A 57,671-nucleotide genomic window follows, 5' to 3' on the forward strand; every position below is an offset into this window, starting at 1 on the left:
CGCCTTTCGGCCTCGCCTTAGGGGTCGACTCACCCTGCCCCGATTAACGTTGGACAGGAACCCTTGGTCTTCCGGCGAGCGGGCTTTTCACCCGCTTTATCGTTACTTATGTCAGCATTCGCACTTCTGATACCTCCAGCAAACCTCACAGTTCACCTTCAACGGCTTACAGAACGCTCCCCTACCCAACAACACCTAAGTGTCGCTGCCGCAGCTTCGGTGCATGGTTTAGCCCTGTTACATCTTCCGCGCAGGCCGACTCGACCAGTGAGCTATTACGCTTTCTTTAAATGATGGCTGCTTCTAAGCCAACATCCTGACTGTCTATGCCTTCCCACATCGTTTCCCACTTAACCGTGACTTTGGGACCTTAGCTGGCGGTCTGGGTTGTTTCCCTCTTCACGACGAACGTTAGCACCCGCCGTGTGTCTCCCGTGATAACATTCTTCGGTATTCGTAGTTTGCATCGGGTTGGTAAGTCGGGATGACCCCCTAGCCGAAACAGTGCTCTACCCCCGAAGATGAATTCACGAGGCGCTACCTAAATAGCTTTCGGGGAGAACCAGCTATCTCCCGGTTTGATTGGCCTTTCACCCCCAGCCACAAGTCATCCGCTAATTTTTCAACATTAGTCGGTTCGGTCCTCCAGTTAGTGTTACCCAACCTTCAACCTGCCCATGGCTAGATCACCGGGTTTCGGGTCTATACCCTGCAACTTAACGCCCAGTTAAGACTCGGTTTCCCTACGGCTCCCCTATGCGGTTAACCTTGCTACAGAATATAAGTCGCTGACCCATTATACAAAAGGTACGCAGTCACACCCCTAAGGATGCTCCCACTGCTTGTACGTACACGGTTTCAGGTTCTATTTCACTCCCCTCGCCGGGGTTCTTTTCGCCTTTCCCTCACGGTACTGGTTCACTATCGGTCAGTCAGGAGTATTTAGCCTTGGAGGATGGTCCCCCCATATTCAGACAGGATAACACGTGTCCCGCCCTACTCATCGAACTCACAACCTGTGCATCTTCGTGTACGGGACTATCACCCTTTACTGTGCGACTTTTCAGACGCTTCCACTGACACACAAGCTGATTCAGACTCTGGGCTCTTCCCCGTTCGCTCGCCGCTACTGGGGGAATCTCGGTTGATTTCTTTTCCTCGGGGTACTGAGATGTTTCAGTTCCCCCGGTTCGCCTCATGCCACTATGTATTCATGACATGATAGTGCAACGAATTGCACTGGGTTTCCCCATTCGGGTATCGTCGGTTGTAACGCTTCATATCAGCTTACCGACGCTTTTCGCAGATTAGCACGCCCTTCATCGCCTCTGACTGCCTAGGCATCCACCGTGTACGCTTATTCACTTAACCTCACAACCCGAAAATGTCTCGGGTGTGAAAGCTTGAGAGAATCACAATATTGGTAGTGAGCCACTATTGCTCGTTTCAATTTTCAGCTTGTTTCAGATTGTTAAAGAGCAAATATCGTAAACACGACTCGTAAGTTATCTTTACGTTATTGTCGGTTCCGCAGAACCGGTGATATGTCTTTTACTCATTATCGGTATGGCGTCCCAAGGGGATTCGAACCCCTGTTACCGCCGTGAAAGGGCAGTGTCCTAGGCCTCTAGACGATGGGGACACGAAAACCAGATTAACTCAACTGCTCTAATCGGTTCGTATCAGCATGAGTCAGAGACTCATTCATCAACAGATGCTTTTTGCTCAGCATTTTCATCAGACAATCTGTGTGAACACTTCACAGAATCAGTATCATTAGGTAAGGAGGTGATCCAACCGCAGGTTCCCCTACGGTTACCTTGTTACGACTTCACCCCAGTCATGAATCACAAAGTGGTAAGCGCCCTCCCGAAGGTTAAGCTACCTACTTCTTTTGCAACCCACTCCCATGGTGTGACGGGCGGTGTGTACAAGGCCCGGGAACGTATTCACCGTAGCATTCTGATCTACGATTACTAGCGATTCCGACTTCATGGAGTCGAGTTGCAGACTCCAATCCGGACTACGACGTACTTTATGAGGTCCGCTTGCTCTCGCGAGGTCGCTTCTCTTTGTATACGCCATTGTAGCACGTGTGTAGCCCTACTCGTAAGGGCCATGATGACTTGACGTCATCCCCACCTTCCTCCAGTTTATCACTGGCAGTCTCCTTTGAGTTCCCGACCGAATCGCTGGCAACAAAGGATAAGGGTTGCGCTCGTTGCGGGACTTAACCCAACATTTCACAACACGAGCTGACGACAGCCATGCAGCACCTGTCTCAGAGTTCCCGAAGGCACCAAGGCATCTCTACCAAGTTCTCTGGATGTCAAGAGTAGGTAAGGTTCTTCGCGTTGCATCGAATTAAACCACATGCTCCACCGCTTGTGCGGGCCCCCGTCAATTCATTTGAGTTTTAACCTTGCGGCCGTACTCCCCAGGCGGTCGATTTAACGCGTTAGCTCCGGAAGCCACGCCTCAAGGGCACAACCTCCAAATCGACATCGTTTACAGCGTGGACTACCAGGGTATCTAATCCTGTTTGCTCCCCACGCTTTCGCACCTGAGCGTCAGTCTTCGTCCAGGGGGCCGCCTTCGCCACCGGTATTCCTCCAGATCTCTACGCATTTCACCGCTACACCTGGAATTCTACCCCCCTCTACGAGACTCTAGCTTGCCAGTTTTGAATGCAGTTCCCAGGTTAAGCCCGGGGATTTCACATCCAACTTAACAAACCGCCTGCGTGCGCTTTACGCCCAGTCATTCCGATTAACGCTTGCACCCTCCGTATTACCGCGGCTGCTGGCACGGAGTTAGCCGGTGCTTCTTCTGCGAGTAACGTCAATCAGCAAGGTTATTAACCTTACTGCCTTCCTCCTCGCTGAAAGTGCTTTACAACCCGAAGGCCTTCTTCACACACGCGGCATGGCTGCATCAGGCTTGCGCCCATTGTGCAATATTCCCCACTGCTGCCTCCCGTAGGAGTCTGGACCGTGTCTCAGTTCCAGTGTGGCTGGTCATCCTCTCAGACCAGCTAGGGATCGTCGCCTAGGTGAGCCGTTACCCCACCTACTAGCTAATCCCATCTGGGCACATCTGATGACGTGAGGCCCGAAGGTCCCCCACTTTGGTCTTGCGACGTTATGCGGTATTAGCTACCGTTTCCAGTAGTTATCCCCCTCCATCAGGCAGTTTCCCAGACATTACTCACCCGTCCGCCGCTCGTCACCCGGAGAGCAAGCTCTCCTGTGCTACCGCTCGACTTGCATGTGTTAGGCCTGCCGCCAGCGTTCAATCTGAGCCATGATCAAACTCTTCAATTTAAAGTTTGATTTGCTTCTGCTCGAGAAGCGATGCTCAAAGAATTATTACTGTTAGTTCGTAATGAATTAACTGTTGTTCACTCTTCAAGACTTTTATTTTTTAAGCCCTAAGGCTTTACGATAAAGTCCTGTGAGTGCCCACACAGATTGTCTGATTAATTGTTAAAGAGCGTTGCCACATCTACCGTGGCGCGGGAGGCGTATATTACGCTGCACCGCTGAAAAGTCAACGTTAATTTTTCAATTTCGCGTTTAACTTTCCGACTGTTACCGCAACTGCGTGTCGCTGTTGCCGTGTCAGTGGAGGCGCAGTGTAGACACTTCTCGCGCCCTGACAAGGGCTAATTTCAATTTTATTTTCGAGTGCGTATTTTTTCGGCAGAGCGTACTAAACATCAGCATTAAACGCGTTTTTTTGCACCAAGCTGAGCAAATTCATGTGCGAAATGCTCAACCTGTTGCCAATCGGTGTATTCAATCTCTTTACTGCTGTCCGTCTCACCACCGGTCATTCTCATAATAAGCTGAATCATCACCCGGTCGAGCCAACCATAGCGCGGATAGCGCAGTGCACCGGCAAACACACCGCACAGTGCTGGCTGCCACGGGGAGCTCAGCAAAAACTTCCGGGTGTAGGGATTGGTTTGTGCCGTGCGCTTTTCTGGCTTACGCGCGGTCAGATTCACAGAGAAGAAGGCATTTGGCAGACGCTGCAATTCCCCCAAGTGTTGTTTGATAAAAGCATAAACCTCAGGCTGGAAATAACCATAACGCACCGAAGCACCGATCAGAATGCGATCGTAATGCGCGGGTTCGATATTGTCAGCGGCCGTGATGTTCACCACATCGCACTCGACCTTACCCTTTAGCACCGTCGCGATATAAGAGGCGATAGCCTTGGTTTGACCATCCTTACTGGAAAAAAGTATCAACGCTTTCATAGGTCATTGCTATTTGGCTTTTTGTTTTAGGTTATGCGCGCCAAAACGTAGGTGTAAACAACACCAGCAAGGTAAACACCTTAAGACGCCAGAACAGCATGGTTGAAATCAGAATCCATTTCGCTGCGTCATTCATGGTGGTGAAGTTATCGGCCACTACCCCTAATCCCGGCCCCAGATTGTTTAACGTCGCCGTGACAGCGGCAAAAGCAGAAAAATCATCCACACCGGTGGCTATAACTGCCAGCATACTGACAATAAACACTAACGCATAGGCGGAGAAAAAGCCCCATACCGCTTAGAGGATCCGCTCCGGCAAGGCACGACGTCCAAGCTTGATGGTATAGACCGCGTTAGGGTGCACCAATCGTTTGAGCTCGCGGTGTCCTTGCAAGAACAACAGCAGGATACGAATCACCTTTAAGCCACTGCCCGTCGACCCCGCGCACCCGCCGATAAAAGCAGAGCACAAAAGCAAAACAGGTAAGAATAGCGGCCAGGCGGCAAAACTGCTGGTGGTAAACCCTGCGGTGGTCGCCATGGACACCACCTGGAAAAACGCCTGATTCAGCGTCTGGATACCGCTGCCATAAACATTATGGAACCACAGCACCAGCGTGCACACCGCCACCAGCGACATCTGAACAAAGATGAACATGCGAAATTCCGGATCGCGACCGTACACCTTGAGACTTCTGCCACTCAGCATGGCAAAGTGCAAACCGTAATTACAGCCAGAAATCAGCAGAAACACCGCGATGATGGTATTGATAGTAGGGCTGTTGAAATAGACAATGCTGGCGTCATGGATTGAAAAGCCGCCGATGGCAATGGTGGAAAAGCTGTGTCCGATAGAATCAAACAGTGACATCCCCGCCAACCACAGCGCTACCGCACAGGCCACGGTAAGCAGCACATAGATCATCCATAATGTTTTCGCGGTTTCTACGATGCGAGGCCGCATTTTATTATTTTTCAATGGCCCAGGCATCTCAGCACGGTAGAGCTGCATACCCCCAACGCCGAGGATAGGCAGAATCGCCACCGCTAATACGATGATCCCCATCCCGCAGAACCACTGTAACATCTGCCGGTAAAACAGAATGGCCTTTGGCAAAGAATCCAACCCGACCAGTGTGGTCGCGTCCGTGGTGGTTAAGCCGGAGAATGATTCGAAAAAGGCATCGGTGACGCTAAGGTTTGGATGTTCAGAGAAGATGAAGGGCAATGCCCCTACGCTACCCAGCACGGTCCAAAACAGCACCACAATCAAGAAGCCTTCTCGCGAGGCCAGCTCATGCTTGTGTTTACGATTGAGAAACCAGAGCGCGCTGCCGATAAACAGGGCAACCAGAAAGGTTTGCGTGAATGCCCGTCCTGCGCCGTCACGATAAATCAGAGCAACCAGGCCAGGGATAAACATGGTTCCGGAAAACAGAATAACCAGTAACCCTACAATGCGGGTAATGGCGCGCAGGTGCATGGAGAAACATCCTTAACGAGTCATCAAACAGCGCTGAATTATTATCATATAATGGATATTTGCAACGTTACCCTGCTTATATCGCCCAAACGGCGCACCGTTTATTGGTAAGCACTGTCAGGGATCGCCACCTGCAACGTCACTTTTGCACCATAATCGCAGTGATTCACTTCATCGCCCATCTGCCGAATCAACGCGCTAACGGGCGCATGTAAGGTATAGTCGCATTGTAGCCGATACGCCGTGCGCAGCACTTTTTTCCAGCGTTTCCACGTGCTTTAATGCGTGCTGGACACCGCCGCCATACGCCTTGACCAATCCCTCAGTACCTAGCGGAATGCCGCCATAGTAACGCACCGAGACAGCGGTTATCTCACCGATTCCGCTCCCCATCAGTTGCGCCAGTATGGGTTTTCCCGCCGTTCCTGAAGGCTCACCATCATCCGAAAAGCCAAGCTGTTGCGAATCATCCGGTGCCCCGGCAACAAAGGCCCAGCAGTGATGCCCGGCATCGGAATACCGCTCGCGCACCTGCTGCACATAAGCCTTGGCCGCCGCCACGCCGTCAGTCGGTACCAACAGCGTGATAAAACGACTCTTTTTTATCTCTTCGCTGACGCTGACTTCACTCGCTGGAATCTTATAACGTTGCATCAGGCGAGATTCAGATCCCGCGTCATGTTTTCAACGCGTTTCTCATGGAACACGATATTGTATTCGATGCGGATCCCACCAAACGGTTTCAACATGTCTATTTTTTCCAATCAATATGCTGGCTGTATTGTCCACTGTGCCACGGTGCCAGCAACGATTCGATAAAATAGATACCCGACTCAATGGTCAGCACCATACGAGGTTGCATAACACGCGTGCAGCGCAGGTAGGGATGGGCTTCTGGTGCTGCCAGATGCGTGCCGCGCTCATCCTGCATAAAACCGCCTACATCGTGCACCTGCAAACCAAGCGGATGGCCCAGTCCGTGTGGCAAAAAGACCCAGGTCAATCCGCTCTCCAGCATTGCCTCTTCGCTCATCCCTTGCACCAGGTGATGACGGTGCAGCAGTTTTGCCACGCGCTGATGCATCTGAATATGGTAGTCGGTATAGCGCACGCCGACCCGCATTGACTCAATCAGCGCCTGCTGTCCCTGATTCAAATCCTTGATGAGCTGTGCAAACAGATGATCGCTCTGCGCGGCACGGTGCCCGACCACTGCCGTTTTTTGCGCTTCACGCATACAGAACAGTTCGTAGTCAGTTTTATAGGCCCGATGGTAGTGCAGATAATCCAGTATGGGTTTCGGGTTAATATGTTGCGGGACAATACCCAGAGACAGCGCACGCTCAGGCACATAGCCAAGATAAGCCACACGATCGCGCGCCGCTGGCAACAGCGCACCAATCTCGTCCGCATTACGCAACACAATCACGTCGATATCTTTGGTCCAGAAACTCTCCGGCAATGGCGCAACGTTATGCCAATAATCGACCGGAGAATAGAACCACAATCGGGGTTTGTTAACCCCATCCACCCACAGCCAGCAATGGGGCACGTGAGTCACCGGAACCCAGGCTTTGAACTGAGGGTTAACCTTGAAGGGATATTCCTGATCGTCCAGAAAACGCATCAGGGGCTCCCCGGAATGAATTAACACCGCATCAAGATGATGCTGCGTCAGTACGTTTTGCGCGTGCTGTTGCATCGTCGCCAGATGCTGGTGGAACAAAGATGCCAGCTTTTCCATGAAGATCCTCATTTACCACAGCAAGATACGCTCAGTGTATCACGGTGATCGCCGGAGGGTAGCAGCGAGCGCTTTGTGATCGAAATGGCAAATAATTAATCTTTTACTTGCATTTATTTAACATTAGGCCACAATCCACTCATCTGGTCGTACCAGATCATTATACTGTTTCTGGAGATCGCTATGCTTTATCAAAGTGAAACGCTCTACGTGCGCTGGTTGGAGGAAGGGATCGCGGAGCTGGTCTTTGCCTCTCCCGGCTCGGTGAATACCCTGGATACCAAAACCGTTGCCAGCCTGGGCAATGCGTTGACCGTGCTTGAGCAGTTGGAAGGCCTGCAAGGCCTGCTGTTGCACTCAGACAAACCGGCGTTTATCGTCGGTGCTGATATTACCGAATTCCTGTCGCTGTTCGCGGCACCGCGCGAGCATCTTCAAACCTGGTTGGAACAAGCCAACCGTATCTTCAATCGTCTTGAAGACCTGCCAGTGCCGACACTTGCCGCCATCAACGGCTATGCCCTTGGCGGCGGCTGTTAATGCGCTCTGGCGGTGGATATCCGTATCGTCACACCGTCCACGCGCATCGGTCTGCCAGAAGTCAAACTCGGTATCATGCCCGGCTTTGGCGGCTCTGTTCGCCTGCCGCGCCTGTTAGGAGCCGACAGCGCGCTGGAAATATTGCCACAGGAAAAGGCATCGATTCGTCAGAAGCGTTGAAAATCGGCCTGGTTCAGGCGGTGGTGCCTGATGAAAAACTGGCGGAGGCGGGAGTAGACGTTCTGCGTCAGGCCATTTCCAGTCAGATTGATTGGTTGGTTGTCCTACCGTAAGCCAAAGCGGGAACCACTCAAGCTCAATGCGATAGAAGCAGCAATGAGCTTTACAATGGCCAAAGCAATGGTGGCACAAACCGCCGGTAAACATTATCCCGCCCCCTGACCGCAGTCAAAACCGTTGAAGCCGCGGCGGGGATGACGCGCGATAATGCATTACGCATTGAGACACAGAATTTTGTGACGCTTACTGCAACGTCAGCGGCACGAGCTCTGGTCGGTATTTTCCTAAACGATCAGTATGTTAAGGGCAAGGCTAAGAAACTGTCAGGTGCGGTATCCGTACCAAAGCAGGCCGCCGTGCTGGGTGCTGGCATTATGGGTGGCGGCATTGCCTACCAGTCTGCCTACAAGGGCGTGCCGATTGTGATGAAAGACATCAACGACAAAGCGCTGGCATTGGGCATGAAAGAGGCCGCGAAATTGCTCAACGGTCAGTTGACGCGCGGCAAACTGGACGGTTTGAAAATGGCGAATATCCTGAGCCACATTTAGCCAACGCTTGATTATGGCCGCTTTGCGGATATCGATATCGTGGTGGAAGCGGTGGTGGAAAACCCCAAGGTGAAAGGGGAAGTACTGGCGCAAACGGAAATGCACCTTTCCGAAAACGCCATTCTGGCCTCCAATACGTCGACGATCCCCATCGCGTTGCTGGCAAACCCCTTGCAACATCCTGAGCGTTTTTGCGGCATGCACTTCTTTAATCCGGTGCACCGTATGCCACTGGTGGAAATCATCCGTGGCCCGCAAACCAGCGACAACACCATCGCACGCGTGGTGGCCTACGCCAGCAAGATGGGCAAAACCCCAGTCGTGGTTAACGATTGCCCCGGTTTTTTCGTCAACCGCGTGCTGTTCCCCTACTTTGCCGCTTTCAGCTTGTTACTGCGTGATGGTGCTGACTTCCGCCAGATAGACAGTGTGATGGAGAAGCAGTTCGGATGGCCGATTGGACCGGCCTACTTGCTGGACGTAGTCGGTATTGATACCGCGCACCATGCTCAGGCCGTTATGGCGCAAGGTTTCCCGCAGCGTATGTAAAAAACCGAACGCGACGCGATTGATGTGCTGTTCGAACATCAGCGCTACGGTCAGAAAAACGGACAAGGTTTCTATCGTTATACGCCCGACAAAAAGGGCAAGCCGGTAAAAGAGCAGGATAAAAGCGTCGATGCTCTGCTGTTGGAGATCGCCAACGGCAGTCGCACCTTTACCGCGCAAGAGATTATCGCCCGCATGATGATCCAGATGGTTAACGAGGTCGCGCGCTGTCTGGAAGAGGGCATTGTCGCCAGTCCCGCAGAAGCCGATATGGCGCTGGTGTATGGGCTGGGGTTCCCGCCGTTCCACAGCGGTGCCTGTCGCTATCTCGACACGCTGGGCAGCCGTGACTATGCGCTACAGGCTAACGCACTGGAATCCCTCGAGGCGATATATCAGATACCCGATGGCCTGCCTACTTGCAGAGCGTAACGACAGCTATTATCCCCCAGCGGCACCGCACGCGGGTATCTCTCTCGGTTAATCGGCATGAGGTCACAGAATATGGAAAACGTTGTTATTGTCGACACCATCCGCACCACGATGGGACGCTCGAAAGGGGGTGCATTCCGTCAGGTGCGCGCCGAAGATCTTTCCGCCCACATGATGCGCAGCTTGCTGAGCCGTAACCCGGCGCTGGACGCCCATGAGATAGACGATATCTATTGGGGCTGCGTACAACAAACGTTGGAGCAAGGTTTTAATATCGGCCGCAACGCAGCGCTGCTGGCGGAGATTCCGCCGACCGTGCCTGCAGTCACAGTCAACCGCCTGTGCGGTTCCTCCATGCAGGCACTGCACGATGCCGCTCGCGCCATTATGGTGGGGGATGCCAGCACTTGCCTGATCGGCGGTGTGGAGCACATGGGACATGTGCCGATGAATCACGGCGTCGACTTTCATCCGGGCCTGAGCCGCACCGTGGCGAAAGCGGCTGCGATGATGGGACTGACGGCGGAGATGCTGGCACGCATTCATCACATCAGCCGTGACATGCAGGATCAGTTCGCCGCTCGCTCTCATCAACGCGCCTGGCAGGCAACCCAGCGCGGTGCCTTCCGCCATGAAATCGTCCCCACGGTCGGCCACGATGCCGATGGCATACTACATGCGTTTCACGATGATGAGGTGATTCGTGCCGACACCACGGTAGAAAGCCTGAGCATCCTGAAACCCGCCTTCGATCCGGCGCATGGCGCAGTGACAGCAGGCAATGCCTCCGCCCTCTCTGACGGCGCAGCCGCCATGCTCGTCATGAGCGAATCACGCGCACGGGAGCGGGGGCTAACCGCGCGCGTATTAAGGCGATGGCAGTGGTCGGCTGCGATGCATCCATTATGGGCTACGGTCCAGTGCCAGTCGTACAGTTGGCGTTAAAGCGCGCAGGATTGGCGCTGACGGATATCGGGGTGTTTGAACTCAACGAAGCCTTTGCCGCACAAACGCTGCCGTGTCTGAAAGATTTAGAACTGCTGGAAACCATTGATGACAAGGTGAACCTGAACGGTGGGGCTATCGCGCTCGGTCATCCGCTCGGCTGCTCCGGCGCGCGCATTTCCGGCACGCTGATCAACCTGATGGAACAGCGCGACGTGCAGTTTGGCGTAGCGACCATGTGCATCGGTCTTGGCCAGGGTATTACCACGGTGTTTGAACGGGTATAATTTGCCAAAGCACACGTCGGAGCGGTTATCTCTCCGGAGTGGCGCGGGGCGCATTCACTAGGCAGAGTCCCGCTCAATCAGGGTAAATCCGATATCAATAATCGGACTTTCCGTGCTTTTTCCTTCAATTTTGTCAGCAAGCAGCGTGGCAGCCTCTTTGCCCATCTTCCAACTGTAGACGCCAAACGTCGAAATCGACGGCACGTTATGCGCCGCAAATGCCAAATCACCAAATCCCATAACGGCCAGTTGCTGCGCCGCACGCCGATCCGCGGCCCAAATCAAACCAAAACGCCGATGACCTTTACCCAGCAGATAGTCTCCTGCGGCAAAGCCAATCTTCTCATGGGAAAAGCCAATCAGTATATCCAGAGGGGTTGGTGTCAAATCCCAAATTTCGACCACTGGAATCTGCGCATTGAGGATGATTTTGCGCAATTCCGGCGTGTGATGAATGCCCGTCAGCACCACCCCGTCAGGGCGACGTGACAATAACGTGGCCACAATTTCCGCTTCAGTTTCATCGGAATACCCCGCCACACATAGCAACATATGATAGCCGCGTGCGTCCAGCTCATCGCTGATGGCCTGAATGGTATCGACAAACATGGCGTTGTTGATCTGAGGCACCACCACGGCAATAAACTTGTTGCGGCGAGAGGCCAGCCCACCGGCCAGCAGGTTGGGGATGTAGCCGGTAATGCGCACTGCCTCCATCACCTTGTCGATGGTCGCCGCCTTTACCAGCTTGGGCGTGTTCAACGCCAGGCTTACCGTCATTGGCGACAGCCAGATGCTCTGGCGACATCCTCAAGTGTGGGCGTACGCGGTTGGTTACCCTTGGCACGCTTATCGCTTTTCAATGACGTGTTTCCTTATCAACGGTCAGACTTCCGGCGTTGGCATTATCCTGAATAGTGGCACGGTTTTCCACCCGCTAGCCCGACTGGCACGATCTTTACAAAAAAATGATTGCGCTAACATATTGATAATATCATTGATGCCAATACCAACGATCACCTCACACGCAACAGGCGATTACAAAGCAATGCTGCTTAATTTGTGATCCATTATACAAAAACAACGCGCGATAATAGCGCTAACATTAGGTTCGATCTAAAAATGTTAGCGCAATCATTTTATTTCAGGATGCCATCATGACCCTACGTGCCAATTCAGATGCCGTAAGCTACGCCAAAACTGCACACTCCCCGACAGCAGCAGCAGAGAGCGGGGATCGTATTGAACAAGTGAAGATCTCCTTAGCCTTTTTACCACTGGCAACGCCAGTGAGTGACGCCAAGGTATTGACGGGACGACAAAAGCCATTGACGGAAGTCGCGATCATATTCGCTGAAATCCGCACGCTGGATGGCTTTGAGGGCGTAGGGTTCAGCTACTCCAAACGCGCGCGTGGTCAGGGTATTTATGCACACGCCAAAGAGATTGCCAATAATCTGCTCGGCGAAGACCCTAACGATATCGACAAGATTTATACCAAACTGCAGTGGGCTGGTGCTTCCGTCGGGCGCAGCGGTATGGCAGTACAAGCAATTTCCCCGATTGATATTGCGCTGTGGGACATGAAGGCCAAACGCGCCAAATTACCGCTGGCCAAGCTACTGGGCGCCCACCGCGACTCGGTGCAATGCTATAATACCTCCGGCGGTTTCCTGCATACGCCGCTCTAGCAAGTGCTGAAAAATGTGGTGATTTCACGCGAGAATGGCATTGGCGGCATTAAAATCAAAGTCGGCCAACCAAATACCGCAGAAGATATTCGCCGCCTTACCGCTGTGCGCCAAGCGTTGGGCGATGATTTCCCGTTAATGGTCGATACAAACCAGCAATGGGATCGTGAAACCGCTATCCGTATGGGCAGAAAAATGGAGGCATTCAATCTGGTTTGGATTGAAGAACCGCTGGATGCCTATGATGTCGAAGGCCATGCGGCGCTGGCTACTGCGCTGGATACCCCGATTGCTACCGGCGAAATGCTGACCAGCTTCCGGGAACACGGGCAACTGATCCTCGGCAACGCCTGCGATTTCGTTCAGCCAGACGCTCCGCGCGTTGGCGGCGTGACGCCGTTTTGAAAATAATGGATCTGGCGGCCAAACACGGTAAGAAACTGGCACCGCATTTCGCGATGGAAGTGCACCTGCACCTCGCCGCAGCCTACCCCATAGAACCCTGGCTGGAACACTTTGAATGGCTGAACCCGCTGTTTAACGAACAGCTGGAACTGCGTGATGGGCGGATGTGGGTCTCTGACCGTCCTGGATTGGGCTTCACCATCAGCGAGCAGGCGCGGCGCTGGACGGTGCAAACCTGTGAATTAAAGTAATCGGTAGCGCATCCCGTTGCGGCTCGTGCGGGTCTGCCTGGTCACAACGTAAGATGCTTTGGTGCGCCTTTAGCACACGTGCTGTTTCCATCCGTTGATGAACTCCATCGGAAACAGCACGTTTTTTAAGGCACTCAAATGAAGGAGAAGGCGTCGCTGTAGAGGTGGTCAATCAACGCACCACGCTCGTTACAGAAGCGCTCGCGGGCAATTTTTGCCATTTCAAAGCGCCCTGCAATGTAGATATCATGACCTGACAGTGTGCCGTAATCCTGCAATACCGCGCTGAGCACCGTACCCGTTCTGCCGCGCCACTCCTGTTCCGGCTGCTCAACCACAGGGATAACCTGCAAGTTCGCGTGTTGGCTCGCCAGAGCCTGTAGTTCGGTCAAATCATACAGATGCTTGATCTCCCGCCCCCCCCAGTAGATCGCTATCTCGCGCTCGGGTTGATGTGCCAGCACCGTCAGTAGGATAGAACGTGCATAAGAGAACCCCGTGCCGCCGGCAATCAGGATCAGCGGACGATCGCTCTCTTCGCGCAACCAGGCCTCACCGTGGGGGATATCCACCGTCAGCGCGCGCTCTTTCAGAATACGATCCATCACCGCCATCGCATACAAGTTCAGCTCTGAGGCACCCACGTGCAGCTCGATAAACTGCTGTTCCATAGGCGTTGATGCCATTGAGAACGGGCGCTTATCACGCTCATCCATTACCACCATCAAATACTGACCGGCACGGAAAGAGAAAGGGGCTTCCGGCAACAAACGTACCCGATAAACCGTATCCGTTATCGCCTCTACGGATGTCACTTTACAGCTCAATGTTGTCATGCATTCCCTCTAAGGGTGATAAAAGCAAAACGAGTAACAGCGGCACACCATACATCAAGCACGCGGCGGGCTGTCGTTAAAAATGGCAAGCTCATCCCATATGGCATCAATACGGGCACACACATCAGGATCCTTCTTGATGGGATGCCCCCACTCGCGCTGAGTTTCACCGGGCCACTTATTGGTGGCATCCAGTCCCATTTTGGAACCCAGCCCCGACACCGGCGACGCGAAATCCAGATAGTCTATTGGCGTATTTTCCATCAATACCGTATCTCGTGCCGGGTCCATACGGGTGGTAATAGCCCAGATAACGTCTTTCCAGTCACGCGCATTGATGTCGTCATCGCAGACAATGACAAACTTGGTATACATAAACTGGCGCAGGAAAGACCATACGCCCATCATCACCCGTTTGGCATGACCGGCGTACTGTTTTTTCATGGTGACGACTGCCAGACGATAGGAACACCCTTCCGGCGGCAGGTAAAAATCGACAATTTCCGGGAATTGCTTTTGCAAAATCGGCACGAAGACTTCATTCAGCGCCACCCCTAATACGGCAGGTTCATCAGGTGGGCGTCCGGTATAGGTGGAGTGGTAAATGGCGTCCTGACGCTGCGTCACATGCGTAACGGTAAACACCGGGAAGTTATCCACCTCATTGTAATAGCCGGTGTGATCGCCATACGGCCCTTCCGCCGCCATTTCTCCTGGTTTAATGTACCCTTCCAGCACAATTTCCGCGCTGGCGTGCACTTCCAAATCATTGGAGAGACATTTCACCACTTCGGTTTTATAACCGCGCAGTAGTCCGGCAAAGGCGTATTCGGAAAGCGTATCTGGCACCGGGGTTACTGCACCAAGGATAGTCGCCGGATCGGCACCGAGCGCGACAGAAACCGGGAAGCGTTGACCGGGATTTTCCTGACACCACTCCTGGAAATCCAACGCGCCGCCGCGATGAGATAACCACCGCATGATCAGCTTGTTTTTACCAAGCACCTGCTGGCGATAAATACCGATATTCTGACGCGCCTTGTGCGGCCCGCGAGTAACCGTTAAGCCCCAGGAGATCAAAGGAGCAGCATCTTCCGGCCAGCACTGCATCGCAGGAATACGGGTCAGATCGACGGATTCCCCAGACCAGACCTGCTCCTGACAAGGGGCCGATGACAGCCGTTTGGTGGGCATATTGAGCACCTGACGGAATTTGGGCATGTTTTCCATCAAGTCTCGGAATCCTTTGGGTGGCTCAGGCTCTTTCAAAAAGGCCAGCAGCTTGCCGACATCACGCAGCGCCGTCACGCTATCCTGTTCCATGCCCATTGCCACCCGCTCCGGGGTACCAAACAGGTTGCACAGCACGGGCATGGTATAACCGGTGGGATTTTCAAACAGCAACGCCGGGCCGCCCGCACGCAGCGTTCTGTCGGCAATCTCCGTCATTTCCAAGTGGGGGCTGACAGGGTGGCGAATGCGTTTCAGTTCCCCCTTCTGTTCAAGAAGCGCGAGAAATTCACGTAAATCACGATATTTCATGCTGATTGTCAATGCAGTCTGTTAAAACGACATTATAAGGTTTCTTGCCAATTCTGTCGCTTCTTCATGCCGCTATTTATCTGCACAGGGTTTTGTTATGCTTCCCTGCAATGCTCATCGACTGACAGATCATCGACACAACACATTATGGAAGCCTGGTATTTATTGTATTGCAAGCGTGGGCTGCTGCTGCGCGCCAAGGAACATCTTGAACGCCAGGCCGTTAACTGCCTGAGCCCGATGATCAAAATGGAAAAGATCGTGCGGGGAAAACGCGCGGAAGTCAGCGAGCCACTGTTTCCCAACTACCTGTTTATTGAATTCGATCCCGAACGCATCCATACCACCACGATTGCCGCAACACGGGGCGTCAGCCACTTTATCCGTTTCGGCGCTCTGCCTGCCGTCATCCCCGTGACCGTCATTACCGAACTGACGCAACACCCGGTACAGATTATTCACGATCTACAAACACCGTATCCCGGGGACACCGTGCTGATCACCGAAGGGGTGTTTACCGGGCTACAGGCGATTTACAGTGAACCTGACGGTGAAGCACGCTCCATGCTGCTGCTCAATTTTCTCAACAAGCAGGTGCCGCAAAGCCTCGATAATCGCCAGTTCAAAAAGTTGTAGTCAGGCGTAACCGACAAAATAAACGCCGCCGGTGAGAACACTCACGGGCGGCGAACGGATAGGTCTGAGCGGATAGGACGATTAGCGGGAAAGCTGTTCGTCACGCAGCCATTGTGCGACATGCTTGGCAAAATAGGTCAGCACGCCGTCTGCCCCTGCGCGTTTGAAGCACAGCAGTGACTCCATCACCAGCGGCTGCTCCTGAAGCCAGCCGTTGCGAATGGCCGCCATGTGCATGGCATATTCGCCGGAGACCTGATAGGCAAAGGTCGGCACGCCAAACGTTTCTTTAACACGATGCAGCACATCAAGATAGGGCATCCCGGGTTTCACCATCACTATGTCCGCGCCTTCCTGCAAATCCTGGGCAACTTCCTGTAAGGCTTCATCCCCGTTGGCCGGGTCCATCTGATAGGTTTTTTTGTTACCACCATTCAGATTGCTTGCCGAACCTACCGCATCGCGGAAAGGCTCATAGTAGCAAGACGCATATTTTGCCGAGTAAGCCATGATCTGGGTGTTCACCAGATGCTGCGCTTCCAGCTCGGCGCGTATGGCACCAATGCGCCCATCCATCATGTCGCTTGGTGCAATGATTTCTGCACCCGCTTGTGCATGACACAGCGCCTGACGCACCAGAACGGATTTGGTGATGTCATTGATCACATAGCCATCTTCATCAATAATGCCGTCTTGCCCATGTGTGGTATAAGGATCCAGGGCAACGTCTGCCAGCAACCCCAGCTCCGGCACCGCATCTTTGAGCGTGCGGATCACACGCGGCACCAGCCCTTCGGGGTTATAGGCTTCTTCGGCGTTCAGCGACTTCTTGTCGGTATCGATCACCGGAAACAGTGAGAGCACCGGGATACCCAGCTTGGCGAGTTCTTCCGCCTCTTTCACCAGTAGATCCAGCGTCATGCGGTATACGCCCGGCATCGAAGGCACTTCCTGACGCTGATTTTTGCCTTCCATCACAAAAACAGGATAAATCAGGTCATTGACCGTCAACTGATTTTCAGCAACAAGGCGACGGCTGAAATCATGACGGCGTAAACGGCGCAGGCGACGGCCGGGAAAAGCGCCAGGAAAAACATTGCTCATAATTATTCTCCAGAATCATGGCAGCCGGAAAATCCGGCGTGCGTTTTCATCTACTTTTTGCCCCAACATACTGGCGTCTTCATCGCGCCAGGCAGCAACCTGCTGAACGATATGCGGCAAAAAGCAGGGTTCATTACACCGGGATGCAGGTTTTGGTGATAAATCCCGGGGTAACAAATAGGGCGCGTCTGTTTCCAATAACAGGCGGTCGATGGGAATCTGTTTTAGCAGATGGCGAAGTGCAATTCCGCGTCGCTCATCGCACACCCAACCGGTGATGCCAATCGAAAGCCCAAGACGCAAGCACTCATCCAACTCCTGTTCAGTCCCCGTGAAACAGTGCAGTACCGCTCCCGGCAGCTTATCCAACCAGGGAGAGAGTAGCGCGATAAAACGCTCATGGGCGTCACGGCAATGCAAGAATACGGGTAACACCAGCTCTGCGGCCAACGCTAACTGCGCGGAAAAAGCGTGTTCCTGCTCATCAGGCGTTGAGAAATTGCGATTAAAGTCCAGTCCACACTCGCCCAGCGCTACAACAGCAGGCTGTTGCGCCAACTGCGAAATCCGTTCCGCCACCGCCGTCGACCAACTACTGGCATCATGGGGATGCACACCCGCCGTCGACCAGCAATAGTCTGGGTATTCCTGTGCTAGTGCCAGCGCCTGCTCACTTTCATGCAGGTTGGTTCCGGTGATGAGCATTCCGCTCACCGCAAACGCCTGAGCACGCTCAATGACCAGAGCACGATCGTGAGCAAATTGGCTATTGGTCAGATTGACGCCGATATCAAACATGGACATTCCTGAAGGGTAATGACACTCCCGCTCCGGCGAGCTTGTCCCGAAGGGAAGCAGATGCAGATTGGAGGAAATCCCCGCCGAGGCGGGGTTTTTCAAAAGGTGAAGTCGACCGATAAGCCGGGTTCTGTCGTGGACAGTCATTCATCTAGGCCAGCACTCACGCACTGGCTCAAGCAGCCTACCCGGGTTCAGTACGGGCCGTACCATGTGAACCCCTATTGGCCTTGCTCCGGGTGGAGTTTACCGTGCCGCGAACGGTTACCCGCCGTGCGGTGCGCTCTTACCGCACCTTTTCACCCTTACCTGATCCCACTTGCGTGGGCCATCGGCGGTTTGCTCTCTGTTGCACTGGTCGTAGGTTTTACCCTCCCAGGCGTTACCTGGCACCCTGCCCTATGGAGCCCGGACTTTCCTCCCCTTCACGCGTATCCCCCGAAAGGGACAACCATGAAGCGGCGACTGTCTGGTCAACTTCGGCGCGAATGATAGGCGAATTAGTCTCGATTGTCATCCTCTGCGTCGTCATCCGCCTCATTTTGCGCCAACGCATGGCGATACAGCGCGTTCTTTTTTACGCCGTGGATTTCCGCCGCCAGCGACGCCGCCTTTTTCAACGGCAATTCAGCGCGCAGCAGCGCCAGGGTACGCAGCGCTTCCGCTGACAGCTTGCTCTCATCCGGTTGGAAACCTTTTACAATCAGTACCATCTCACCCTTGCGGCGATTTTCGTCTTCTTGCACCCAGGCCAACAGTTCACCCACCGGGGCCCCCTGAATCGACTCCCAGGTTTTGGTCAGCTCGCGCGCCAGCACCACATAACGCGCTTCCCCCAGTACCGTTGCTATATCGGCCAGGCTGTCAATCAAGCGGTGGGTGGATTCGTAGAAAATCAGCGTGCGTGTCTCTTCAGACAATTGCAGTAAACGGTCATGACGCGCTTTGGTTTTGGCGGACAGAAACCCTTCGTAACAAAAACGATCCGAAGCAATGCCCGCCGCCGACAGCGCCGTGATCGCCGCGCACGGCCCCGGCAATGGCACCACGCGCACGCCCGCTTCACGACAGCGGAGCACCAGATGGTAACCGGGATCGTTAATCAGCGGCGTCCCCGCATCAGACACCAGCGCAATGGATTGTCCTTGTTGAAGCTTGGCCAGCAGATGATCGGCCTTTTGCTGTTCGTTGTGATCGTGCAGTGCAAATAAGCGCGCACTGATGGCAAAATGTTGCAATAACAGGCCGGTATGGCGCGTATCCTCTGCGGCAACCACATCCACCTCGCGCAGTACGCTCAGCGCACGTTCTGTGATGTCGCCCAGATTGCCAATCGGTGTTGGCACAATGTAAAGCGTGGGTGCAGAAATGTCTGCTTGTTGTTCATGATTCATTGTTTCATCCGGGTTGCCGATTTAATATTGAGCATCTTTATAAAAAAACCACTGGATACAGTATGCTTCCCAATCATTTCGTCCGTTCGCAAACAGGGTGTATCGCGTCTGTGTTATTCGCGGCGCTGCTTCTTGCGGGATGTCCAGGCCAGGCGCCACAGCCGCCTTCACCTGATGTTCAAGGTCAGGCCGGAGCTTCCTCTTACTACTACCTGCAACAAATGGAGCAAAGCCGAGATAATAACAAGGCTGGCTGGCAATTACTTGCGATTCGTGCCCTGATTCAGGAAGGAAAGTTCCCTCAGGCAACCGAACAGTTCAACGCATTGCCTACGCAGTTGGCACAACCGCAACAGCGTGAGCAGCAACTGCTAAAAGCGGAAATTGCCGCCGCCAACAACGACAGCAACGGCACAACCGCCGCACTGCAAGGGCTGGACGTCAGTGCACTCTCCGCGGATCAACAAGCACGTTACTATCAGGCGCAGATCAACGCACATAAAGGCCAGCCTTCTGCTGACTTTCTGCTGCTGACTTTCTGCGTGCCTATATCGCCCAAGAACCGCAGCTCAAAGGTGATGAGCATCAAAAAAATATCGATCAGACCTGGGTTGCTCTGACACAGATGTCTGCGCAGGCAGCCAATAGTGTGCTGATCAACGCCAATGAGAACGTGCTGGCCGGATGGATGGATTTGCTCACCACCAACCAGAACAACCGCGAGTCGAGCGACCAGTTGAAAGCCGCGCTGAGCGACTGGCAAACGCGCTATCCGCGCCACCCAGCGGCACAAACGCTGCCAACGCCGCTGGCATCAGGCCAAACCGCCTTGCCGGTAGCCGGTGGTGGTATCGGCAGTAGTATCGCCCTGCGCTGCCGCTCAACGGTCAGGCACAGGTGTTCGCCAATGCCATCCAACTGGGCTTTAATGCGGCGAAAAGCGGTCAGGCCAGCATGGCGTACAGCGCCCCTGCCGAGACGGCCTACGCAGCAACAGACAACGTAACGGTAACGTCAATCAGTGCCCCGTATGCCACGCCAGCCAGCGTGTCACCGGCTCCTGAAGCCGCCAGTGGCATGTCTGTAAAAGTCTACGACACCACGTCGCAGCCCGTAGCTAATCTGGTCGCACAAGCGCAGAAGGATGGCGCATCACTGATTGTTGTACCATTGCTGAAAAACGACGTTGAGCAACTCACCAGTCAGCAAACCACCGTGAACATTCTGGCGCTCAATCAGCCCGAGCATGTGCAACCCCCACCAACATGTGCTTTTTCGCCCTGTCACCGGAAGATGAAGCGCGCGACGCGGCGCAATTTATTCACCGCCAAGGCAAACAACAGCCGCTGCTGCTGGTGCCACGCGGCGCGTTGGGCGATCGCGTGATTAATGCCTTTACCCAAGCTTGGCAAAGTCAGGGCGGTAATACGCTGCTGCAACAACGCTTTGGTAATACGGCAAAGCTGAAACAGACCATCAACAGCGGTGCTGAGTTGAGTCTGAACGGTCAGCCAGTCAATGTGATGTCCTCAGCGGCACAGCCAGGCACGACCATCGGCGGGTTAACCATCCCTGCACAGATTGAACCCACCGTCAGTACCAGCGGCAGCGGCAATGTCGATGCGGTTTACATTCTGGCGACGCCGGATGAATTGGCGTTGATTAAACCGATGATCGATATGCGCACCACCTCGCAATCACGCCCGGCATTATATGCCAGTTCGCGTAGTTTCCAGGCCGGGTTGGGGCCAGATTTCCGTCTTGAAATGGAAGGCCTTCAGTTCAGTGAGATCCCCTTGCTGGCAGGCAGCAACCCGGCGCTGATGCAACAAGTGGCTAGCCAGTTCAAGAATGACTACTCACTGGTGCGTCTCTATGCCATGGGGATGGATGCCTGGGCGTTGGCGAACCACTTTGCCGATTTACGTCAGTCGTCCAGCCAGCAAATTACTGGCGCAACGGGCACGTTAACGGCCAGCGCAGATTGCGTTATCAACCGCCAATTAACCTGGCTGCAATATCGCCAGGGCCAGTTGGTGCCCGTTCCCTGAATCGGCGAGCGACAGGCACGCACTATGAGCAGCACGCCCGGCGCTATCTGGAGCACCACGCCGGGCTGACGTTCGTTGCCGCCAACGTAAATTGTCGCGGCGGTGAGCTGGATTTGATTATGCGGGATGGACACACCTGGGTCTTTGTTGAGGTACGTTACCGCAAAAATGCGCAATTTGGTTCGGCAGCGGAGAGTGTGACGCCCCGCAAGCAACAGCGGTTATTGCATGCTGCTGCGCTGTGGCTGGCGCAACGACAGCAGAGTTTTGACACGACAAGCTACCGGTTCGATATACTAGCGATTACCGGCGAACACCATGATTGGTTGCCAAACGCCTTTGGCGCGTAAACACCGCATCTGGACGGTGTCGTTGTCAGAGAAAAGATCGCATTGCTCAATGGATCGCTTGGAAAATAGGTTAATGCACCGTGCTGGATAGAATAAAAGTCTGTTTTACCGAAAGTATTCAAACACAAATCGCCGCAGCGGAAGCCCTACCCGATGCGATCGCCAGAGCAGCCACTGCGCTGGTGCACTCATTACTCAACGGTAACAAAATCCTGTGCTGTGGCAATGGGACTTCCGCCGCTAACGCACAGCATTTTGCCGCCAGCATGATCAACCAATTCGAAGCGGAGCGCCCCAGTTTACCGGCGATTGCACTAAATGCGGATAATGTGGTCTTAACCGCGATAGCAAACGATCGTCTGCATGAAGAAGTGTACGCAAAACAGGTGCGTGCATTAGGGCAAGCGGGCGATATTTTGCTGGCGATCTCCACCCGAGGCAACAGCCGAGATATTGTGGAAGCCGTGGAAGCCGCGGTGACGCGTGATATGACGATTGTCGCGCTGACCGGTTACGATGGCGGGGAACTGGCCGGTCTGCTTGACCCGCAGGATGTTGAAATACGTATACCTTCACATCGCAGTGCGCGTGTGCAGGAGATGCACATGCTGACCGTTAATTGCCTGTGCGATTTGATTGATAATTCCCTTTTCCCACACCAGAACGATTAAGGAGCACCACCATGAGGATATGTTCTGCATTTGCCGTGCTGTCTGTCGCCCTGTTGCTGCAAGGTTGTATTGGCGTCGCTGCCGTTGGCGGTGCTGTTGCCACCAAGACTGTAACCGACCCACGCACGGTAGGCACGCAGGTGGATGATGGTACATTGGAAGTCCGTGTCTCTAACGCTATCAGCAAAGATCAGCAGTTATCCAAAGATGCACGCATCGTAGCAACAGCCTATCAGGGTAAGGTGTTACTGACCGGTCAGGCCCCCACCACCGACCTGGCCAGCCGGGCGAAACAGGTAGCCATGGGTGTAGATGGTGCGACGGAAGTCTATAACGAGATCCGCAAAGGCACCCCGGTATCTATGGGCACCGCTTCCATGGATACCTGGATCACCACCAAAGTGCGTTCCCAGTTGCTTGCCACCGACACGGTAAAATCATCCAACTTGAAAGTGACGACCGAGAACGGTGAAGTCTTCCTGCTGGGTCTGGTCACTCAGCGCGAAGGGCGTTCCGCTGCTGAAATTGCCAGCAAAGTGAGTGGTGTGAAACACGTGACGACGGCGTTTACCTTCCTGGAATAATCGCACGTCGTAGCAAGAAAAAGGGTGCCTCGGCACCCTTTTTCATTTTCCAGCATCCGAATTACGCGCCAGGCGCACTGGCCAGCGAAGAGAGCAACCAAACGTCGCGGCACGTCTCTTGACCAATTTCGCCGCCAACATCCTGCTTGTCACGGGTCATACCGGACAGGAAGGTGGAAAATCCTGCTTTTTCAATGTGGTTACGGTAACGCGTATTGCCCTTGGCCTCATCTACCCGCAGCATCAGGGGAATTAATCGTGCGCTTTTCTGATCGAACGATTTGTAAGGCCAACGGTTATCTTTGTCCAGATAAGTGGCCAGGAAATTAAAGGCGTTAGCGATACCGCTGCCCTACGGCGTGCGATAACGCCACAGATCTTCGCCTACCTTGTCTGCCAATATCGCCATGTTGGTAATGGCTTGCAGGTTGAAATAGCTGTAGTGGAAGGAACGGGTACGAGAAAGCGCTTCCGGCTGCGCGCCGTCATCCTGAATCTGGTGATTCAGCTCGGTACGCTGTAGCGCGGCCATCGCAGAGACCACATCTTTCTTATCGAGATACCAGGCAATACCGGCCACCTGAGCGGCGTACCAGCTACCGTGGTTGTTCTTCGCTTACGATTCCCGCTTCGCCAGCTTGCTGGTCTGCAACCACCCCAGATAGGCCGTCATCCACTCACGCATCTGCGCATCATCCTCTTTTTTCCATCCTTCGTAGTCACGCAGCATAATCAGCGCATCCACAATGCGAGTGGAGAAGTAGCGTCCATCGAGCACGCCTGCCCCGCGTCCTGGCGCAATGTCTGGCACGCCCTGAGCAAAATCAAGGTTGGGATTCATGCGGGTTTCAGGGTCGATAAACCAGGTTCGAATCAGCGAAATCGCTTTATCGGCATAGGTGGCGTTATCGGAGAAGTACCAGGCTAACGTCAGCTTGTACACCTGATCGGTAAAATCTTCCAAGCGAACGCCGTCGATGTCATCACTCTTGCTGACATGGTTTATAACGCCGTCACGGCGTACCCAAGGCAATCCATTAAATTTGTTGCTATCAGGCCACCAGTAGACGCTGAGGCTCATATAATCGTGTTTAGAGCCACTGGGGGGCGTCATCCCCTTTTCCGTCACGCTCAGGTTGGGTTTGTTAAGCGCTTTTTCTGCCTGAACGATCAGTTCGGTGTAAGCGAGTCGCGTTTGCGGTTTCTCAGTGCCCTGCAACAGTTGCTGCTTGACCGTCGTCAGCACCGACTGTTGCAGAAACACGTAAGGATCGTCGTGACGTTCCTGCGCCTGTGCCTGCATGACGACACCGCCAATAACCCACAGCATCGGCGCACACACGCGTGCCAGCCTGTTAAACATCACCACTCGCATAACTTCCCCTTTCAACGATAGTCAAACACACGAACGGCACAGGGCAAGCCAGCCTTCAACGCAGTCCGTTAGTCCGTAAAAACGCTTCGCCCCCTATATGGGACATTTGATGCAATATCCACTACTGGCGTTGGCTCACATAGCGTGACGGTGCATTAACCCGAAAGCGAATCGGGTTCGGCAACACTGCCGCCAACAGCGCTGCTTCACCAGCTGTCAAGCGGCTGGCGGGCTTGTTGAAGAAGTGCTGTGCCGCCTGCTGTACGCCGAAAATCCCCGGTCCGAACTCCACAATATTCAGGTAGACCGTCAAAATCCGCCGTTTGGTCCAGACCAGTTCAACCCCCACTGTGATACCTGCTTCCAGCCCTTTACGCAACCAGCTTCGCCCATCCCACAGAAACAGGTTTTTCACCATTTGCTGCGTGAGCGTCGAGCCACCGCGCACCGTCACGCTCATTGTGCGCCAGCGCAGCCCGGATGGCCGCCATATCAAACCCGGCATGCTCCGGGAATTTCTGATCTTCTGCGGCAATCACCGCCAACGCCATCACGGGCGCAATCTCATCCATTGGCACCCACGTCGAGCGCGCAACGTAAGAAAAATCACCGCTCAGCCAGGCGCTCACCTGCCGCTCCGCCATCACGGCAGAAAACGGAACCGGCAAAAACGCGAATAGAAAAATCCCAGCCAGCCACAGGCCAAGCAACGAGAGGACGCCGCGAATTACCCAGCGTTTTATCCCAGGGATTACACCGCATTTTTTGCCCCACTCTCTCACTCGGCAAAGCCCAAAACACTTTCAACCAGTTTATCGATGCCTTTGGCCGCCTCGCTAATGAAGTTCGCCAGCATTTAAGCCGGTGTCGTCACCACTTTGTGCTGCGCATCGACCACAATATCATCCACCGGGCAAACAATGTGCGTACCACCCATTTCTTCTATACATTCTGCGGTATCGATATCATTTCCAATTATAACTCTCACCGACTCCCCAGCAGTTTTGGCAACAGTGCCGTAGCGATGCAAATAAAACCAATTGGTTTGTTCTGCTTATAAATTTCTTGCGTGAGTAACGCCAATGATTCATCAACCTGGCACGCTGCGCCTTCTGTCGCGAAATCACTAAGATTCTTCGCCGCACCAAAACCGCCGGGAACAATTAATGCGTCCAATTGGCTGGCATCCGCCTGCGACAGTGGCTGGATGTTGCCACGGGTGATACGCGCGGACTCGACTAAAATATTGCGATTCTCACCAGTTACTTCACCCGTCAGATGATTAACCACATGAAATTGCGGCTTATCTGGCGCAAAGCATACCGCCTGAGCCCCCGCACGATCGACGGCAAGCAGCGTCAGCACTGCTTCGTGAATTTCGGCGCCATCATATACGCCGCAACCGCTCAGAACGATGCCGACTCGTTTCATCATATTTTCCTTCATTTCATCAACTAATTGATTTTTTGATTGACAAACACTAATCTATATCACACATTTTAATGATTCTTGTAACAAATGATTTCTGCATTTGCTATTTTGTTGCTTGAGCGGTTCGTCACCTTACGACGTTGCGAATACTCGCACCTGCTAACTGAAACTGCTGATAATTATCAAGCAGGTGCATAGTTTCCCTGGTGTTGGCGCATAATTCGCGCACCTCGGTCGGGGTCATTTTTTTAGGCCCCTGAAAATCCTTTTCCTCTCCCTCACGATGTCCACACCGCGATTTATCGCACCGCGTTGGCGTGCACCCACTATTTGCGGGCGCGTTTCTCCTGTTCAGCCACCCAAGCTTTCAATACGTCAATATCGTGCTGCCAGTCGTGTTTCAGTTCGTCAATCCACTCCTGCACGTTGTCCCACCAGGCGGGCAGCGTCGTGGTCTGGATTTGCTGCGCCACCTGCTGTAGATGGCGCAACCCAACGGAACCGGCGGCACCTTTGATTTTGTGCCCCTCTTTCGCGATGCCTTTCTGATCGCGCGCTGTCATATTGGAATCCAGCACGGCAAGATAACCGGGCATCATCTGCTCAAACATCGCCACGCTCTGATGGATCAGCGACGGTCCAACCAAATCCAGATATTGTTGCAACATGGGAATATCAAGCAACGCTTCTCGAACCGGTTCCTGCTCAGACACATCGGCGGTAGCTTGCTCAGGCTCATCCTGATAGTCCCAATACTGTTTAATAACAGCGGTTAATGCAGGCACCGCCAGCGGTTTGCTAAGCACATCGTCCATACCCGCATCGAGATATTCTTTTTTATCGCGCAGTACGTTAGCCGTTAAAGCAATCAGCGGCGGCACGTTTTGTCCGGCATTTTTTTTGCGCAGCTCACGCGCCACATCCAGCCCGGTCATGTCCGGCAGTTGGATATCCAGCAGCACCAGATCGAATTCGTCCGGATCGAACATCGTCAGCGCTTCCTGTCCGGTCATCGCCACTTCCACGCTGCTGCCCAGTTTCTCCAGCACCGAACGCGCTACTACCACATTTAGCTCAATGTCCTCAACCAGCAGCACGTTGAGCGCGGGTAACGGCAACTCATCCTCCCCGCCGACAATCACCTCATCTTCCAACGCCGTGGCGGTCACGGTCAGCGTAAAGCAAGAACCTTTACCCTGCGTGCTGGTGACATGAATATCACCGCCCATGTTCTGCGCCAGACGCTTGGAAACCGCCAATCCGATGCCAGTACCGGTCGCCGGTTTACCACCATGTTTGTCTTTTACCTGATAGTACATGGCGAAGATTTTCTCCAACTCATCTTCGGGAATGCCCATGCCGGAGTCTTCGACATCAAAACGCAACTGATCGCCCGCGTCGTGCCAGACACGCACCACAATGTTCCCTTTCTGGGTAAATTTCACCGCGTTACTGAGCAGGTTCCACAGAATCTGGCGCAGACGCGTACCATCGGTAATCACCCGCTGTGGCAACGGTGGATGCTGTTCAACGACCAGTTGCAACCCCTTCGGCTGCGCCAGCAAACCGCCCAGATTTTCCAAATCCGCTAGGAAACCAATAAAATCAATAGGCTGATTATCCAGTTGCACCTTGAGGCGCTCCTGCTTGTCCATCTCGATCACGTCGTTAAAGATATTGCCCAATGTGATGGCGCTGACATGCAGGGTTTTGAGATATTTTTCTTGTTCCGCATCCAGGTGAGTATCGAGCAGGATGCGACTGAGGCCCACAATGCCATTAAGCGGCGTACGAAGCTCATGGCTGATCGTTGAGATGAAGGTGGTATTCTCCCTACTGGCGTTCTCTAACGCGTCCTGGTAGCGCTTACGCTCAGTTATATCGCGCCCAAACCCCATCAGCCCGTGTCGCTTGCCCATTCGGTCGTAGAAAGGCACCTTGCGCAGTTCAAAACAGGCTTTGCGCCCGTCAGGATAGACCAGCCACTGTTCATAGGTGAGTGACACGTTGTGACGGAACACTTTTTCATCCGTTTCCATCACTTTTTCCGCCACATCGGGGGTGTAAACGTCTTTCGGCGTCAGACCCACCAGCTGTTTCTGGCTGCGACCCAACAGCAGTTCCATGGCGCGGTTACAGCCGGAAAACTCCTTATTTTCATTGCGGTAGTAAACCAGGTCCGGCGAGGCATCCAGAAACGATCGTAACAGCGCTGATTGTTGCTCCAATTCCACCTGCGCCTGTTCGCGTCCCGCAATTTCCTCTTTGAGCTTGCTCAGCATCATCAGGCGCGCCTCTTCTGCTTTTTCGCGATCGGCAATCTCCTGATTGAGCTGGGCAATATTGCCCTTTAGCTGATCGTTCAGCGTCTGGTCGCGCAGGCGCATCTCCTCCAGCTTCGCCACCAACTTAGTCAGACGTTGGCGCGACTCCTCCAACTGATCCACCACCACGGAGAGGAAATAGACCGCCCAGGGGGTGATTAACAGGCCAAAAAATACGGAGCGAACGACATTGATGTCTTCGACCTTGCCGGTCAGCAGCAGCGTGACTGCCATCTGCACGGCCATCGCCAGCAGCACCAGCACCGAGGCCAGCAACAGTGAAAAACGCACCAGCCCGAGCTTTACCATCAAATCGACGTAGTACTGCGCCAACAACCGGATCTGCTTCATAGAGAATTTCCTTGGATACCCACCGCGCCATCATAACGTAAAACTCAGCACGATGCGGTGAGACAATCAGCACAACACGTTAACATTACCCTAAGATAACCGGTTGATATGGTTGGCCGAGCGCAGTGCCATGCACCCCATGAGCCTGAAGGTATAAATCCAGTTCCACCATCCCGGTCCAGCGGTTTTCGCACCATAACGGTGCCAGCAGCGTCGGCCGCCGGGCACTGGCAGAAATACGATGGAACACGACCTCTGGTGGCGTATGGCGAATCATCTCGCCGGCCGTGGCGACGTAGGTGTCCAGCGGTAATTCGATCAACCGCCCGGCGCGCCACGCCTTAGCCATAATGCTACCGTCAACGATATGCAGAGGGTGAAGCTTGATGCCTTCAACGCCGGTATCCACCACGCGTTGCAACGTCGTCATGCAGTGCTCGGCACGCTCGCCCGGCAATCCGACAATCAGGTGGCAGCACACGCGTAAACCGCGCTGATGCGCACGCTGCACCGTTTCCTGATAGCAGGCAAAATCGTGACAGCGATTGATGCGATGCAGCGTTTTATCCCAGGCACTCTGTAGCCCCAGTTCCAGCCACACCTCATAGCCTTGCGCATGGTAACCCGCCAACAGATCCAGCACGCTGTCCTGCACACAATCGGGGCGCGTACCCACGCACAGGCCAACGATCTCGGCTTGTTGCAACGCCTCCTTATAAAGTCGGTCCAGCATCTGCACTTCGCCATAGGTACTGGTATAAGCCTGAAAATAGGCCAGATAACGTTTGGCGCGATTGACCTTGCCCGCCTGCGTGTTGAGCTGTTCGGCAATACTTTGGCGTTGCATGGCTTCATCGGCAAAGGAGGCTACATTGCAGAATGTGCAACCGCCCCGCCCGAGCGTGCCATCCCGATTTGGGCAGTTAAATCCGCCGTGCCGCGTCAGTTCATGAATCTTTTCGCCATAACGACGTTGCAAATCCCCGCCAAACATATTGATTAATTTTTGCAATTGCATATTCTAACCTACCCCTGAGGGAAAGCAGACTACCCTTCTCTTCCAGCGTTCGCGATGACCGCGATCAATCACGCACATCCCAATGAAATGCATTTTTATTCGCTTTTAGTGAAAATAAACTCACATCTACACTGATTAAAGTTTCTAATCCCTTACGCGCGCGTCATGAAAATATGAAGCATTACTTAAAAAGAGTTTCATTAAATCTAAAAGTGGATATCCACAGCAGAATATTCTATAATGTAGAGATAACGCAGCAGGGTGACGAGGTGTTCACGCTTTTGCATAGTGATACAGCTCACACTTCATTCGGCCATCAATGCGTAGTCCAACGGAGATTTTTTCAAAAAATCATTTATTTTCATAATTATAACTAAAAACCATCCCTTAATCGCACATTTTGCATTGATATTTGACCTGAACTGGCTTTCTCGCTAATTTGGGAGTCCGCTGGAAGCTTTCCCGACTAGTCCGCGACTCGTCATATTTATGCAGTTAGAAAAGAAAGACTCCCTCTTAAAGCAAGTCATAGTCCACTTGTAAGACCGTCACGAGAGGCCGAAGAAGAGAACGGCAGGATGCGCGACCCCGTCATCCGCCACCGTTCAACGCCACGGTGCCGAACGAAGTAGGTTGTGAGAGTCACACAGAGCCTGGGGAGGTTCACTGAGATATGTTGTACGATGCATCCCAAGAGAGAGACAACTGTGGTTTCGGATTGATCGCCCATATAGAAGGTGAACCGAGCCACAAGGTCGCGCGTACTGCGATTCACGCACTGGCCCGTATGCGGCACCGTGGCGCGATCCTTGCTGACGGCAAGACCGGCGACGGCTGCGGCTTGTTATTACAAAAACCCGATCGTTTCTACCGACTGGTGGCCGAAGAGCACGGCTGGCGGTTGGCGAAGAATTACGCCGTGGGCATGATGTTCCTCAATCAGGACCAAGATCTGGCCCGCGCGGCACGTCGCATTGTGGAAGAAGAGCTGCAAAATGAAACCTTGTCCGTACTGGGATGGCGTGAAGTGCCCACCAACCCAGACGTGCTTGGTGAAATTGCCCTCTCCTCACTGCCGCGCATCGAACAGATTTTTGTCAATTCTCCTGCGGGATGGTCACCGCGCGATATGGAGCGTCGCCTGTTTATGGCGCGCCGCCGTATTGAAAAGCGCATTCAGGATAAAGCGTTCTACGTTTGTAGCTTCTCCAACCTGATCAACATCTATAAAGGTCTGTGTATGCCGGCGGATTTGCCGCGCTTTTACCTGGACCTGGCGGATTTGCGTCTGGAATCTGCCATCTGCCTGTTCCACCAACGCTTCTCCACCAACACCGTGCCACGCTGGCCCAGCCGTTCCGCTATCTGGCGCACAATGGCGAAATCAATACCATTGCCGGTAACCGTCAATTGGCGCGGGCACGTGCCTACAAATTTAAAACGCCGCTGATCCCCGATCTGCAAGATGCCGCACCGTTCGTTAACGAAACAGACTCTGACTCCAGCTCTCTGGATAACATGCTGGAGATATTCCTGAGCGGCGGGATGGATATCGTGCGCGCCATGCGTTTACTGGTGCCGCCCGCCTGGCAGAACAACCCGGACATGGATCCGGAACTGCGTTCGTTCTTTGACTTTAACTCCATGCACATGGAGCCGTGGGACGGACCGGCCGGTATCGTCATGTCCGATGGTCGCTATGCGGCCTGTAACCTCGACCGTAACGACCTGCGCCCGGCGCGCTACGTCATCACCAAAGACAAACTGATCACCTGCGCCTCCGAAGTGGGGATTTGGGATTATCAGCCGGACGAAGTGGTGGAGAAAAGTCGCGTTGGCCCCGGCGAATTGATGGTTATCGATACCCTCGAAGGCCGCATTCTGCACTCCAACGAAACCGACAACGACCTCAAAGGCCGCCACCCGTACAAAGAGTGGATGGAACGCAATGTCAAACGGCTGGTGCCGTTTGAAGAACTGCCAGACGATCAGGTTGGCAGCCGTAAGCTGGATGACAGCCTGCTGGAAACCTACCAGAAGCAGTTCGGCTACAGCAGCGAAGAGCTGGACCAGATTGTGCGCGTACTGGGCGAAAACGGTCAGGAAGCGACAGGCTCAATGGGTGATGACACCCCGTTTGCCGTGCTCTCCAGCCGTCCGCACATCATTTACGACTACTTCCGTCAGCAGTTTGCGCAGGTGACCAACCCGCCGATCGACCCGCTGCGTGAAGCGCACGTAATGTCGCTGGCAACCTGTATTGGCCGCGAAATGAACGTATTTTGTGAAGCCGAAGGTCAGGCGCACCGTTTGAGTTCCAAATCGCCAATCCTGTTGTACTCCGACTTTACTCAGTTGCTCACCCAAGATCAGCAGCACTACCGCGCTGAAACGTTGGATCTGACCTTTGATCCGCGCGAGAAGTCATTGCAGCAAACCGTTGAGGCGCTGTGTGAAGAAGCCGAGCGCAAAGTGCGTGAAGGTGCCGTGTTGCTGGTGCTTTCCGACCGTGCCATCAGCGAGCACCGTTTACCGGTTCCGGCGCCAATGGCAGTGGGTGCCATTCAGCACCGCCTGGTGGAAAAGAGCCTGCGCTGCGATGCCAACCTGATTGTTGAAACTGCCAGCGCCCGCGATCCGCATCATTTCGCCGTTCTGCTGGGCTTCGGCGCTACGGCTATCTATCCGTATCTGGCGTATGAGTCACTGGCTCGACTGGTGGACAACCACACCATCGAGAAGCCTTACCGCACGGTAATGCTCAACTACCGCAACGGTATCAACAAAGGCCTGTACAAGATCATGTCCAAAATGGGCATCTCAACGATCGCCTCGTACCGTTGCTCCAAGCTGTTCGAAGCCGTGGGCCTGCACAAAGAGCTATCAGCGCTCTGCTTCCACGGGGTAGTGAGCCGTATTGGTGGTGCCAACTTCGGCGATTTCGAGCAAGACCTGCAAAATCTGGCAAAACGCGCCTGGTTGAAGCGCAAAACGCTGGAACAGGGTGGCCTGCTGAAATTCGTTTACGACGGCGAATACCACGCCTATAACCCGGATGTGGTTAACAGCCTGCAACAAGCTGTAAAAAGCAGCGAGTACAGCGACTACCTGGAATATGCCAAACACGTCAACGAACGCCCGGTTGCGACGCTGCGTGACCTGTTGGCCATCAAACCGCAGGAAGGCGTAGCCATTCCGGTTGACGACGTAGAACCGGCCAGTGAACTGTTTAAGCGCTTTGACCCCGCCGCCATGTCTATCGGTGCGCTGAGCCCCGAAGCCCATGAGTCTCTGGCGGAAGCCATGAACACCATTGGCGGTAACTCCAACTCCGGTGAGGGTGGTGAAGATCCGGTGCGTTACGGCACTAATAAAGTGTCACGTATCAAGCAGGTGGCCTCTGGTCGTTTCGGTGTTACCCCTGCTTATCTGGTCAACGCTGACGTAATTCAGATTAAAGTGGCACAGGGGGCCAAACCCGGAGAAGGCGGTCAGTTGCCGGGCGATAAAGTGACACCGTACATCGCCAGATTGCGCTACTCCGTGCCGGGCGTAACGTTGATTTCACCGCCGCCGCACCACGATATTTACTCTATCGAAGACTTGGCTCAGTTGATTTTCGACCTGAAGCAGGTCAATCCGAAAGCGATGATTTCGGTCAAGCTGGTTTCTGAACCGGGCGTGGGCACCATTGCGACTGGCGTAGCCAAAGCTTACGCCGACCTGATCACCATCGCCGGTTATGACGGCGGCACCGGTGCCAGCCCGCTCAGCTCAGTGAAATATGCTGGCTGCCCGTGGGAACTCGGGCTGGTGGAAACTCAGCAGGCGCTGGTGGCTAACGGGTTACGCCACAAAATCCGTCTGCAAGTGGACGGCGGTCTGAAAACCGGCGTTGATATCATCAAAGCGGCGATTCTGGGCGCAGAAAGCTTCGGCTTAGGTACCGGCCCAATGGTAGCACTCGGCTGTAAATACCTGCGTATTTGCCACCTGAACAACTGTGCTACCGGCGTCGCCACGCAGGATGACAAGCTGCGCCGCGATCACTACCACGGTCTGCCTGAGCGTGTGATCAATTACTTCAACTTTATTGCGCAGGAAACCCGTCTGCTGATGGCGGAGCTGGGTGTTAGTCAACTGGTTGATTTGATTGGCCGTACCGATCTACTGGTGGGATGGCTTCACAGCCAAACAGAACAAACTGGATCTCTCTGCGCTGCTGCAAACCGCGCAGCCGCAACCGGGCAAAGCGCTGTACTGCACCGAGAGCAACCCGCCGTTTGATGATGGGCTGTTAAACAAGGCGCTGCTGTCTCAGGCACAACCGCACATCGCAGCGAAACAGAGCAAAGCGCTCTACTTTGATATCCGCAATACTGACCGTTCCGTCGGTGCAACGCTATCCGGTGCTATTGCCGCTCAGCACGGCGATCAAGGGCTGGCAAGCTACCCGATCAAAGCCAACTTCTCTGGCACTGCCGGACAAAGCTTCGGCGTATGGAACGCAGGCGGCGTGGAACTGACGTTGACCGGCGACGCCAACGACTATGTGGGCAAAGGCATGGCTGACGGCTGCATCTCCGTGCGTCCACCGGTTGGCTCCGCGTTCCGCAGTCATGAAGCGAGCATTATCGGCAACACCTGCCTGTACGGCGCGACTGGCGGCAAGCTGTTTGCCGCAGGCCGGGCGGGCGAACGTTTCGGCGTGCGTAACTCCGGTGCCATCACCGTGGTGGAAGGCATCGGCGACAACGGCTGTGAGTACATGACGGGCGGTATCGTCTGCGTATTGGGCCGCACCGGCGTTAACTTTGGCGCAGGCATGACCGGCGGTTTCGCCTACGTACTGGATGAAGACGGTGAGTTCCGTAAGCGCGTCAACCCTGAGCTAGTGGAAGTGCTGTCGGTCTACGATCTGGCGATTCACAAAGAGCACTTACGCGGCCTGATCACCGAGCACGTGCAGCACACCGGTTCCCAGCGCGGCGAAGAGATCCTCGCCAACTGGCCGGTCTGGGCGTCGCGTTTCGCGCTGGTGAAACCCAAGTCGAGTGATGTGAAGGCATTATTAGGGCATCGTAGTCGTTCCGCAGCCGAATTGCGGGTTCAGGCGCAGTAAGAGGGCATTATGAGTCAGAACGTTTATCAATTTATCGACTTACAGCGTGTTGATCCGCCGAAAAAGCCGTTAAAGATTCGCAAAATCGAGTTCGTGGAAATCTACGAACCCTTTTCCGAAAGCCAGTCCAAGGCGCAGGCAGACCGCTGCCTGGCCTGCGGTAACCCCTATTGCGAATGGAAGTGCCCGGTACACAACTACATTCTCAACTGGCTGAAACTGGCAAACGAAGGGCGCATTATCGAAGCGGCTGAGCTGTCGCACCAGACCAACAGTCTGCCGGAAGTGTGTGGACGCGTTTGCCCGCAAGACAGACTGTGTGAAGGTTCCTGTACGCTTAATGCGGAGTTTGGCGCGGTCACCATCGGCAATATCGAACGCTACATCAATGACAAAGCGATCGAAATGGGCTGGAAACCCAACCTGTCTCACGTGAAACCCACCGGCAAGCGGGTTGCCATTGTGGGCGCGGGCCCGGCAGGGTTGGCGTGTGCCGATGTGTTGGCACGCAGCGGTGTGCAGGCGGTGGTGTTCGATCGTCATCCGGAAATTGGCGGTTTGCTGACCTTCGGGATTCCGGCCTTCAAGCTGGAGAAAGAGGTGATGATCAAACGCCGTGAAATCTTCAGTGAGATGGGTATTGAGTTCCAACTCAACACCGAGATTGGCAAAGACATTGCGCTGGAGACCCTGCTCGCCGATTACGACGCGGTATTCCTGGGTGTCGGCACCTATCAGTCCATGCGTGGCGGATTGTAAAACGAGGACGCGCCGGGCGTGTACGACGCACTGCCGTTCCTGATTGCCAACACCAAGCAACTGATGACACCGGATGAACCCTATACCGACATGAGCGGCAAGCGCGTGGTGGTGTTGGGTGGTGGTGATACCGCGATGGACTGCGTGCGTACCACGGTGCAACCCACGTGACCTGTGCCTACCGTCGTGATGAAGTCAACATGCCCGGCTCCAAGCGCGAAGTGAAAAATGCGCGCGAAGAGGGCGTGGAATTTCTGTTCAACCTGCAACCGCTCAGCATCGAAATCAACGGTGCCGGTAAAGCCTGCGGCGTAAGAATGGCACGTACTGAACTGGGTGCGTCGGATGCCAATGGCCGCCGTCCTGAAATCGTCGAAGGCTCCGAGCATGTGCTGGAAGCAGACGCCGTGATCATGGCGTTTGGTTTCCGTCCGCACAAGATGGACTGGTTGACAAAACACGGCGTGGATCTGGACAGCCAAGGGCGCATCGTGGCCCCTGAGCAAAGCGAGAGCGCGTTCCAGACCAGCAACCCGAAAATCTTCGCCGGTGGCGATGCGGTACGCGGTTCCGATCTGGTGGTGACCGCCATTGCCGAAGGCCGCAAGGCCGCGGATGGCATCATGAACTATCTGGAAGTGTAATCGGCAACGCCATCCATCAAGGCGGCGCAAGCCGCCTTTTTCTTGTGCGCACTATGCGTATGATTTAGCTATTGCTATTGAACTGATCGAGGATGTCCTGCTCTGTCAGCATCGGTGTTTGCTGGGCAAAATCATAAAAATCCGGTTTGCTTTCAATATAAATCTGACTCACCAACCGTTTGCGATCGTCTGGGAATATCCCCGCAGACAGTTCATAGGTTTGCGTTTCTAGCAGCAGGTAATGCAGCAGGTAATAGAGATGGGTACCGCAGATTCGGCAGAACGTACGCTCGGCCCATTCTGACGAGCAGTAATGGGTGACGTTCTCTTCACCGCGCAGTGTCACATCGTGTTTGCACTCAACCGCCAACAGCGGTCCGCCGCCCCACTGGCGGCACATGTTGCAATGACACACGCTGACGTCATGCACACACGCTTCCGGTACTTCGACGGTGACTGCGCCGCATAAGCACTGGCCTTTGGTCATTTTCATCACGCCCTCCTGCCGCAAACGGTTATCGATTTTTATCAATGCTGTTGCCATAAAAAAAGGGCATACCGACGGTTGCCCCTTTTCTGTGAATGTGATTATTTCACCACACGTAACGATGGTCGCCCACCGCGCGGCGCCGGCGGTGGATCATAATCAGGCGGGTTAGTCTCCGTCACGCTGTCTTGTTGCTCGTTATCCACAACCGACATCACCACACCCGGCGTCAATGCCTCACCCTGCGCATCCGTAAGTTTATCCAGCTAATAGGCGGGCTCAGGCTCAAACATGGTGCCAGCGCCGTTTTCACGGGCGTAAATAGCCAGCACAGCGGCCATCGGGACATAAACCTGACGCTGTACGCCCCAAAAGCGGGCGTTAAAACGCACGCTGTCATCAGCCAGCTCCAGGCCACCTACCGCACGCTGTGCGATATTCAGTACTATCTGCCCATCACGGGCGAATTCCATTGGCACCATTACGCCCGGCAGCGATACATCAACCACCAGATGCGGCGTTAATTGATTATCCAGCAGCCAATCATAAAAAGCCCGCAACAGATACGGACGGCGCGGAGACAGTTGAGACAACGCCATACAGGTTTAACCTCGGGTGTGCAAACGGATTTCACGCTCGGCTTCGGTCAGGGATGCCAGGAAAGCATCACGCTCGAAGACGCGCATCATATAACCTTTCAGCTCTTTCGCCCCTGCGCCCGTCAATTCGATGCCCAGCAACGGCAAACGCCACAGCAGCGGTGCCAGATAGCAATCGACCAGGCTGAACTCTTCGCTCATGAAATAAGGCGCTTCATTGAACACAGGTGCAACGGCCAGCAACTCTTCACGCAGTTGTTTACGCGCCGCATCCGCTTCTTGTGCATTCCCCTGCATGATTTTTTTCAAGAGAGAATACCAATCGGATTCAATGCGGTGCATCATCAGGCGGCTGGTACCGCGGGCCACCGGGTAAACCGGCATCAACGGAGGATGAGGGAAACGCTCATCCAGGTACTCCATGATGATACGAGATTCATACAGCGTCAGTTCGCGATCGACCAACGTCGGCACGGAGCCATAGGGATTGAGGTCAATAAGATCCTGTGGCAGGTTATCCATATCCACCAGCTCAATCTCGATACTCACGCCCTTTTCCGCCAAGACAATGCGAACCTGATGGCTAAAAATGTCGGACTGACCAGAAAACAGCGTCATCACCGAACGTTTGTTGGCAGCGACAGCCATGAAAACCTCCAAGTTTATCGAGAAATACGATTAATAACTAAACGGCGCTATCCTGCATAGCCCGGAATCACTGTACGTGATTGTCCACAAGAAAAACGTCTGGCGGCATCAACATTCGGGAAAATTGCCGACTGGCATTACAGGCACAAAATCGGCAAATAGTTTACCAGATTTTGTGCGTTCTGTGGTGAAAGAAGCGCAATTTCATTACTAACCATCAGAAAAGCAGGATTATTTTTTTATCTGAAGAGATGAAATGCGAGCAGAATTAGCCCGATGAGACGAATGCAAGACAAAAAAACCCGATGCAAGCACCGGGTTTTTTGCGTTGATTTGCAGCGATAAACGCCAGAAATTAACGTTTGGAGTACTGAGGACGGCGACGTGCTTTACGCAGACCGACTTTCTTACGTTCAACTTCACGTGCGTCACGGGTAACGAAGCCCGCTTTACGCAGTTCAGAACGCAGAGACTCATCGTACTCCATCAGCGCACGGGTGATACCATGACGAATGGCACCCGCTTGACCGGAAATACCACCACCTTTAACGGTGATGTACAGATCCAGTTTGCCAACCATGTCGACCAGTTCCAGCGATTGACGAACTACCATGTGGGCAGTTTCGCGACCGAAGTACTGTTCCAGGCTGCGCTGGTTGATAACGATATTGCCGTTGCCCGGTTTGATGAACACGCGAGCGGCGGAGCTTTTGCGGCGACCAGTGCCGTAGTATTGATTTTCAGCCATTGCCTATAATCCCGATTAAATGTCCAGAACTTGCGGTTGCTGTGCCGCGTGGTTGTGCTCGTTACCTGCGTAAACTTTCAGTTTACGGTACATAGCACGACCTAGTGGGCCCTTCGGCAGCATGCCTTTAACCGCGATTTCAATCACACGCTCAGGACGGCGGGCAATCATCTCTTCAAAGGTCGCTTGCTTGATACCACCGATGTGGCCGGTGTGGTGATAGTAAATCTTGTCGTTACGCTTGTTGCCGGTTACAGCAACTTTGTCAGCGTTCAGAACGATGATGTAATCACCGGTATCGACGTGCGGGGTGTATTCCGCTTTATGCTTACCGCGCAGACGGCGAGCCAGTTCAGTAGCCAGGCGGCCCAGAGTTTTACCGGTCGCGTCAACAACATACCAGTCGCGTTTGACGGTTTCTGGTTTAGCTGTAAAAGTTTTCATTAAAAGCTTACCCAATTTAAGTTACACGTTGGTGAACACCCAAACGCTTCAATAAATTCAGAAATAAAGTGTCGAGGTTCACACGGCATCTAGTCCAGCAAACCTACCACTTCGAATAGCCATGCCGGCGCGATTAACGTTTCGGGAAAAAACGTTGTTGTAACGTGGGGTAGCAAGATTATAGAGAAGTCGATAACAAAGATCGACCTCTTTTCCATCAAAGCGCAATAAATTCCCCGTTGTCCGCTCAGGCAAGGTGCGGCTGGCTCAAATATTCTTCACTTTGCATCTCTTGCAACCGCGACAGGCAGCGCTGGTATTCGAATTTCAGGTGCTCACCTTGATACAGCGCGAACATCGAGGTTTGTGCCGCGATCACCAGTTTGACCCGCCGCTCATAAAACTCATCCACCAATGCCAGAAAGCGGCGCGCCGCATTCTCCTCTTTGCTCCCCATCACCGTCACATTGTGTAGCAGTACCGTGTGGTAGAGGCGCGATAGCGCAATATAGTCATTCTGGCTGCGCGCATCGAGACACAGCGTGGCAAAATCGATGGCCAGTACCCCATCGCCCGCACTGAGCGTCGGCATCGGTCGATGGTTGATCTCCAGCACTGGTCCTGGCGTAGAGAATGCCCGGCCAGACAAGCGCGAGAACATCTGACGCATCTCAGCATCGGTTTCCTGCGACAGCTGCGTCAGATAGAGATGCGCCTGCGTTAGCGTGCGCAGGCGATAATCGATACCGGCATCAACATTGCGCACCTCGCAATACTGCTTGATCAGATCGATAGCTGGCAAAAAACGACTGCGTTGCAGGCCGTTGCGATAGAGGTTATCCGGAGGAATGTTGGATGTGGCCACCAATGTGACGCCACGGGTGAACAACGCACGTAACAGTTCCGCCAGCAGCATGGCATCGGTGATATCCGTAACGAAAAACTCATCAAAACAGAGTACATAAGCCTGCGCCTTGAACCCATCGGCCACCTGCTCCAGCGGGTTCGGTTGCCCCTGTAGCTGGTTCAGTTCTTCGTGCACGCGCAGCATAAAGCGATGGAAATGCAACCGCAGCTTACGCTCTGTGGGTAGACTCTGGAAAAACAGATCCATCAGCCAGGTTTTGCCGCGCCCAACCCCGCCCCACATATAAAGCCCCTGCACCGGTGCCACCGACGGTTTATCCGCTAGCCCCAGCCAGTGCCGCCAGCGGGTAAAACGGCCATCGGATGCAGGGAGTCGTCTGCGATGCTTCGCGCGCTTGCAAGGCCTGATAAATGTCATGCAGTGCGGTTACCGTTTGCAGTTGTACCTCATCAGGCTGATACTCGCCCGTCGCCACTGCCTGCTGATAGTGCACCAGTGGCCCAGCAAGCGGCAGCGTTGTCGGTTGTATCATCTCGGGTTCTCCCTTCATTCGCCATTTTCCGAAAAAAAAGTTAGTCGTGTTTTATCGCCTGTTAACGGCGATTCGCTCCGCGATCGTCGCATTTTTCCATGATATCATCTGAAATAGATCCCAATTACCTTACAGCGTCGCGTTTCGGGACTCCACTCGGGCGGCGTTAGCGGTTATAGTGGCTATTATGAAGTGAAAAAACCCTACGGGACAACGACGTCGAATAGAGGTGTCTTTATGACTTGGGAGTATGCGCTAATAGGATTAGTTGTCGGCATCATCATCGGTGCTGTCGCCATGCGCTTTGGCAACTCTAAACTGCGGCAACAACAAGCGCTGCAAAGCGAGTTGGAAAAGAGCAAAACCGAACTGGAGACCTACCGTCAGGAGTTGGTGGGCCATTTTGCCCACAGCGCCGAGTTGTTGGACAACATGGCAAAAGATTACCGTCAGTTGTACCAGCATATGGCAAAAAGCTCTAGCAACCTGCTGCCAGATTTGCCGATGCAGGATAACCCGTTTCGCTACCGCTTAACCGAGGCGGAAGCAGACAACGATCAGGCACCGGTGGACATGCCGCCGCGCGATTATTCAGACGGCGCGTCCGGACTGCTGCGCGGTGAGCGCCCGCTGCGCAAATAAGCATTTTGTGCCCTACTGCGTGAAGGACAAGATCCTTCACGCAGCCTACATCCCCACTATCCCTTCCCTGCACAATTTGACGATAGTTACATTCCCTTGACGAAAGAATAGTGAACTTTACACGTTATTCTCTGGTCGACTCTTCACCAGTCGTTTAAGTTTATATATCATCATTTTATTCATAATCGACATTCTGTCGATGGTTCGCAGGTTGTGATAGATAACGTCAAATGAAGAAAAAATCATTATTATTCAGCGCACTGGCAGTAAGTATGAGCCTGGCATTGTCATCGCTTCCTGCCGCACAAGCCGCCGTGGTGGAAGGTTAACAGTTACCCAATCTGGCACCGATGTTGGAAAAGGTGTTGCCTGCGGTGGTCAGCGTGCATGTGGAAGGTACACAAACGCAGCGCCAACGCGTACCGGAAGAGTTTAAATTTTTCTTTGGTCCGAATGCCCCTCAGGCAAGCAGAACAGCCGCCCGTTTGAAGGCCTTGGTTCAGGCGTGATTATCGATGCGGCCAAAGGGTATGTACTCACCAATAACCATGTCATCAACAACGCCGATAAAATTCGCGTGCAGTTGAATGATGGTCTGGAATATGACGCCAAACTGCTGGGTCGCGATGAACAAAGCGACATCGCACTGCTGCAACTGAACGATGCCAAGAATCTGCAAGAAGTTAAAATGGTGTATTCTGACCAACTGCGCGGCGGAGATTTCGCCGTCGCCGTGGGTAACCCGTTCGGTCTGGGCCAAACGGCCACCTCAGGTATTATCTCCGCGCTAGGTCGCAGCGGCCTGAATCTGGAAGGGTTAGAAAACTTTATCCAGACCGATGCCTCTATTAACCTCGGTAACTCCGGCGGCGCGCTGGTTAACCTCAAAGGTGAGCTGATTGGGATCAACACCGCGATCCTGGCACCGGGTGGCGGTAACATCGGTATCGGGTTTGCCATTCCCAGCAACATGGCGCAAAACCTGGCGCAGCAACTTATCGAGTTCGGTGAAGTGAAACGCGGCCTGTTAGGCATCAAAGGCAGCGAAATGACCGCCGACATGGCGAAAGCTTTCAAGGTGGAAGCGCAACGTGGTGCCTTCGTCAGCGAGGTATTGCCAAAATCCGCGGCCGCCAAGGCCGGTGATGCGCTGACATCACTGGACGGCAAACCGATCAACAGCTTTGCTGAACTGCGTGCCAAAATCGGCACCACCGCGCCCGGTAAAACGGTGAAAATTGACCTGCTGCGTGAAGGAAAACCGCTGGAACTCTCCGTGGTTCTCGATAATAACACCTCTGCCGCCACCAGCGCCGAGAGCCTGTCTCCGGCCTTGCAGGGCGCATCGCTTGCCAATGGTCAGGCGAAGGATGGCAGTAAAGGGGTACAAATCGAAGACGTCATCAAAGACACACCGGCAGCACAGATGGGCTTGCAGAAAGGCGATATCATTGTCGGCGTTAACCGTGAACGGGTAGAAAACATCACCCAACTGCGCAAAATTCTAGAAAGCAAACCCAGCGTGCTGTCGCTGAACGTGGTGCGTGGCGAAGAAACGATTCACCTGCTGCTACGCTAATACAATATATTGTATAAATACTATAAAATCGGACACGGTACATGCCGTGTCCGGTAAACTCATGTTATCCTCCGCTTACCTATCCACTTCCCTGTACGTTTTATGCTCGCAAAACTCTTTCGCTCCGCCATTATTGGCGCGATCATGGCGGGAATTCTGCTCGCGATCATGCCGTTGCTACGGTCAAATACCGCACTGTTTTCCCGCTCACCCAGTATCCAGAGTGAGGATGTGCCGCTTAGCTACAATCAGGCCGTTCGCCGCGCAGCGCCTGCGGTGGTTAACGTCTATAGCCGAGAATCAAGCAGCGAGAACAACGGGGAACTGAATATTCGCCTGCTCGGATCTGGCGTGATCATGAGTGAAAAGGGCTACGTGCTGACCAATAATCACGTGATAAACAATATCGCACAGTTGGTTATCTCGTTACAGGATGGCCGCGTCTATGAGGCCAGCGTGATTGGCACCGACAAGCTGACCGATCTGGCGGTGGTGAAAGTGGAAGCCGCCAACCTACCGGTTATCACCATCAACGAAAAACGCACTGCGCACATCGGTGATGTAGTGCTGGCTATCGGCAACCCTTACAACCTGGGGCAAACCGTTACCCAAGGCATTATCAGCGCCACCGGCCGCGTGGGGTTGAGTTTGATGGACGGCTCTGGTTCCGGCTTTGGCGGGCGTCAGAATTTCTTGCAAACCGATGCCTCCATCAACCACGGTAACTCTGGCGGTGCGTTGGCCAACACGCTGGGTGAACTGGTCGGCATCAATACACTGACCTTTGATAAAGGCAGCGACGGAGAAACGCCGGAGGGCATTGGCTTCGCCATTCCGGTAGCGCTGGCGACCAAGGTGATGGGAAAACTGATTCGTGATGGTCGTGTGATTCGCGGCTATATCGGCATTAACGGCGCGCAGGCGGAAGGGTTGTCACCCAATAGCACGCTGGACGGCAATAAACGGTTGCAAGGCGTGATCGTGATGAATGTCGAACCCGGTGGTCCGGCGGATAAAGGCGGCATGAAAAAAGGTGACGTGTTGCTAACCATGAACGGCAAGCCAGCCGTCTCAGTTATCGAAACCATGGATCAGGTGGCTGAAATTCGCCCCGGTACCGCCGTTCCAGTAGCCATTCGCCGTGGCGACCAGGAGATGACGCTGTCGGTGACGATTCAGGAGTTTCCTGAGAGCTAACGTTACCAGTATGAGCAGCACCGCGGCTGCTCATACTGAAACGGGATTACGCGTCGTTGCCACTCACACGTTCGATGTTCGCACCCAGCCCACGCAGTTTATCTTCAATGCGTTCGTAGCCGCGATCGATGTGATAGATACGATCAACGAGGGTTGTACCTTCCGCGATACACCCAGCCAGCACCAGACTGGCTGATGCGCGCAGATCGGTCGCCATTACCTGAGCGCCAGAAAGCGTATCAACGCCGTGGCAGATCACGGTGTTACTCTCAATCTCTGCCTGCGCGCCCATACGAATCAGTTCCGGTACGTGCATAAAGCGGTTTTCGAAGATGGTTTCGGTGATAACACCGGTGCCTTCTGCCACCAGATTCAGCAGGCTGAACTGCGCTTGCATATCGGTCGGGAAGCCGGGATGCGGAGAGGTACGCACGGTAACCGCTTTCGGGCGTTTGCCATGCATATCCAGGCTGATCCAGTCCTCACCCACTTCGATATCTGCGCCTGCATCACGCAATTTTGCCAGCACGGCATCCAGCGTATCCGGACGCGTGTTGCGGCACACAATGCTGCCACGAGAGACCGCAGCGGCCACCAGGAACGTGCCGGTTTCGATACGGTCAGGCAGCACGCGGTAAACGCCGCCACCCATACGCTCGACGCCTTCGATAACGATCTTGTCGCTGCCGGCGCCAGTGATTTTGGCACCCATTGCGTTCAGGAAGCCCGCCGTATCAACAATTTCCGGCTCGCGCGCGGCGTTTTCGATAATGGTGGTGCCTTCCGCCAGCGTTGCCGCCGTCATGATGGTGACAGTTGCACCGACGCTGACTTTATCCATGACGATATGCGCGCCCTGTAAACGCCCGTCAACCGTGGCTTTGACATATCCCTCTTCCAGCACGATCTTGGCACCCAACTGCTCCAATCCGGTAATGTGCAGATCGACCGGACGTGCGCCAATCGCGCAGCCGCCAGGCAGTGAAACCTGCCCCTGACCGAAACGCGCGACCAGCGGCCCCAACGCCCAGATAGAAGCGCGCATGGTTTTCACCAGATCGTAAGGAGCGCAAAATACGTTAACGTCGCGGGCATCCACATGCACCGAACCGCTGCGCGTCACGTGAGCACCTAACTGGCTAAGCAGCTTCATCGTGGTATCGATATCACGCAGCTTGGGAACATTTTGGATTTCTACTGGCGCTTCCGCCAACAGGGCCGCAAACAGGATGGGCAGGGCGGCATTTTTCGCCCCGGAGATAGTGACTTCACTAGTGAGCCGGGTGGGACCCTGCACACGAAATTTGTCCATAGTTAAGTTCTCAGCTTGCTAAAAGTATTCCAGGGCGCACTGCTCTCGCTTAAAAGCCGTTCAGCTTGCGATCGCGTTGCCATTCTTCCGGTGTATAGGCCTTGATGGAAAGCGCATGAATGCGGTTATCCGCAATGTACTCCATCAAGGGCGCGTATACGGTCTGCTGCTGTTTGACACGACGCATACCAGCAAAAATATCCCCCACGGCGACAACCTGAAAGTGGCTGCCATCGCCAGTTACGTGGACTTCTTGCAGTGCGAGTGCCTTCATCAGCACCTCTTCGATCTCGTTATTTTCCATCGCTCTTAATTCTGTATTCAGTGGGGAGGATTATCAGCCGTGTATCTTAGATTAATACGCCGTTTTCTTAAATAAAGAAATCCCTCTTGGCGTAAGCTAAGAGGGCTGTTTTCATCTATACGCGGGAAAGGTAAAGAAAAAAATCAAACGACAGGGATAATATCGTTGAGGTTATACAGCGCAATCAGCGTTTTTACCCGCTCACTGGCACCAGAAATAACGAAGGATGGCGTTGAACGGATCTGCTGTTGATAGAGATGCACCAACAGCGCCAACCCGGCGGAATCCACTCGCTTCAGCGCAGTGATATCCAGCGCCTGCTTGCCCTTCAATAAGGTCTCACGCTGCTGCCAAAACGGCAGCAGTGAATCGCGATCCAAATCGCCGGACAGCGCCAGCGTCGAGTCTTGCGACGTCCAGCGCAGTGCCTCAGCCATTCTTCTGCTCCAGCGTAATCGGCTGACTAGCGGAAGCTTCCAACTGCTTGGTTAACCCATCAACACCCTGTTGACGCAAAATAGCTGCCCATTCGTTTTGCTTGGCGGTGATCATGCTCACCCCTTCAGCAATCATGTCGTAAGCCTGCCAGTTACCGGTCTGGCTGTTTTTACGCCATTGAAAATCCAAACGCACCGGTGGGCGTCTACCGTTATCGATAATGGTCACACGGATAGGAATGATATCAGCGCGGCCCAGCGGCTGTTCCGGCGCAATCTGGTAGTTCTGTCCATGATACAGCGCCAGCGCCTGACCGTAGGCTTGCGCTAAATAGGCTTCGAACGCCTTGAAATAGGCATCACGCTGCGCCGGCGTCGCTTCTTTGTAGTAGCGGCCCAGCACCAGCGCCCCTGCATAGCGAATCTGAACATACGGCAGCAGCTCTTCTTGCACGATTTGACGCAAGTAGTTCGGATCCTGCTTGATGCGTGGTTGTTCCGTTTTCAGACGCGTAAAGGTCTTCTCCGCCGCATCGTTCATCAAACGATAAGGATTGGTTTGATCCGCCGCGCTGGCGAGAGGTGCCACGACCAGCAGTGCCACCATCAGTAAACGTTTTAACATGCAGATGTCCTCTTGATTATTGTGCTGCGCCCGGCGCAGGAGCAGACGGCGCTGGCGTCAATGCCGGTTCGTTTTGCGGCACAGATTCCGTTTTTCCCGTATTGTCGGCGCTATCTCCCCCGCTCTTATAGAGGAATTGTCCGATTAAGTCTTCCAGCACCATGGCAGATTTGGTGTCCTGAATCACACCGCCATCGGCGAGGATCTTGGTGCCCATTTCTTCATCTTCGAAGCCGATATTCAGCGCCAGATACTGTTCGCCCAACAGCCCGGAGGTGCGGATCGCCAGCGAACTGGTGTCAGGAATATGGTCGTACCGGCGTTGGATATCCATGGCAACGCGCGGCAAATAGGTTTTGGTATCCAACGAAATATCAGCAACGCGACCAATCACCACGCCACCGACTTTTATCGGAGAACGCGCTTTCAGGCCGCCGATATTGTCAAACGTGGCGTACAACCGGTAGGTCTGTTCGCTGCCGATAGACTTCACGTCGGCGACTTTCAAACAGAGAAAAATAATGGCGCCCAGGGCGATCAACAGGAATACGCCAACCCAGATTTCACTTCGCTTTGTTTGCATCGACTCAGTTCCCAAACATCAGTGCTGTCAGCACAAAATCCAATCCCAATACCGCCAATGACGAATGCACTACCGTGCGCGTCGTCGCCCGACTGATCCCCTCAGAGGTTGGGATCGCATCATAGCCATTGAACAACGCAATCCAGGTCACGGTAATCGCAAATACCACACTTTTGATCACACAGTTCAGCAGATCCTTGCGCCACTCGACGGCGCCATGCATCGCTGACCAAAAGAAGCCATCATCGATGCCCTTCCAACTCACCACAACCAACGCGCCGCCCCAGATGCCGACCGCCACGAAGATGATCGTCAACATCGGCATGCTGATAAGTCCCGCCCAGAAACGGGGGGCCACCACGCGCCGCAACGGGTCTACCGCCATCATCTCCATACTGGAGAGCTGTTCGGTGGCTTTCATCAGGCCGATTTCCGCCGTCATGGCCGAGCCAGCGCGGCCAGCAAACAACAGCGCGGTGACCACCGGCCCCAGTTCGCGCAGCAAAGATAGCGCCACCATCATGCCCAAACTGGCCTCGGCGCTGTAGGTGGTCAGCACGATATACCCTTGCAGCCCCAACACCATACCGATAAAGAGACCAGACACCAGGATGATCAACAGTGACTGAACCCCAACGCTGTGCAGTTGCTTGAGCAACAGCGGGCCTTGCTTGCGCAATTCGGGACGGCCCACCAGCGCATTAAACAACATGAACCCGGCACGACCAAAGGCAGCACAGGACAGGATTCCCTGACGTCCCAACGACGCCAATGCTTCTCGTAGCATGAATTGATTAACTCCCGGAGCCTAACAGGCTGGTTTTGTAGTCACCAGCAGGAAAGCGAAATGGCACGGGACCATCGGCAATGCCGTCAATAAATTGCCGTACCCGAGGATCGGTATTCGCACGCAGCGCCTCCACCGAGCCGTGCGCAACGATATGCTGATCCGCCACGATGTAGGCATAATCCGCGATGCTCAGCACTTCCGGCACGTCATGGGAGACCACAACGCAGGTGATACCCAGCGCATGGTTCAGTTCATCAATAAGCTTAACCAACACGCCCATGGTGATCGGATCCTGACCGACAAAGGGTTCGTCGAACATGATCATCTGTGGATCGAGCGCGATGGCACGGGCCAGTGCGGCACGGCGAGCCATCCCTCCAGAAAGCTCTGAAGGCATCAGATTAGTCGCACCGCGTAACCCGACAGCTTCCAGTTTCATCAGCACCGTGCTGCGTAACAGCGTTTCGGGCAGTTGGGTGTGTTCCCGCAGTGGCCAGGCCACGTTCTCAAACACCGTAAGATCGGTGAACAACGCGCCAGATTGGAACAACATGCTCATCTTCTTACGCACGTCATACAATCGGGAACGGGAGAGCGTTGGTATATTCTCTCCGTCAAACCAGATCTCGCCGCTGTCCGGTTGAAGCTGACCGCCAATCAGGCGCAGCAATGTGGTTTTACCGATACCGGAGGGCCCCATGATAGCGGTGACTTTCCCTTTGGGTACGGTTAACGAAACATCGGTGAAAATGGGCCGCTCGCCACGCGAAAAATTGAGCCCACTAATTTCAACCAGATGAGTAGCATCTTGGTTCATGCGATCTTTTCCTTCACTCACTCCCCTTGACGATCGTCGCTGTTATACGTCCATGACGTGCAACAACCGTTACATTTCCTATCAAGCTTAACGGCAGGTTTTAGGCAAAGCCCGAGTTTTACAAAATATTACCGACAATTCTTACCGAAAAGGGCGGGTTCTGGCTGCCATAGGTTTTACTTTTTCTGCCCAGACAGTCAAAATTACCCCTCTACGATGCAACGCAATTTTTGCTCGACATTCGTCCGCGCACCGCTTCATTGCCTTATGAGCCGGTGATTATACCCGAATAAAGGACGCTGCATGCTTTCTGCGATAGTTCTGCTGGTTATTGGCCTGTTTATCTTGGTTTATGGTGCTGACCGTTTGGTTTATGGCGCAGCCGTTCTTGCCCGTGTGTGGGGTGTTTCTCCTTTGATTATCGGCGTGATGATTGTTGGCATCGGCACGTCACTGCCAGAATTGGCGGTGTCGGTAACAGCGGGTCTGAACCAGCAAATGGACATGGCGGCCGGTAACGTATTGGGTTCGAATATCGCCAATATCATGCTAATCCTCGGCAGTGCTGCCCTGATTCGCCCCTTGACCTTTCGCTCCGATCTGCTGCGGCGTGAACTGCTCCCCATGCTGTTGATCACGCTGTTCAGCGGGCGGTGTGCTTTACAATGGCTATCTCAGTCGGATTGATGGCGTCATGCTGCTCGCGGCGGCGGGTGCCTGGATCGTGCTAATGCTACGCATGGCGCGTCAGGCACAACAGAACGGCAGTGACAGCCTGACACTTGAACAATTGGCGGAACTACCGCTGGCACGGGCTAACGGTAACCAGACGGTTGCCGTCCTCTGGTTGCTGCTGGGATTGATTATTCTGCCGATGGCGGCGCGTATCGTGATTGACAATGCAACGGTGATTACACGTCATTTCGCCTTTGATGAGTTGACCATCGGGCTGACAGTGCTGGCGATTGGCACCAGCCTGCCGGAACAGGCTACCGCCATCGTCGGCACGCTGAAAAAAGAGGATGATATCGCGCTGGGTAACCTGATTGGGTCGAACGTCTTCAATCTGGTTATCGTGCTTGGTGTTCCGGCGCTGCTGTCACCCGGTGCGGTGAACCCACTGGCATTTCAACGCGATTACGGCGTGATGCTGGGAGCGAGCCTGCTGCTGACGCTGCTCTGTCTGCGCAAAAAGCGCTCTATCGGACAAGGTACTGGCGCGCTATTACTGTGTATGTTTATTGCTTACTTTGCGACGCTGTTTTTGCTGTATTAGCGGCGCACGACCAGTTTTCTTGGAAAACTCAAATAGTCAGGATTAACCGTTATGTCCAACGTTGAACAACAGCCCGATTTCGATTTTCAACATGCGGGCCGACACGTGCTCGCCATCGAACGCGACGGGTTGGCCCATCTGGACCAGTATATCGATGACAACTTCACCCGCGCTTGTCGCACCATGTTCCATTGCCAGGGCAAAGTGGTGGTAATGGGAATGGGGAAATCCGGGCACATCGGGTGCAAGATGGCGGCGACCTTCGCCAGCACCGGCACCCCCTCGTTTTTTGTCCATCCCGGCGAGGCCAGCCACGGTGACCTCGGCATGATCACCGCACAAGATATCGTGATCGCCATATCCAACTCGGGTGAGTCCAATGAAATTCTGGCACTGATCCCGGTGCTCAAACGTCTGGGCGTATTTCTGATTTGCATCACCAGCAACCCGGAAAGCACCATGGGTAAAACCTCTGATATTCATCTCTGTGTCCATGTGCCACAGGAAGCCTGTCCGTTGGGGCTCGCTCCCACTTCCAGCACCACGGCCACACTGGTGATGGGCGATGCGCTTGCCGTTGCCTTGTTACAGGCGCGGGGTTTCACCGCAGAAGATTTTGCCCTTTCTCACCCCGGCGGCGCACTGGGCCGCAAACTTCTGCTGCGCGTTGCGGATATCATGCATACCGGAGACGAGATACCCCACGTTACCCGAGACGCGTCGTTGCGTGATGCGCTGGTGGAGATCACCCGCAAGAGTTTCGGTATGACCGTGATTTGCACGCCGGACATGATGATCGAAGGCATCTTCACCGACGGTGACCTGCGCCGCATCTTCGATATGCAGATCAACCCCAATGATGCGCGTATCGCCGATCTGATGACCGCAGGCGGCATTCGGGTCACCCCCAATACGTTGGCGGTGGATGCGCTGAATCTGATGCAGTCGTCGCGCCATATTACGTCGCTGCTGGTGGCACAATCCGATCGACTGGTCGGTATCGTTCATATGCATGATATGCTGAGCGCTGGCGTGGTGTGATAGTCAACGGGATCGTCTTTCTGGCGCTCCCTAAAGAAAGAAGGGTGACATCAAGGATATGTGTTTATGAATAACCCCCAAGCGCAAACCGCCACCTGCTACGGCCCCGTCGCGGATCGGGTATTGGAAAAGGCGCAAGCCATCAAATTGCTGATTTGCGATGTTGACGGCGTGCTCTCCGACGGCCTTATCTACATGGGCAATCAAGGGGAAGAACTGAAGGCGTTTAACGTACGCGATGGTTATGGTATTCGCTGTCTGCTAACGTCCGGCATTGAAGTCGCCATCATTACCGGGCGCTCTGCGCCGCTGGTGGAAGACCGCTGTCGCACGCTGGGTATCACCCATCTTTATCAGGGACGTCAGATAAGGTTTTGGCCTTCCGTGAACTGTTAGATACACTGTCGCTTAACGCCGATCAGGTTGCCTATATTGGTGACGATTTGATTGACTGGCCGGTGATGGCACAGAACAGATAGGCCTTAGCGTCGCCGTGGCAGATGCACACCCTCTGCTGCTGCCCAAGGCAGACTACGTGACCAAAATTGCTGGTGGGCGCGGTGCGGTACGCGAACTGTGCGACCTTATCCTGCTGGCACAGGGTAAGCTGGACGACGCCAAAGGGCTATATCGTCACGGCAAGGGGGCTATCGCCGCCCGCTTGTCGGGGTACAAGTTTGTTACGACATGAGTTTGCCACGGCATAAGTTTGCGATGACCATGAGTACGTTTTTATTATGAATAAGACGAAGCGTTGGCTAACCGCGCTATTGGCGCTCATTGTATTGATTCTGATTGGCTGGAACCTGACGGATCAGGACAGCGCGCCACAAACGGAAACCAAGGATAATGCGGTGCCGACCTACACCAGCGATGAAACCACCACGCGCGTGTTTAACCCGCAGGGTGGCCTGAACTATCGACTCGTGGCGCAGAGAGTGGAGTATTTTAACGCGGAACAGCTCACCTGGTTTACCGCGCCTGTCGCTACGCTGTTTAACGAACAGGGTATCGCCACCTGGTCGGTGCAAGCTGACCGCGCCAAGCTGACCAAAGATAAAATGTTGTTCTTATACGGGCATGTGGAAGTCAACAGTCTGACCAATGACTCACAATTACGGCAGATAAAAACCGATAATGCGCAAGTTAACCTGGTAACACAGGACATCGCCTCCGATGATGAGGTGACACTGTACGGAGCCAGTTTCCTCTCGAATGGGATGAAAATGCGCGGTAATTTGCGTAACAAAACTGCCGAATTGATTGAAAAGGTAAAAACCTCTTATGAAATTCAACACCAATAATGCCTGGCGTCATGCGGCCATTGCCAGCGCCCTGTTAGCAGCAAGTCTGCCTGCCCTTGCTGTGACAGGAGACACCAGTCAGCCGATTCACATTGATTCCGCGCAGCAGTCATTGGACATGCAGGGCAATACCGTCACGTTTACCGGCAATGTTACGGTCAAACAAGGCACCATTGATGTGAAGGCCGATAAAGTCGTGGTCACGCGCCCACAGGGATCGCAGGGCCAGGAAGTGATTGAGGCCTTTGGTAATCCGGTCACCTTTTACCAGATGCAAGACAATGGCAAGCCGGTGAAAGGCCACGCACAGAAAGTGCGCTATGAACTGGCGCAGGATAGGATCACGCTGACGGGTAACGCGTATCTGGAACAACTGGATAGCAACGTGAAAGGCGATCGCATCACCTATCTGGTGAAACAGCAACAGATGGAGGCGGTGGGTGATAAAGGCGGGCGAGTAACCACTGTGCTGGTGCCCTCGCAGCTACAGGAAAAGAACGGCAAGGCCGCCGCTCCCTCGTCTCAAAAAGACAAGCAGCAACCACAGGCAACTGAATAACCTATGGCAACATTAATCGCAGAAAACCTGGCGAAGACCTACAAGGGACGTCGCGTGGTCGAAAACGTAAGTTTAACGGTCAACTCCGGTGAAATCGTCGGGTTGCTCGGGCCGAATGGTGCGGGAAAAACCACGACATTTTATATGGTTGTCGGCATTGTCCAGCGCGATTCAGGGCGGATCGTGATTAATGATGAAGAGATAAGCTTGCTGCCTTTGCACGAACGCGCGCGCCGCGGCATCGGCTATTTGCCGCAGGAAGCCTCGATCTTTCGCCGTTTGAGCGTCTATGACAACCTGATGGCAGTCTTGCAGATTCGCAAAGACCTGACGCCGGAGCAGCAGGACGATCGCGCCAATGAGTTAATGGAAGAATTCCATATTATTCATTTACGCGATAGTCTGGGACAATCCTTGTCTGGCGGCGAACGTCGTCGCGTAGAGATCGCTCGCGCACTGGCGGCCAATCCCAAATTTATTTTGCTGGATGAACCCTTTGCCGGTGTCGATCCGATTTCAGTGCTCGACATAAAAAAAATCATTGAGCACCTGCGCGACAGCGGCCTGGGCGTGCTGATTACCGATCACAACGTGCGTGAAACGTTGGATGTGTGCGAACGCGCCTATATCGTCAGTCAGGGGCAGCTTATTTCCCACGGTTCACCCAGCGAAATCCTGGAGGATGAGCAGGTGAAACGCGTCTATCTGGGCGAAGGCTTCCGACTTTGATACTGTAACGTTTGCAATGGGCGTTCCATTTAAGGGAAAGTGACACGAGTTATGAAGCAAGGTTTGCAACTCAGGCTAAGTCAACAACTGGCCATGACGCCACAACTTCAGCAGGCGATCCGTCTGCTGAAGTTGTCTACGATTGAACTCCAGCAAGAGATCCAACAAGCGCTGGAAAGCAACCAGTTGCTTGAACAAACCGATAGCCACGATGAAATCGATGCTCAGGAAACGAGCGACAGCGAATCACTGGATACGCGCGACGCCCTTGAGCAAAAAGATATGCCGGAAGAACTGCCGCTGGACGCCACCTGGGATGAAATCTACTCCGCAGGCACGCCCTCGGGAACCGGCACCTATTACCGCGACGAAGAGCTGCCTGTCTATCAGGGCGAAACTACGCAAACCTTGCAGGATTACCTGATGTGGCAGGTAGAGTTGACGCCGTTTTCCGATACCGATGCGGCTATTGCTACGTCGATTTTCGATGCGGTGGACACCACCGGCTATCTGACCGTTCCGCTGGAAGACATTCTCGAGAGCATCGGCGACGATGACGTGACGATTGAGGAAGTGGAGGCGGTGTTAAAACGTGTGCAACGTTTTGACCCTGTCGGCGTGGCAGCGCGTGATTTGCGCGATTGCTTGCAAATCCATATGTCTCAGTTTGCCCCCGAAACCCCGTGGCTGGCGGAAGCCAAGCTTATCGTCAATGAATACCTCGATTTGCTGGCCAACCATGATTTTCGCACGCTGATCCGCGCCAGTCGTATTAAAGAGGATGCGCTGAAAGAGGCGCTGGCACTGATTCAGTCACTTGACCCGCGTCCGGGCCAATCGATCAATACCGGCGAGTCGGAGTATGTGATCCCCGACGTACTGGTGCGCAAGCATCAAGACCGCTGGGTGGTGGAACTCAACACCGACAGCGTGCCGCGCCTGCAAGTCAACCAGCAGTATGCCGCGCTCGGCCACAGCGCGCGTAACGACAGTGACAGCCAGTTTATCCGCAGCCACCTGCAAGAGGTGCGCTGGCTGATAAGAAGTCTGGAGAGCCGCAACGATACGCTGCTTAAGGTCACGCGCTGCATTGTGGAACAACAGCAGGATTTCTTTGAGAAAGGTGAAGAGTTTATTAAACCCATGGTGCTGGCGGATATCGCTCAGGCTGTGGATATGCATGAATCCACCATCTCACGCGTCACAACACAGAAATTTCTTCACAGCCCACGTGGCATTTTCGAACTAAAATATTTCTTCTCCAGCCATGTAAATACCGACAGCGGCGGTGAGGCATCATCCACTGCTATTCGGGCGCTGGTGAAAAAATTGATCGCGGCGGAAAACCCCGGCAAGCCCTTGAGCGATAGCAAGTTGACAACGCTGCTCTCCGATCAGGGGATCATTGTCGCGCGGCGTACCGTCGCAAAGTACCGAGAGTCTTTATCCATCCCGCCGTCAAACCAGCGTAAGCAGTTGGTTTGATTTCTACAGAGAAGGAAGACGCTATGCAGCTGAATATCACCGGACACCACATCGAGATCACACCCGCATTACGCGAATTCGTTAACACAAAATTTGCCAAGCTGGAGCAATACTTTGATCGCATCAACCAGATCAACGTGGTGCTCAAGGTGGAGAAAGTGGGGCGAATTGCCGATGCTACTCTGTTCGTTAATGGCGGTGAGCTCCATGCCACATCCGAATCTGAAGACATTTATGCCGCCATCGATCTGTTGATCGACAAACTGGCGCGTCAGTTAAATAAACACAAGGACAAACTCAAACAGCACTGATCGTCATCTCCGCCTCCGGGCGCAGGGAATACGCCTCTGGCACAACGTCAGAGGCGTGAAGAGATGAGCGGGCCGTTAAGTGAACACACCATGAATAACGATCCCATTTTGCAACTCAGCGTGGTATTACGCCAAGAGTGCACCCGCAGCACCGTTCATTGCCAAAGCAAGAAACGGGCTTTGGAAATCATCAGCGAATTGGGCAGCCAGACAGCTAAACCTTCCGACTCCGCTGATCTTCGAGGCATTGCTGACGCGCGAGAGAATGGGCAGTACCGGTATTGGCGGCGGTATCGCAATCCTCCACGGAAAACTCGATGATGATAACGCCTTGGGCGCCACCGGAGTCTTTATCCAGCTTGAACAGCCAATATCTTTTGATGCTATTGATAATCAAGGCGTAGACTTGCTTTTTGCCTTGCTGGTTCCCGCAGAACAATGTAAAACCCATCTACATACGCTGTCGCTTGTCGCCAAACTTCTGGCTGACAAAAGTGTGTGTCGGCGTTTACGGGCAGCACAGAGTGACGAAGAGCTTTACCAAATTATGATTGAAGGGGATTAATCCCCGGTAGAAAGCGAGCGACATTCAGACATTCGCGCTACGATGTGCGTCATACAGATGAATCACTCGGTCAGGGTGTAACAAAAGAAGGCTATAGCCGGAGGGGAGTCGTCGGATGGTGCTGATGATTGTCAGTGGTCGCTCAGGTTCAGGAAAATCTGTGGCCCTGCGCGCCCTGGAAGATATGGGCTTTTATTGCGTGGACAACCTGCCCGTGGTGTTGCTGCCGGAACTGGCAAACACGCTGGCACAACGTGATATCTCGGCAGCGGTCAGTATAGACGTGCGCAACATGCCAGAATCGCCGGAAATCTTCGAGCACGCCATGGATCAGTTGCCGCCCAGTTTTGCGCCGCAACGGCTGTTTCTGGATGCCGATCGTAATACGCTGATTCGCCGCTACAGCGACACGCGCCGTCTGCACCCCCTTTCCAGCAAAAATCTTTCGCTGGAAAGCGCCATCGATGAAGAGAACGACCTGCTGGAACCGTTGCGTTCTCGTGCCGATCTGATCATCGATACCTCTGAAATGTCAGTGCATGAACTGGCGGAAATGCTGCGTACTCGGCTGTTGGGCAAACGCGAGCGTGAGCTGACCATGGTGTTCGAATCCTTTGGTTACAAGCACGGCATTCCCATCGATGCGGATTACGTGTTTGATGTGCGCTTCCTACCTAACCCTCACTGGGACCCGAAATTGCGTCCGATGACCGGGCTGGACAAGCCAGTTGCCGCGTTCCTCGACCGCCATACGGAAGTGCACAATTTTATTTACCAGACGCGCAGCTATCTGGAACTGTGGCTGCCAATGCTGGAAACCAACAACCGCAGCTACCTGACGGTAGCCATTGGCTGTACCGGCGGCAAACACCGTTCCGTCTATGTGGCTGAGCAACTGGCAGACTATTTTCGCTCGCGCGGCAAAAACGTACAGTCCCGCCACCGCACGCTGGAAAAACGTAAATAATGACCGTCAAACACACCGTCATCGTCAAGAATAAGCTAGGCATGCACGCTCGCCCGGCGATGAAACTGTTTGAACTGGTGCAAAGCTTTGATGCCGAAGTGATGCTGCGTAACGAAAGCGGCGTTGAGGCGGAAGCCAGCAGCGTGATCGCCATGATCATGCTGGATTCTGCCCAGGGTAAACACATTGAAGTGGAAGCCAGCGGCGCAGATGAGGCCGCCGCACTGGCTGCGGTGGTTGAGTTATTCGAAGCCGGGTTTGATGAAGAATAACACGCGACAATAATCCCAAAAATCGACAATGCCATAGGTAATAACGCTACCTTATGGCATAACTTCGTTACAAGTTATCTCTCATTTTTAGCAACACCCACGCGTCGCTGGCGCGGGGGTGTTGCTTTATAAATGTGGTAGACTTTTTCTCTTGATATTGTTTTTTCATATATGCAGC

At 53.9% G+C, this 57,671-nt stretch carries 35 protein-coding genes, 1 tRNA gene, 2 rRNA genes, 1 other RNA gene and 19 pseudogenes (1 of these 58 only partly in view); 24 read left to right on the forward strand and 34 right to left on the reverse strand.

The window, feature by feature from the left end; genetic code table 11:
- From JZM30_RS15560 to JZM30_RS15590, 7 genes and pseudogenes are all read right to left on the reverse strand, one after another.
- Nucleotides 1-1,371, reverse strand: a 23S ribosomal RNA gene (locus JZM30_RS15560) (it extends 1,534 nt beyond the left edge of the window).
- Between the two features lie 196 nt (nt 1,372-1,567).
- Nucleotides 1,568-1,642: transfer RNA gene (locus tag JZM30_RS15565), tRNA-Glu, on the reverse strand.
- Between the two features lie 139 nt (nt 1,643-1,781).
- Nucleotides 1,782-3,323, reverse strand: a 16S ribosomal RNA gene (locus tag JZM30_RS15570).
- The 16S and 23S rRNA genes sit together here with 1 tRNA gene alongside, the layout of an rRNA operon.
- A gap of 401 nt (nt 3,324-3,724) precedes the next feature.
- Complete coding sequence (gene hemG, locus JZM30_RS15575) at nt 3,725-4,264, reverse strand: menaquinone-dependent protoporphyrinogen IX dehydrogenase (RefSeq protein ID WP_252319770.1); 540 nt, start codon at nt 4,262-4,264, stop codon at nt 3,725-3,727.
- 31 nt (nt 4,265-4,295) lie between these two features.
- Nucleotides 4,296-5,747: pseudogene (trkH, locus tag JZM30_RS15580) on the reverse strand (Trk system potassium transporter TrkH).
- Between the two features lie 101 nt (nt 5,748-5,848).
- Nucleotides 5,849-6,401: pseudogene (locus JZM30_RS15585) on the reverse strand (IMPACT family protein).
- A pseudogene (locus JZM30_RS15590) lies at nt 6,401-7,491 on the reverse strand (aminopeptidase P family protein). Before JZM30_RS15590 ends, JZM30_RS15585 begins: the two co-directional pseudogenes overlap by 1 nt.
- Before the next feature lie 183 nt (nt 7,492-7,674).
- Here JZM30_RS15590 and fadB point away from each other — a divergent pair.
- Both fadB and fadA read left to right on the forward strand, forming a co-directional pair.
- Nucleotides 7,675-9,855 (forward strand): annotated as a pseudogene (gene fadB / locus JZM30_RS15595) (fatty acid oxidation complex subunit alpha FadB).
- Between the two features lie 20 nt (nt 9,856-9,875).
- Nucleotides 9,876-11,035, forward strand: a pseudogene (gene fadA, locus JZM30_RS15600) (acetyl-CoA C-acyltransferase FadA).
- A 57-nt stretch (nt 11,036-11,092) separates the two neighbouring features.
- On the opposite strand, the pseudogene JZM30_RS15605 reads toward fadA, so the two are convergent.
- Nucleotides 11,093-11,898 (reverse strand): annotated as a pseudogene (locus JZM30_RS15605) (LacI family DNA-binding transcriptional regulator).
- Between the two features lie 294 nt (nt 11,899-12,192).
- Here JZM30_RS15605 and JZM30_RS15610 point away from each other — a divergent pair.
- Nucleotides 12,193-13,382: pseudogene (locus JZM30_RS15610) on the forward strand (L-talarate/galactarate dehydratase).
- Nucleotides 13,383-13,516: 134 nt separating this feature from the next.
- Here the strand turns inward: JZM30_RS15610 and fre are convergent.
- Both fre and ubiD read right to left on the reverse strand, forming a co-directional pair.
- Nucleotides 13,517-14,218, reverse strand: a complete 702-nt coding sequence (fre, locus tag JZM30_RS15615) for an NAD(P)H-flavin reductase (RefSeq protein ID WP_252319772.1) — start codon at nt 14,216-14,218, stop codon at nt 13,517-13,519.
- A gap of 54 nt (nt 14,219-14,272) precedes the next feature.
- Nucleotides 14,273-15,760, reverse strand: a complete 1,488-nt coding sequence (gene ubiD, locus JZM30_RS15620; RefSeq protein WP_252319774.1) for a 4-hydroxy-3-polyprenylbenzoate decarboxylase — start codon at nt 15,758-15,760, stop codon at nt 14,273-14,275.
- Between the two features lie 147 nt (nt 15,761-15,907).
- Here ubiD and rfaH point away from each other — a divergent pair, with 147 nt between their 5' ends.
- The gene (gene rfaH, locus JZM30_RS15625; RefSeq protein ID WP_252319776.1) at nt 15,908-16,396 is read left to right on the forward strand and encodes a transcription/translation regulatory transformer protein RfaH; all 489 of its coding nucleotides are present in this window, start codon (nt 15,908-15,910) and stop codon (nt 16,394-16,396) included.
- Nucleotides 16,397-16,477: 81 nt separating this feature from the next.
- Here rfaH and hemB read toward each other — a convergent pair whose 3' ends face one another.
- From hemB to rsmI, 4 genes are all read right to left on the reverse strand, one after another.
- Nucleotides 16,478-17,500, reverse strand: coding sequence for a porphobilinogen synthase (gene hemB, locus JZM30_RS15630; protein WP_252319778.1), 1,023 nt, complete (start codon nt 17,498-17,500; stop codon nt 16,478-16,480).
- Between the two features lie 15 nt (nt 17,501-17,515).
- On the reverse strand, nt 17,516-18,298 hold the full coding sequence (gene tatD, locus JZM30_RS15635; RefSeq protein ID WP_252319780.1) for a 3'-5' ssDNA/RNA exonuclease TatD: 783 nt from the start codon (nt 18,296-18,298) through the stop codon (nt 17,516-17,518).
- Nucleotides 18,299-18,401: 103 nt separating this feature from the next.
- Nucleotides 18,402-18,779, reverse strand: an RNA gene (gene rnpB, locus JZM30_RS15640) — RNase P RNA component class A.
- A 19-nt stretch (nt 18,780-18,798) separates the two neighbouring features.
- Nucleotides 18,799-19,692, reverse strand: coding sequence for a 16S rRNA (cytidine(1402)-2'-O)-methyltransferase (gene rsmI, locus JZM30_RS15645; protein WP_252319782.1), 894 nt, complete (start codon nt 19,690-19,692; stop codon nt 18,799-18,801).
- Between the two features lie 62 nt (nt 19,693-19,754).
- Here rsmI and JZM30_RS15650 point away from each other — a divergent pair.
- The 4 genes and pseudogenes from JZM30_RS15650 to dolP all read left to right on the forward strand — a co-directional run bounded on the left by JZM30_RS15650 (nt 19,755) and on the right by dolP (nt 23,348).
- Nucleotides 19,755-21,743 (forward strand): annotated as a pseudogene (locus JZM30_RS15650) (penicillin-binding protein activator).
- Complete coding sequence (locus JZM30_RS15655) at nt 21,740-22,093, forward strand: YraN family protein (RefSeq protein WP_252320581.1); 354 nt, start codon at nt 21,740-21,742, stop codon at nt 22,091-22,093. Before JZM30_RS15650 ends, JZM30_RS15655 begins: the two are co-directional and overlap by 4 nt.
- 80 nt (nt 22,094-22,173) lie before the next feature.
- Complete coding sequence (diaA, locus tag JZM30_RS15660) at nt 22,174-22,764, forward strand: DnaA initiator-associating protein DiaA (protein WP_252319784.1); 591 nt, start codon at nt 22,174-22,176, stop codon at nt 22,762-22,764.
- Between the two features lie 11 nt (nt 22,765-22,775).
- Nucleotides 22,776-23,348 carry a division/outer membrane stress-associated lipid-binding lipoprotein gene (gene dolP / locus JZM30_RS15665; RefSeq protein WP_252319786.1) on the forward strand — a complete coding sequence of 191 codons (573 nt, stop codon included), beginning with the start codon at nt 22,776-22,778 and terminating at the stop codon, nt 23,346-23,348.
- 61 nt (nt 23,349-23,409) lie between these two features.
- On the opposite strand, the gene JZM30_RS24045 is transcribed toward dolP, so the two are convergent.
- The 6 genes and pseudogenes from JZM30_RS24045 to mnmL form a co-directional block, all read right to left on the reverse strand.
- Nucleotides 23,410-23,592, reverse strand: coding sequence for a hypothetical protein (locus JZM30_RS24045; RefSeq protein WP_308167177.1), 183 nt, complete (start codon nt 23,590-23,592; stop codon nt 23,410-23,412).
- Between the two features lie 108 nt (nt 23,593-23,700).
- A pseudogene (locus JZM30_RS15670) lies at nt 23,701-24,723 on the reverse strand (alginate lyase family protein).
- Nucleotides 24,724-24,778: 55 nt separating this feature from the next.
- Nucleotides 24,779-25,475, reverse strand: a pseudogene (gene mtgA, locus JZM30_RS15675) (monofunctional biosynthetic peptidoglycan transglycosylase).
- Between the two features lie 26 nt (nt 25,476-25,501).
- A pseudogene (gene elbB / locus JZM30_RS15680) lies at nt 25,502-26,154 on the reverse strand (isoprenoid biosynthesis glyoxalase ElbB).
- Between the two features lie 326 nt (nt 26,155-26,480).
- The gene (gene arcB, locus JZM30_RS15685) at nt 26,481-28,829 is read right to left on the reverse strand and encodes an aerobic respiration two-component sensor histidine kinase ArcB (protein ID WP_252319788.1); all 2,349 of its coding nucleotides are present in this window, start codon (nt 28,827-28,829) and stop codon (nt 26,481-26,483) included.
- Nucleotides 28,830-28,914: 85 nt separating this feature from the next.
- Nucleotides 28,915-29,847 carry a tRNA modification radical SAM protein MnmL/YtqA gene (gene mnmL, locus JZM30_RS15690; protein WP_252319790.1) on the reverse strand — a complete coding sequence of 311 codons (933 nt, stop codon included), beginning with the start codon at nt 29,845-29,847 and terminating at the stop codon, nt 28,915-28,917.
- A 673-nt stretch (nt 29,848-30,520) separates the two neighbouring features.
- Here mnmL and gltB point away from each other — a divergent pair.
- Nucleotides 30,521-34,969 (forward strand): annotated as a pseudogene (gltB, locus tag JZM30_RS15695) (glutamate synthase large subunit).
- Nucleotides 34,970-34,978: 9 nt separating this feature from the next.
- Nucleotides 34,979-36,372: pseudogene (locus tag JZM30_RS15700) on the forward strand (glutamate synthase small subunit).
- 64 nt (nt 36,373-36,436) lie between these two features.
- Here the strand turns inward: JZM30_RS15700 and JZM30_RS15705 are convergent.
- The 7 genes and pseudogenes from JZM30_RS15705 to JZM30_RS24800 form a co-directional block, all read right to left on the reverse strand.
- Nucleotides 36,437-36,916, reverse strand: a complete 480-nt coding sequence (locus tag JZM30_RS15705) for a GFA family protein (protein ID WP_252319792.1) — start codon at nt 36,914-36,916, stop codon at nt 36,437-36,439.
- Nucleotides 36,917-36,960: 44 nt separating this feature from the next.
- Nucleotides 36,961-37,458 (reverse strand): annotated as a pseudogene (sspB, locus tag JZM30_RS15710) (ClpXP protease specificity-enhancing factor).
- A 6-nt stretch (nt 37,459-37,464) separates the two neighbouring features.
- A complete protein-coding gene (gene sspA / locus JZM30_RS15715; protein ID WP_252319794.1) occupies nt 37,465-38,106 on the reverse strand; it encodes a stringent starvation protein SspA in 642 nt (213 codons plus the stop codon).
- 355 nt (nt 38,107-38,461) lie between these two features.
- The gene (gene rpsI, locus JZM30_RS15720; protein WP_252319796.1) at nt 38,462-38,854 is read right to left on the reverse strand and encodes a 30S ribosomal protein S9; all 393 of its coding nucleotides are present in this window, start codon (nt 38,852-38,854) and stop codon (nt 38,462-38,464) included.
- 15 nt (nt 38,855-38,869) lie between these two features.
- Nucleotides 38,870-39,298: a 50S ribosomal protein L13 gene (gene rplM / locus JZM30_RS15725; protein ID WP_196908474.1), complete on the reverse strand. Its 429-nt coding sequence runs from the start codon at nt 39,296-39,298 to the stop codon at nt 38,870-38,872.
- A gap of 247 nt (nt 39,299-39,545) precedes the next feature.
- Nucleotides 39,546-40,439: pseudogene (gene zapE, locus JZM30_RS15730) on the reverse strand (cell division protein ZapE); the annotation flags it as partial.
- Between the two features lie 40 nt (nt 40,440-40,479).
- Complete coding sequence (locus tag JZM30_RS24800; RefSeq protein ID WP_438801512.1) at nt 40,480-40,698, reverse strand: hypothetical protein; 219 nt, start codon at nt 40,696-40,698, stop codon at nt 40,480-40,482.
- 237 nt (nt 40,699-40,935) lie between these two features.
- On the opposite strand from JZM30_RS24800, the gene zapG reads away from it, so the two are divergent.
- The 3 genes and pseudogenes from zapG (at nt 40,936) to degS (ending at nt 44,116) form a co-directional block, all read left to right on the forward strand.
- Nucleotides 40,936-41,340, forward strand: a complete 405-nt coding sequence (zapG, locus tag JZM30_RS15735) for a Z-ring associated protein ZapG (RefSeq protein ID WP_252319798.1) — start codon at nt 40,936-40,938, stop codon at nt 41,338-41,340.
- Nucleotides 41,341-41,570: 230 nt separating this feature from the next.
- A pseudogene (degQ, locus tag JZM30_RS15740) lies at nt 41,571-42,919 on the forward strand (serine endoprotease DegQ).
- A gap of 102 nt (nt 42,920-43,021) precedes the next feature.
- Complete coding sequence (gene degS, locus JZM30_RS15745) at nt 43,022-44,116, forward strand: outer membrane-stress sensor serine endopeptidase DegS (RefSeq protein ID WP_252319800.1); 1,095 nt, start codon at nt 43,022-43,024, stop codon at nt 44,114-44,116.
- Between the two features lie 46 nt (nt 44,117-44,162).
- On the opposite strand, the gene murA is transcribed toward degS, so the two are convergent.
- From murA to mlaF, 7 genes are all read right to left on the reverse strand, one after another.
- A complete protein-coding gene (gene murA, locus JZM30_RS15750; RefSeq protein WP_252319802.1) occupies nt 44,163-45,428 on the reverse strand; it encodes a UDP-N-acetylglucosamine 1-carboxyvinyltransferase in 1,266 nt (421 codons plus the stop codon).
- 49 nt (nt 45,429-45,477) lie between these two features.
- Nucleotides 45,478-45,732 carry a BolA family iron metabolism protein IbaG gene (gene ibaG, locus JZM30_RS15755; protein WP_222159220.1) on the reverse strand — a complete coding sequence of 85 codons (255 nt, stop codon included), beginning with the start codon at nt 45,730-45,732 and terminating at the stop codon, nt 45,478-45,480.
- A gap of 143 nt (nt 45,733-45,875) precedes the next feature.
- Nucleotides 45,876-46,169, reverse strand: a complete 294-nt coding sequence (gene mlaB / locus JZM30_RS15760; protein WP_252319804.1) for a lipid asymmetry maintenance protein MlaB — start codon at nt 46,167-46,169, stop codon at nt 45,876-45,878.
- Entirely contained in the window at nt 46,162-46,794 is a 633-nt protein-coding gene (gene mlaC / locus JZM30_RS15765) for a phospholipid-binding protein MlaC (RefSeq protein ID WP_252319806.1), read from the reverse strand. Before mlaC ends, mlaB begins: the two co-directional genes overlap by 8 nt.
- A gap of 16 nt (nt 46,795-46,810) precedes the next feature.
- Entirely contained in the window at nt 46,811-47,377 is a 567-nt protein-coding gene (gene mlaD, locus JZM30_RS15770) for an outer membrane lipid asymmetry maintenance protein MlaD (RefSeq protein WP_252319808.1), read from the reverse strand.
- A gap of 4 nt (nt 47,378-47,381) precedes the next feature.
- Nucleotides 47,382-48,164 (reverse strand): lipid asymmetry maintenance ABC transporter permease subunit MlaE, encoded by a 783-nt coding sequence (mlaE, locus tag JZM30_RS15775; protein WP_252319810.1) that lies wholly within the window; start codon nt 48,162-48,164, stop codon nt 47,382-47,384.
- Nucleotides 48,165-48,171: 7 nt separating this feature from the next.
- Nucleotides 48,172-48,984, reverse strand: a complete 813-nt coding sequence (gene mlaF / locus JZM30_RS15780) for a phospholipid ABC transporter ATP-binding protein MlaF (RefSeq protein WP_252319812.1) — start codon at nt 48,982-48,984, stop codon at nt 48,172-48,174.
- A gap of 303 nt (nt 48,985-49,287) precedes the next feature.
- Here mlaF and JZM30_RS15785 point away from each other — a divergent pair.
- The 11 genes and pseudogenes from JZM30_RS15785 (at nt 49,288) to npr (ending at nt 57,493) form a co-directional block, all read left to right on the forward strand.
- Nucleotides 49,288-50,260 (forward strand): annotated as a pseudogene (locus JZM30_RS15785) (calcium/sodium antiporter).
- A 51-nt stretch (nt 50,261-50,311) separates the two neighbouring features.
- Nucleotides 50,312-51,301 carry an arabinose-5-phosphate isomerase KdsD gene (kdsD, locus tag JZM30_RS15790; protein WP_252319814.1) on the forward strand — a complete coding sequence of 330 codons (990 nt, stop codon included), beginning with the start codon at nt 50,312-50,314 and terminating at the stop codon, nt 51,299-51,301.
- Between the two features lie 66 nt (nt 51,302-51,367).
- Nucleotides 51,368-51,992, forward strand: a pseudogene (kdsC, locus tag JZM30_RS15795) (3-deoxy-manno-octulosonate-8-phosphatase KdsC).
- 46 nt (nt 51,993-52,038) lie between these two features.
- The gene (gene lptC, locus JZM30_RS15800; protein WP_252319816.1) at nt 52,039-52,605 is read left to right on the forward strand and encodes an LPS export ABC transporter periplasmic protein LptC; all 567 of its coding nucleotides are present in this window, start codon (nt 52,039-52,041) and stop codon (nt 52,603-52,605) included.
- Nucleotides 52,586-53,164 carry a lipopolysaccharide ABC transporter substrate-binding protein LptA gene (gene lptA / locus JZM30_RS15805; protein ID WP_252319818.1) on the forward strand — a complete coding sequence of 193 codons (579 nt, stop codon included), beginning with the start codon at nt 52,586-52,588 and terminating at the stop codon, nt 53,162-53,164. The genes lptC and lptA overlap by 20 nt, the downstream gene beginning before the upstream one ends.
- A 3-nt stretch (nt 53,165-53,167) precedes the next feature.
- The gene (gene lptB / locus JZM30_RS15810; RefSeq protein ID WP_252319820.1) at nt 53,168-53,893 is read left to right on the forward strand and encodes an LPS export ABC transporter ATP-binding protein; all 726 of its coding nucleotides are present in this window, start codon (nt 53,168-53,170) and stop codon (nt 53,891-53,893) included.
- Between the two features lie 51 nt (nt 53,894-53,944).
- On the forward strand, nt 53,945-55,378 hold the full coding sequence (gene rpoN, locus JZM30_RS15815; protein ID WP_252319822.1) for an RNA polymerase factor sigma-54: 1,434 nt from the start codon (nt 53,945-53,947) through the stop codon (nt 55,376-55,378).
- Nucleotides 55,379-55,401: 23 nt separating this feature from the next.
- Complete coding sequence (gene hpf / locus JZM30_RS15820) at nt 55,402-55,689, forward strand: ribosome hibernation promoting factor (protein WP_252319824.1); 288 nt, start codon at nt 55,402-55,404, stop codon at nt 55,687-55,689.
- A 90-nt stretch (nt 55,690-55,779) separates the two neighbouring features.
- A pseudogene (gene ptsN / locus JZM30_RS15825) lies at nt 55,780-56,254 on the forward strand (PTS IIA-like nitrogen regulatory protein PtsN).
- 115 nt (nt 56,255-56,369) lie between these two features.
- Complete coding sequence (rapZ, locus tag JZM30_RS15830; protein ID WP_252319826.1) at nt 56,370-57,221, forward strand: RNase adapter RapZ; 852 nt, start codon at nt 56,370-56,372, stop codon at nt 57,219-57,221.
- Nucleotides 57,221-57,493: a PTS phosphocarrier protein NPr gene (gene npr, locus JZM30_RS15835; protein WP_252319828.1), complete on the forward strand. Its 273-nt coding sequence runs from the start codon at nt 57,221-57,223 to the stop codon at nt 57,491-57,493. Before rapZ ends, npr begins: the two co-directional genes overlap by 1 nt.
- Nucleotides 57,494-57,671: the final 178 nt, after the last annotated feature.

The organism is Candidatus Symbiopectobacterium endolongispinus, assembly GCF_018777385.1.
GTDB lineage: Bacteria > Pseudomonadota > Gammaproteobacteria > Enterobacterales > Enterobacteriaceae > Symbiopectobacterium > Symbiopectobacterium endolongispinus.

Coding starts and splice junctions, on each gene's coding strand:
- hemB (WP_252319778.1), bottom strand. CDS start 17,500: ATGAGCAATGTTTTTCCTGGCGCTTTTCCCGGCCGTCGCCTGCGCCGT.
- degS (WP_252319800.1), top strand. CDS start 43,022: ATGCTCGCAAAACTCTTTCGCTCCGCCATTATTGGCGCGATCATGGCG.
- rpoN (WP_252319822.1), top strand. CDS start 53,945: ATGAAGCAAGGTTTGCAACTCAGGCTAAGTCAACAACTGGCCATGACG.
- rplM (WP_196908474.1), bottom strand. CDS start 39,298: ATGAAAACTTTTACAGCTAAACCAGAAACCGTCAAACGCGACTGGTAT.
- sspA (WP_252319794.1), bottom strand. CDS start 38,106: ATGGCTGTCGCTGCCAACAAACGTTCGGTGATGACGCTGTTTTCTGGT.
- npr (WP_252319828.1), top strand. CDS start 57,221: ATGACCGTCAAACACACCGTCATCGTCAAGAATAAGCTAGGCATGCAC.
- mlaD (WP_252319808.1), bottom strand. CDS start 47,377: ATGCAAACAAAGCGAAGTGAAATCTGGGTTGGCGTATTCCTGTTGATC.
- kdsD (WP_252319814.1), top strand. CDS start 50,312: ATGTCCAACGTTGAACAACAGCCCGATTTCGATTTTCAACATGCGGGC.
- mlaB (WP_252319804.1), bottom strand. CDS start 46,169: ATGGCTGAGGCACTGCGCTGGACGTCGCAAGACTCGACGCTGGCGCTG.
- fre (WP_252319772.1), bottom strand. CDS start 14,218: ATGACAACATTGAGCTGTAAAGTGACATCCGTAGAGGCGATAACGGAT.
- ibaG (WP_222159220.1), bottom strand. CDS start 45,732: ATGGAAAATAACGAGATCGAAGAGGTGCTGATGAAGGCACTCGCACTG.
- mlaF (WP_252319812.1), bottom strand. CDS start 48,984: ATGAACCAAGATGCTACTCATCTGGTTGAAATTAGTGGGCTCAATTTT.
- dolP (WP_252319786.1), top strand. CDS start 22,776: ATGAGGATATGTTCTGCATTTGCCGTGCTGTCTGTCGCCCTGTTGCTG.
- tatD (WP_252319780.1), bottom strand. CDS start 18,298: ATGTTTGATATCGGCGTCAATCTGACCAATAGCCAATTTGCTCACGAT.
- rsmI (WP_252319782.1), bottom strand. CDS start 19,692: ATGAATCATGAACAACAAGCAGACATTTCTGCACCCACGCTTTACATT.
- zapG (WP_252319798.1), top strand. CDS start 40,936: ATGACTTGGGAGTATGCGCTAATAGGATTAGTTGTCGGCATCATCATC.
- mnmL (WP_252319790.1), bottom strand. CDS start 29,847: ATGCAATTGCAAAAATTAATCAATATGTTTGGCGGGGATTTGCAACGT.
- hpf (WP_252319824.1), top strand. CDS start 55,402: ATGCAGCTGAATATCACCGGACACCACATCGAGATCACACCCGCATTA.
- JZM30_RS24800 (WP_438801512.1), bottom strand. CDS start 40,698: ATGATACAACCGACAACGCTGCCGCTTGCTGGGCCACTGGTGCACTAT.
- ubiD (WP_252319774.1), bottom strand. CDS start 15,760: ATGAAATATCGTGATTTACGTGAATTTCTCGCGCTTCTTGAACAGAAG.
- JZM30_RS24045 (WP_308167177.1), bottom strand. CDS start 23,592: ATGCTGCGGGTAGATGAGGCCAAGGGCAATACGCGTTACCGTAACCAC.
- JZM30_RS15705 (WP_252319792.1), bottom strand. CDS start 36,916: ATGGCAACAGCATTGATAAAAATCGATAACCGTTTGCGGCAGGAGGGC.
- hemG (WP_252319770.1), bottom strand. CDS start 4,264: ATGAAAGCGTTGATACTTTTTTCCAGTAAGGATGGTCAAACCAAGGCT.
- lptA (WP_252319818.1), top strand. CDS start 52,586: ATGAAATTCAACACCAATAATGCCTGGCGTCATGCGGCCATTGCCAGC.
- lptB (WP_252319820.1), top strand. CDS start 53,168: ATGGCAACATTAATCGCAGAAAACCTGGCGAAGACCTACAAGGGACGT.
- rapZ (WP_252319826.1), top strand. CDS start 56,370: ATGGTGCTGATGATTGTCAGTGGTCGCTCAGGTTCAGGAAAATCTGTG.
- murA (WP_252319802.1), bottom strand. CDS start 45,428: ATGGACAAATTTCGTGTGCAGGGTCCCACCCGGCTCACTAGTGAAGTC.
- arcB (WP_252319788.1), bottom strand. CDS start 28,829: ATGAAGCAGATCCGGTTGTTGGCGCAGTACTACGTCGATTTGATGGTA.
- mlaE (WP_252319810.1), bottom strand. CDS start 48,164: ATGCTACGAGAAGCATTGGCGTCGTTGGGACGTCAGGGAATCCTGTCC.
- rfaH (WP_252319776.1), top strand. CDS start 15,908: ATGGAAGCCTGGTATTTATTGTATTGCAAGCGTGGGCTGCTGCTGCGC.
- lptC (WP_252319816.1), top strand. CDS start 52,039: ATGAATAAGACGAAGCGTTGGCTAACCGCGCTATTGGCGCTCATTGTA.
- mlaC (WP_252319806.1), bottom strand. CDS start 46,794: ATGTTAAAACGTTTACTGATGGTGGCACTGCTGGTCGTGGCACCTCTC.
- rpsI (WP_252319796.1), bottom strand. CDS start 38,854: ATGGCTGAAAATCAATACTACGGCACTGGTCGCCGCAAAAGCTCCGCC.